Raw genomic sequence first — 57671 nt, forward strand, 5'->3', positions numbered from 1 at the left:
GTGGTGTGTTTGGAGACAGCCAGTTTACCAGCACCCTGTCTGTCAACTTCCACTTCCCCAAGATCCCGCGAAGAACCTTAATTTTTAGTGACACAACTTTTTAGCGCTGGAAACGGCGCAGCCAGGCGAATGGCAGGGCCAGCAGAGTCAACCAGAACAGGCTGCCACCACCGCTGCCGCCATCCTGACCGGTCTGGTTGTTGACCGGTGCGTTGGCGACCACATAACCGGCCGGATCGTTGTTCTTGTAGTCGGTTACCACCGGCGCCAGCTTGACGCTGACTACGGTAGCATTGGTGCGGTTGTTCAGATCGCTCTCGCTGTTGTAGCGATAAGCCGTGGCCGCGACGGTACCGTTGCTGCTGATGCCGCTGGCATAGGCGATGTGGTAGTAGTAACCGTTCTGGGTACACTGCTTGGCACCCGCATCATCCAGACCACAGATGAGATCGTTCAGATACCAGTTGTTGCCGGTAGCCGCGTTCAGCAGGAAGCCTTCCTGCATGCGATTGGTGCCATTGACCACGGGCTGGGTCTGATGGCGGGAATCACGCCAGCCAACCACCATGTTGTGGTTGTTGATGGCGGCCGCTTCCGAGCCGGAGCCGCTGAGCGGCTTGTCCTGCAAGGAGACCACGGCATTGGTGGTCGGGGTGTTCAGGTTGAACACGAACATCTCGACCGGGCGGTTCTGGCCCTTGTTGATGCGATAGAGCTGGTTGCCGATCACATAACCGTTGTCATTGACCCCCACGGCCCAGCTGTGTTGCAGCTTGGCGTCATCCTTGCCGGGTTCGCCTTCGGCCAACGGGATGATCTGGGTAGTGCCAACCTTGCTGCCATCCAGATCCAGCGTCCAGTAAGCGGCCAGGTTGCGACCGTCCAGGTAGTTGGTGCCGATCTCGCCGGTGGAGGAGTACCCTACCCCGTACAGATTGCCGTTGAATTTACCCACCCCGAGCGCGGAGGCGGTCTGCACTACTTCGTTGCGGGCGCGGGCATACTCGTTGGCCTGCAGCAGCTTGTTGAAGGTGCCGGTACTGTTGACCAGCCAGAAGCTGGCCTGGGTATTGAGGCCCGGGCAGTAGCGGTAGTCGCCATACTGGCCGTCGTTGCCGGCAAAGCACCAGTTGTAGGTTTCGGAGTTGACGGCAATGTTCTTGCCGGTCGCTGCGGTGCCGGTCACCAGATACTGGCCGTTGTCCAGTTTCTTGATGCTGGTCGGTACGCTCAGGCTGTGAGTGCCGGCGCCGTCTTTCAGCTCGACGGGGTTGCCCTCCTCGACCACGGCGAAGGCAGTACGCAGCTTGCCACTCATCTTGTAGCCTGCCCGGGTACCGGGTACGTCGCCCAGCGCGGTCACCAGACCGTCGGTCTCGCCCAGCTGTACGTAACCTACGTTGTTGCGCTGGTCGACCCCGTCGAGGAAGTCACGACGCCACTGATAGGCGAAGTTGCTGTTGTCGTTCCAGAAGGAGTTGCAGACCGAGTTGGAGAGCATGCAGCCCTGCTCGAAACGGAAACGATCGACCAGGAAGTCGGCGAAACGCACGGTCGAGAAGTGCTCGGCCATGTTGTTCTTGGTATTGATCCCGATGAGCCCGTTGCCGTCGCCGCTGATCCCGCTGGCGTAACCCTTGTCGGACGCATCGACAATGGTGAAAAAGGGACTTTGTGCCGCCTGGGCATGCAGGCTGGCGCTGACCAGAATGGCCAGCATGGATAATTGCTTTTTCATCTACTTCCTTAGTCCTGATGTTTCAACGCTTCCAACTCCTCCCAACGGGAGAAGGCTTGTTCCAATGCAGCCTCTGCTGCATTCAGGGCATCCAGTTTGGCTTGAGTCTGGTCGCTCGGCAGGGAGAAGAAACCGGGGTGGTTGATCTCGGTCTGCAGGGCATCCAGCTCTGCCTCCAGCTGTTCCAGTCGAGCCGGTAGATTATCCAGCTCCAGCTGCAACTTGTAAGAGAGCTTTTTGGCTTTTGTGGCAGCAGGCGCCGGCGCCACGACAGGCTCTGGCGTTTTGCTCTGCGCCTGTTTGGCGACGTGCTGCGCAGACTGCTGTGCCTGTTGTTGAGCACGGGTGGCCATCATGTCGGCGTAACCGCCCACATAATCGCTGATCTGCCCGTCCCCTTCAAACAACCAGCAACCGGTCACGGTATTGTCGATGAAACGACGATCGTGGCTCACCAGCAACAGGGTGCCGGGGTAGTCCGCCAGCAGCTCTTCCAGCAATTCCAGCGTTTCGACATCCAGGTCGTTGGTTGGTTCATCGAGGATCAGTAAATTACTGGGCTTCAAGAACAATTTGGCCAACAGTAAACGGTTTTTTTCGCCCCCTGACAAGGCTTTCACCGGGGTGCGTGCCCGTTTTGGCTCAAACAGGAAGTCCTGCAGGTAACCGAGAATGTGGCGGGAGCGGCCGCGCACCATCACTTCCTGCTTGCCCTCCCCGACGTTGTCCACCACCGTCTTCTCGGGATCGAGCTGCTCGCGGTACTGATCGAAGTAGGCCACCTCCAGATTGGTGCCCCCCTTGACCGTGCCACGACTTGGGCTCAACTGGCCGAGCAGCAGCTTGATCAGCGTCGACTTGCCGCAACCGTTGGGGCCGACCAACGCAATCTTGTCGCCGCGCAGCACCTGCAGATCCAGCCCCTGGAACAGGGTGCGATCACCAAAGTCCAGCCCCAGGCCTTCACTTTCAAATACCAGCTTGCCGGAGCGGCTCGCCTCATCCAGCTGCAGCTTGGCCTTGCCCTGCAGTTCACGGCGCTGGGTCCGCTCCATCCGCATCGCCTTGAGGGCGCGCACGCGTCCCTCATTGCGGGTGCGACGGGCCTTGATCCCCTGGCGTACCCACACCTCTTCCTGGGCCAGCTTGCGATCGAATTCGGCGTTTTTGAGCTCCTCGACCCGCAACCACTCCTCTTTCCCCTGCAGGTACTCGTCGTAGTTGCCGGGCCAGGAGGTGATCACACCGCGGTCCAGATCGATGATCCGGGTCGCCAGCTTGTGGATGAATTCCCGGTCGTGGGAGATGAAGACGATGGCGCCGCGAAAATCCTTGAGGAACTCTTCCAGCCAGTTGATGGCATCGATGTCCAGGTGGTTGGTCGGCTCGTCCAGCAGCAACAGATCCGGATCGCAGGCCAGTGCGCGGGCCAGTGCCACCTTGCGCAGCCAGCCGCCGGAGAGGCTGTCGAGGGTCACGTCGGGATCCAGACCGAGCAGGGTCAGCACCTGGTTGATGCGAGTCTCGAACTGCCAGCCATTCTGGTAGTCGAGCTGCTCCTGCAGCTGGCTCATCTTGCGGATGTTGGCATCGGAGGCATCGTGTGCCAGTTCCATGGAGATATGGTGATACTGCTTGAGCAGCTCCCCTACCCCGGCCAGCCCTTCGGCGGCGTAGTCAAACACGGTGAGCTCGCTCGACGCGGGGGGATCCTGCTCGAGACGGGTCACTTTCAAATCTTGTTGCAGCACCAGACGACCGTCATCGAGCGGCAGTTCGCCAGCGATGACCTTCATCAGGGTGGACTTGCCCGCCCCGTTGCGCCCCACCAGGCAGAGGCGCTCGCCCCGCTCAATGGTGAGCTCGGCCTGATCGAGCAGCGGAAAATCACTGAACGACAACGATGCGCCGTGCAATGTCAAAAGAGCCATTCTTGTTCCTTATTGCTAATGAAAAAACGGGTGGCAGACTGGATCTCCCCCCGTTTCATCGTCAAATCGCCCGCTCACCCCTGCCTGGCAAGCCACGCTTGCAGCTCAGCCAGGGTGAAGGGCCAACCCAGTTCACGCCCCGCCTCATCGCGCAGTACTGGAATACGGACCCGATAGGTTGCCAGCCACTGCTCATCATCCATGATGTCGCACTGGCGAGTGTCGGCCGCAAGACCGGCCTGCTCCACCAGCGCCCACGCCTGTTCGCACAGGTGGCAACCGTCGGTGTGAAACAGGATCAGCATCAGGCCTGGGCCTCCGCATGGGTGATGATCCAGCAGTTGTGGATATGCTGGTTGCGCTCGAAATCCTTGGGTCGGGTCTTGCCGGTGATGTTCTGGGCCTTGAGACCGATGGCCTCGAGACCGGCCAGATCCATCTTGAAGTGGCGCTTGTTGTTGGAGAACACCAGGGTGCCACCCGCAGCCAGCAGCCGCTTCAGGTGCTGCATCAGCAGCATGTGATCGCGCTGCACGTCGAAGCTCTCGTCCATCCGCTTGGAGTTGGAGAAGGTGGGCGGATCGATGAAGATGAGGTCGTACTGCTCGTCCGCCTCGGAGAGCCACTTCAGGCAGTCGGCCTGCACGAACTTGTGCTCTCGGCCCACCAGCGAGTTGAGGCGCATGTTGTCTTGTGCCCAGTTGAGGTAGGTGCGTGACATGTCCACCGTGGTGGTCTCGCTGGCACCGCCCAACCCAGCATGCACGGTGGCACTGCCGGTGTAGGCAAAGAGGTTCAGGAAGCGCTTGCCCTTGGCCATCTGACCCAGCATACGGCGAGTCTGACGGTGGTCGAGGAACAGACCTGTGTCGAGATAGTCATAGAGATTGACCCACAGACGGGCGCCGTACTCCTGCACTTCCATCCGGTGCTGCTCTTCGGAGAGCTTCTGGTACTGCTGTTTGCCTTCCTGACGCTCGCGCACCTTCAGGATCACCTTCTCGCCGTCCATGCCGGTCACCTTGATGGCTGCCTGCACCATGTCGAGCAGGCGCTGACGGGTCTTCTGGGCGGGAATGTCCTTGGGCGCCGCGTACTCCTGCACCACCAGATAGTCCTGATAACGGTCGATGGCGGCGTTGTACTCCGGCAGATCGGCGTCATAGAGGCGATAGCAGTCGAGGTTCTCTTTCTGTGCCCACTTCTCCAGGGTCTTCAGATTCTTGCGCAGACGGTTGGCAAAGTCCTGCGCCACCTCTTTCTGGGAAGCAACGGAGTCCTGTGCAATCTGGTAGTTGCGCAGCTGACACTCGAGGGCGCCGTTGAACAGGCGATATTGCTTGTCGGCGCGCAGACGCAGACAGCTCAAGAGCTCGGGGGATGCGGAAAGAATGGAGACTTTCCAGCCCTGGAAGCTGCGACGCAGGGCATCACCGAGGGCCTGGTGGACTTCCAGCAGTGCCGGGAACTCGCCAAGACGCTCGCCATAGGGGGGGTTTGAGATCAGCATGCCGACCTGACGGGCCTCCCCTTCCACTGCCGGCATCGGCAGCGGGTTTTCCAGCGCGGTGACGTCGGCCTGTTTGAAGGTGATGAGATGGGCCACGCCGGCGGCTTTGGCGTTGTCGCGGGCTTTGAGCAGCACGCGGCTGTCGGCATCGCAACCAAACAGCTTCACCTCGCAGCGCTGCATGCCGCGCTTGGCCCGTACCTGAGCCTCCATCAGCAGGCTCTGCCACAGCTCGCTATCGTGTTGCAGCCAGCGATCGAACCCGAAACGCTCACGGCGCAGGGCCGGTGCCATGTCGGCGGCGATAAAGGCAGCTTCCACCAGCAGCGTACCGGAGCCACACATGGGGTCCATCATGGGCTCGCCGGCCCAGCCGCTACGGGCAATCATGGCAGCGGCCAGGTTCTCTTTGAGCGGCGCCTCGCCGGTGCCCTGGCGGTAGAAACGCTGGTGCAGCGCGGGGCCTGACAAGTCCAGCGTGATATTGGCCTTGCCCTTGCCCAGGTGCGCCATGATGCGAATATCCGGCGACTTCTTATCCACGTCAGGACGCACGTGACCGCGCTTGGTGAAACGATCGACGATGGCATCCTTGATCTTCAGGGCACCGTACTGGGTATTGCGAATGGCCGGATTGGTACCGGTAAAATCCACGGCAATGGTGGAGGTACCGGAGAAGTGCTCTTCCCAGGGAATGGTGTGAGCACCCAGATAGAGATCCAGGTCGTCATTCATCTGGAATTCGGACAGCACCAGCACGATGCGGGAGGCGAAACGGCTCCACAGACAGGCCTTGTAGCCAGTGGCCAGTTCGCCTTTGAAATGCACGCCAGCCACGGTCTCACGGACCTGCTCTGCGCCCAGGTTGGTCAGCTCGACGGCCAACAGGTTTTCCAGCCCTTTGGGGCAGGTTGCAAAAAATTCTTTCATCACGCTCACGGGGAACCCATAAAAATAGTGCCGTATTATACCTTAAGCCGCGATCCGGAGCAGCAAAAGCTTGCCAGTAACGACATAAACCGAGGGTATCTGACATGCGCCGCCTCCGACCTTTTGGCCGTTCTGGCGAGGCATGCGCGCAGGAAGGATCTCACGAATAAAAAATGTACCAGCCGCTCGGCAAGTTCAAACAATAACCAGGTGTACTCCGGCATCTCTTATTGGCACGGCATTACCTTGCTGAGGCTGCAACCATATATGACATGGCCATGGTCAGGAATAGGTGATCTATCCCGCTGCCATATCTGACAGGCGTCAAACAAGACTCAACTCGTTATTATTTCCCACGACAGAGCAAGTCCTTTCTGTAAACCCCGTGTTTGGCCCTCCCGTTATCGTCCGTAAACGGGAGGGCCATTTTTTCCTCCTCTCTCTGTTCATATCGCTATTGTCCGACTGTCACATCTATCAGGTTTCAAGAGAAACTACAGGATTTAGAATAACCCCGTGTTGTTGATACAACCGCTTATTCCTCCTGTAGTGTGTGTTTGCCGCCCTCTTATCAAATTGATCGGAGGGCATTTTTTGCACAAAAGCAGTCACCTGAAATAATCAAGGCTAATGATAGGAACAGAATGGGGACGAGTGAGTGTTCATTAGGATGAACCGAAGGAGAGGATAAAGGCTTGCTATAAAATAACCCGAGATTCAACTCACCTGGCGATATTGCGCCTGTGCCACCGGCCTTGGGCTCATGCGATTGTTCATCACCTTGATAACACCAAAACGGGGCAGTGTCTTGCTGGTGGTCAATATCAGATCGTCAGTCAGGTTCAAACAGACGCTGGCCTGTTCACCGGCTTCGATCACCAGAAACTCCCCTTTGCCGTGAGGAGTGCCCATGCACACCAGCGCACCGGTTTCGGGAATAATGGCGGGGTGGGTTTCCCCAAAGAACCAGCTTTGTGGCATCAGGGGTTTGTAAAAGCGGCTGACGGCGATAGCATTGAGTACCAGCTGAACCTGATGCGGTACGCTCCACTCCAGTTCGGCAACCCTGTCCATCAGCTGATAATAGAGCGCCGCATCATCCACGCAAAAAGGCTGGGTGGTGAAGGAGCTGGGCACCAATTGTCGCCCTTTATATTCGGTGGCGAAGATCATGCGATCGGATAAATCCAGCATCAGACGATCATCATGAGCATCATAATGCCACTGCCAATTGTCATTGGGTTGGATACACATGCAGGTGCCCTTACTGAAAGTCGTTACTCGACTTTATTCCATGTCGAGAATTTCAGCAACTTTAAATAAAGGGCACCGATTTATTTCTTATATATGGGTCACAATCTCTTTGACCAGATCCGGGCCCTTATAAATAAAGCCGCTGTAAATCTGGACCAGACTGGCACCCGCAGCCAGCTTCTCGCGGGCCGCCATGGCACTGTCGATGCCACCGACGCCAATAATGGGCAGCGCACCATCCAGTGCTTTGGCCAGCTGGCGGATCACTTCGGTGCTCTTGTGCTGCAAAGGACGACCGCTGAGGCCACCCGCTTCAGCGGCATGGGGCATGTCATAAATCATGTCGCGCTCAAGGGTAGTATTGGTGGCAATCACCCCATCAATGCCATTTTTTATCAGAGATGCGGCCACCTGATTAATTTCATCCGGAGTCAAATCCGGCGCAATTTTAACGGCCAGTGGCACGTATTTCTTATATTGCGCGGCCAGCTCCTGCTGACGAACCTTGAGGGCAGCCAACAGTTCATCCAGCGCATCGCCATATTGCAGTGAACGCAACCCCGGCGTATTGGGAGAAGAGATATTGACGGCAATATAACCGGCATGGTCATACACCTTGTCCATGCAGATCAGGTAATCATCCTTGCCCTGCTCGATGGGGGTGTCCTTGTTCTTGCCGATATTGATGCCGATCACCCCCTGATATTTGGCTTTCTTGACCTGGGCAACCAGATGGTCGACCCCTTTGTTGTTGAAGCCCATCCGGTTGATGATCCCCTCTGCCGGAATAACCCGGAACAGACGCGGCTTGTCATTGCCGCTCTGGGGTCTGGGGGTGACGGTACCGACCTCGATAAAGCCGAACCCCATGGCCCCGAAGGCATCGATACACTCGCCATCCTTGTCCAGACCGGCCGCCAGACCCACCGGATTGGCAAAAGAAAGCCCCATGACAGTGACGGGGCGTTTGGGCAAGGAGTGGCGGAAGAAACAATCAAGCGGCGTACCGAGAAGGCGGGGCAAATATTTGATGGAGAGATCGTGCGCCTGTTCCGGGTTGAGCTTGAACAGGAAATGCCTGGCGAGAGGGTACAGCATGTTTGCTCCTTAAAAAAAGCCCCGGCAACTGGCCGGGGCTTTGGGTGTGATACCGCTGTCATGCCTTAACTGGCAATCACAGTGCTCGGCAATTCAACTGGAGCAGGTTCAACTCCCGCAAGGCCACCGAGAACTTGGCGAACTCATGGGTACTGGTGGTCTTGAAGTCGGCCAACATGTGGGTCCAACGGGACAAGAGTTGCTCATGCTCCGAAATCCAGTCGGCCAGTATGGTAGCGCATTCTCCCTGATCTTTGCACCCTTCCAGCACCACGGAAGTGAGGCTGCGCTGCTGCCAGTCCAGATCTTCACGGAAGGAGGCCCGCGCCATCGCCTGCCAGTGGTTGCCCACCGGTTGATGGTTGATCTGGTCGAGGAACCAGTGCAGATCCAGCTTGGCACCGAGGCGATAGTAGACGTTGGCGGCACGCAGGATGTCGGTCTTGTGCTCCGCGGCGATCTGCGCCAGATCCAGGCTGGAGAAGAGGCTGCTCATGTGGGCCACCTGACGGGCGATGGCTTGTGGCACTTGCTTGGCCACCAACGCCGCGACCGCCTGCTGGTGCTCGGCCACTTCGCTCTCGTCCATCACCTCGTAGAGGTGCTGACCCAGCGTCTCGAAGGCCGGACGGAAGAAGGCGATGTTCTCGCTGATGCTCCAGCTGCGATTGCGGGCGCGCAGGAACCAGCGGGTGGCGCGGCGCACGATGCGACGGCTGTAGAACATCAGCTCGAGCTGGGTCTCTGCCCCCACCAGGTTGTCGCACCCTTCGATGTCACGCCACAGCTGGTTGAGGCCAAATACCTCGCGGGCCATGGCGAAGCAGCAGGCCACTTCCGCCACCGAGGCACCGGTCTCGTCCTTCATCCGGCTGGCGAAGTTGAGCCCCATGTCGTTGACCAGCATGTTGGCCACCCGGGTCGCGATGATCTCCCCGCGCAGCGGATGCTGGGCCAGTGCCGCACCGAACTGCTGCTGCAGCTTGGCCGGGAAGCTGGTCACCAGCATGTTGGCGAGGAAGGGCTCGTCGGTCACTTCCGGGCAGTTGAGCTGCTCTTTCAGTACCATCTTGCCATAGGCCACCAGCACCGCCAGTTCGGGACGGGTCAGCCCCTGCCCCGCCGCCATCCGCTCGGAGAGCTCCTCGTCGGAGGGCAGGAACTCCAGGGCGCGGTCCAGTTTGCCTTCCCGCTCCAGCCCCTGGATGAAACGCTGCTGCTCCTTGAGCTGCTCGGCGCCGCGGAAACTGGTCACCGAGATGGACTGGGACTGGCGATAGGCGTTGGTGATGACAATCTGCGCCACGTCGTCGGTCATCTCATAGAGCATCTGATTGCGCTGCTTGAGGGTCAGGTCACCGGCCGCCACCAGCTGGTTCAGCAGGATCTTGATGTTCACCTCGTTGTCGGAGCAATCCACCCCGCCCACGTTGTCGGTGAAGTCGGTGTTGATGCGACCGCCCTGGCTGGCGTACTCCACCCGGCCGAGCTGGGTAAAGCCGAGGTTGCCGCCCTCACCCACGATGCGGACCCGCAGATCGCGGCCATTGACCCGCAGCACATCGTTGCTGCGATCGCCCACTTCGGCGTCGCTCTCGCGGGAACTCTTCACATAGGTGCCGATGCCGCCGTTCCACAGCAGATCCACGTTCAGGCAGAGCAGCGCCTTGATCAGCTCGTTCGGGGCCATGCTGGCCTTGTCAGTACCGAGCAGGGTCTGGATCTCGGGGCTCAGCTTGATGGACTTGGCCGAGCGCAGGAAGATGCCGCCCCCTTGGGATATCAGCTCCCGGTTGTAGTCATCCCAGCTGGAGCCGGGCAGCTCGAACAGGCGCTTGCGCTCGACGAAGCTCTTGGCCGCATTGGGGGTCGGGTCGATGAAGATGTGCATGTGGTTGAAGGCGCCCACCAGCTGGGTGTGCTCGGAGAGCAGCATGCCGTTGCCAAACACGTCCCCCGCCATGTCGCCGATGCCGACGCAAGTGAAGTCGGTGGTCTGGCAGTTGACGCCGATCTCGCGAAAATGCCGCTTGACCGATTCCCAGGCGCCACGGGCGGTGATGCCCATCTTCTTGTGGTCATAGCCGACCGAGCCGCCGGAGGCGAACGCATCGCCCAGCCAGTGGCCGTATTCGAGGCTTATCTCGTTGGCGATGTCCGAGAAGGTCGCGGTGCCCTTGTCGGCGGCCACCACCAGGTAGTAGTCATCCTCGTCGTGACGCACCACGGATTTCGGCGGGATCACCTCGCCGCCGATGATGTTGTCGGTCACATCGAGCAGGCCGCGAATAAACAGGCGATAGCAGGCCTTGCCCTCTTCCTGGATGGCGGCACGGGGGGCCCCCGCCGGCATCTGTTTGCAGTAGAAGCCGCCCTTGGCACCGACTGGCACGATGACGGTGTTCTTCACCTGCTGGGCTTTTACCAGACCCAGCACTTCGGTGCGGAAGTCCTCCTTGCGATCAGACCAGCGCAGACCGCCACGGGCCACCTTGCCCCAGCGCAGGTGCACCCCTTCTACCCGCGGCGAGTAGACGAAGATCTCGAACTTAGGCAGCGGCAGCGGCATGTCGGTGATGCTGGAGGGGGCCAGCTTGAAGGAGATGTAGGGCTTGATGTTGCCCGCCTTGTCCAGCTGGTAGTAGTTGGTGCGCAGGGTGGCGTCGATCATCTCCACATAGCGGCGGATGATGCGATCGTCGTCCAGGTTGGCGACCTGATCCAGCTTGGCGGCGAGCTGCTCGTGCAGCTTGATCTGTACCTTGGCTTCCTGCTTGCCGGCCGGATCCAGGCGCTGTTCGAACAGGGTGAACAGCAACTGGGCGATATCCGGGTAGCGAGTCAGGGTCTCTTCGATATAGGACTGGCTGAAGGAGACGCCGGTCTGACGCATGTATTTGGCATAGGCGCGCAGCACCGAGACCTGACGACCGGTGAGGCCGGCCCCCAGCACCAGGCGGTTGAAGCCGTCATCTTCCAGTTGCTTGTTCCAGATGGCGGCGAAGGCCTGCTGGAAGCGCTGCTGGCTCTGCTCCAGATCGAACGGCTGCTCGCCATGCAGCAGCATGGAGAAATCGAGGATCCAGAAGATGTCACCCGCCGGGGTGCGCACCTGATACGGGGTTTCGCCGATGACGCGCAGCCCCATGTTTTCCAGCATCGGCAGCACATCGGAGAGGTGGATGGGTTCGGTGCGGTGGAACAGTTTGAGGCGGACCCGGCGATCGTTCTCCTCCTCCTGAGCGCGGTAGAACAGCATGCCGAGCGGATTGGCCTCGCTCAGGTTGTCCAGCTCCATGATGTCGGCCACGGCGGAACCCGGCAGCACGTCTTCCTTGTAGGCGCGGGGGAAGGCGGTGCTGAAACGGCGGCGCAGTTCGTTGCCGCGGGCTTCACCGTAGTGAGAGAGCAGCACGGAGTCGAGGCGATCATCCCAGCTGCGGGCCGCTTCAATCAGGTTGTTCTGTACTTCGTTCACATCCACATCCACGTTGTTGTTGTTGACCCGCACTATGTAGTGGGTCCGTGCCAGCACGCCCTCGGTGAAGTAGACGTTGAACTCCACCTCTTCGCTGCTGCCAAAATACTTCTGCAGGATCTGCTGGGTCTTGACCCGCAGCGCCGTGTTGTAGCGCTCCTTGGTGACATAGACCATGCAGGAGAAGAAACGGCCGTACACGTCGCGGCGCACGAACAGGCGCAGCATGTCGCGCTCCTGCATCTCCAGCACGCCAAGACCGGTGGCCAGCAGCTCCTCTTCACGGGCCTGGATCAGCTCATCGCGCGGGTAGGTTTCCAGCACGTTCAGCAGCGCCTTGTAGGCGTGGGAGCCCTTCTCGTGACCGGAGGCGGCCATGATGTGCTCGAGACGGTGACTGATGAGCGGGATCTGGGTCGCGCTGGTGTTGTAGATGGAGGAGGCATAAAGGCCGATGAAGCGATCCTCTCCCACCACCTTGCCGTGCTCGTCGAAGCGCTTGATGCCGATGTAGTCCACATACGCCGGGCGATGCACCCGCGACTTGCTGTTGGACTTGGTGAGGATCAGCAAATCAGAACTCAGCGCCGCGTGACGGGCACTGGCGGGCATGTTGCCAAGGCGCTGCCCCGCTTCCTTGATGGAGTTCTTCATCAGACCCAGGCTGGAGTCCGCCTGGGGCAGAATTTCGTGATCCCCCTCCACCGCCTTGACGTCGTAACGGCGATAGCCCATCAGGGTGAAGTTATGGGCCGCTACCCACTTGAGGAAGGCAACGCAGGAGTCCACTTCGGCCTGACTGACCGGGTTCTTGCGCTTGGGCAATTCGTCGATGATCTCGTTCAAACGTGCCAGCATGGGCTGCCAGTCACCGACTGCCAGGGCCACTTCACCGGCCACGGAATTGAGCTCGGCGGTCAGCCCTTCCATCTGCTCCTCGCTGGTGAGGTGATCGATTTCGATGAGGAAGGCGGTCTCGACCGAGGTCTGTTCGGCGCTGTTGTCGAGATCCAGAATGGCGCTGATCTTGCCTTCGTTGCCGCGAATGAGGTGCAGCGGCTGGTGCAGCATCATGTGCGCCGTGATGCCCCGGCGCTTGAGCGCCATGCGGATGGAGTCCACCAGGAAGGGGGAGTCCTGCAGGATGATCTCGACGATGGTATGGGGAGACTGCCAGCCATGGCGGGTCAGCTCGGGATTGTAGACTCGGATATAGGGGGAGGTCGAGGTGCGCTGGTTGAGCGCATTCCACAGGCTGAGCGCGGCACCATAGAGATCGCTGTCATTGCGATCGTGCAGATCGGTGCTCGCCATGTTGCCGTAGAACTTGGCGACGAAACACTCGACCAGGGAGGCACTCTTCTTGGGCAACTTCTGATGGATCAGGCTGAGAACGTTTTCGAGCAGAACTGAGGTAGGGGCGTCTTTCAATGCCATTTCTATATTCCTTATCGGACGACATTAACCACCGACACAGAGACATCCACCCTGGATGCCCACCGGTACAGAGTTGCTGCGAAGTGTAATGTCTTGGATCAAGGAAGGCGAGCAAAGGTGATAATGAGTTGTTAAAAACAAGGGTCAGATCACGCCTTAAGCTGTGAAATATTTTGCCGTTCTGGCAAAAAACAGAAAATCCCACTGGATGGTTACGGATTTACCGGATAGATAGTGACTTAAAGCAGTGAATTGCGCGGAAATATGTTCAAGTTTTGTTAATTTATGCGTTCGAGGCTGATAAAGCGATAATCGTCCTGGGTTTTGAGGCGAAAATAGCCATGTACCCCGCTGATGGCGACGAAAGGCCGGATTTTCTCAATGCCCAGCTCCAGGGTCAGCCCCTGCTCGCTGCGTACCACCAGACGTTTGGCATGGCCCTGATACATCAGCATGACCTCGTCGTGGCTCAGGGACAGGCGAAAGGTAAACTGCTTCACGATGACTCCTCTGGTCTGATAAACGGCCCGGGGGTTGAAAGGGTGGGAGATGGCTCCCCCACCCCGTTGGGTTTACTGCTGCAGTGCCTTGTTCACTTTCTCGAACAGATCCCGTGCCAGCCCCTCGAGGTTGGCCAGACGGGTCAGCTCGGTGCGGATCAGCGCCTTGCGCCCCTCATCGAGCCGCTTGAACTGAATGAGCGGGGTGATGAGGCGGGAGGCCACCTGCGGGTTGACCTCGTTGAGCTCGATCAAGAGATCGGTCAGGAAGCGGTAGCCGCGACCATCGCGCGCATGGAACTGCACCTGGTTGTTCATGGCAAAGCTACCGATCAGCGCACGTAGCCGGTTCGGGTTGCGGATGCTGAAGGTAGGATGCGCCATCGCCAGCTTCACCTCCTCCAACACGTCTTCCGCCGGCTTGCTACCCACCAGTCGCAACCAGTTGTCCAGCACCAGCCCGTCCTTGGCCCACTTGCCTTCGAAATCGGCCAGCAGCTCGGAGCGGCACGGCAACAGATGGCTGTTGGCCACCTGCAGCGCCGCCAGGGTGTCGGTCATGTTGTCGGCGGTGGCATATTGCTGGCGTACCAGCAGATCGGCACTGCCGGCGTCGAGCGCCGCCAGATAGCCCAGCACGACGCCCTTGAGCGCCCGCTTGGCCATGTCGGCATGCACCACCTGATACGCCGGCAGGCGCAACGCCTCGTAGCTGCTTGTCAGACGGGCACCGAAGGCGTGGGCCAGCGAGGTGTGGATCTCGTTGCGAACCTGATGGATGGCGTCGATGTCGGCCACCTCGAACAGCTCGGCCAGGGTCGCCTCACCCGGCAGCGCCAGGATCTCCGCCTTGAGGGCCGGGTCCAGCTCGCCGTCATCCAGAATGGCGACAAAGGCCGCCAGCAGAGTCTGGGAGAGTTCAACCCCCTGCCCATGCTGCACCCGGGCCACGCCGTCGATGACCGCCTTGTTGATCAGCATCTGCGCCGCATCCCAGCGAGCAAACTCGTTGCGGGCATGGCGCATCAGGAAGGCCAGCGCCTCGTCGCTGTAGTCAAAATGCAGCTTGACCGGTGCCGAGAAATCACGCAGCAGGGAGGGCACCGGCTTGACCGCCACCCGATCGAAGACGAAGGTCTGCTGTGCTTCCAGCACGTCGAGTACGTTGCCAATGGCCTTGCCCTGATACTGCAGCGGAATGACGGCCCCTTGCTCATCATAGAGTTCGATATCGAGCGGAATGTGCAGCGGCAGTTTTTGCGGCTGATCCTGGGTCGGCGGGGTGTGCTGGCTCACGTGCAGGCGATAGACGCCGCTTTCGGCATCGTACTCGTCGGTCACGGTGAGCTCAGGGGTACCGGACTGGCTGTACCAGCGGCGGAAGCGGCCGAGATCGACCCCGGAGGCATCTTCCATCGCCTGCACGAAGTCGTCACAGGTGACGGCCTGACCGTCAAAGCGCTCGAAATAGAGGCGCATGCCTGCCTGGAAGGCGGCCTCACCCAGCAGGGTGTGCAGCATGCGGATCACTTCCGAGCCCTTCTCGTAGACGGTCAGGGTGTAGAAGTTGTTCATCTCGATCACCACATCCGGGCGGATGGGGTGGGCCATGGGGCCGGCATCTTCGGCAAACTGCGGGCCGCGCACGGTGCGCACGTTATTGATGCGATTGACCCCGCGTGAGCCCAGATCGGAGGAGAACTCCTGATCCCGGAACACCGTCAGCCCCTCTTTCAGGCTGAGCTGGAACCAGTCGCGGCAGGTGACGCGGTTGCCGGTCCAGTTGTGGAAGTATTCGTGGCCGATCACCCGCTCGATGCCGTGGTAGTCGCTGTCGGTAGCGGTAGCCGGATTGGCCAGCACGAACTTGGAGTTGAAGATGTTGAGCCCCTTGTTCTCCATGGCGCCCATGTTGAAGAAGTCCACCGCCACGATCATATAGATGTCGAGGTCGTACTCGAGGCCAAAGCGCTGCTCGTCCCAGCGCATGGAGTTGATGAGGCTCTCCATGGCGAAACCGGCGCGGTCCAGGTTGCCCTTGTCGACGAAGATCTCGAGGACCACCTTGCGGCCGCTCTTGGTGGTGTAGTGGCTGCGTTCAACGTCGAAGTCCCCGGCCACCAAGGCAAACAGGTAGCTCGGCTTGGGGAAGGGATCCTGCCACTGCACGAAGTGGCGGCCGTCACCCAGATCGCCGCTGTCGACCTTGTTGCCGTTGGAGAGCAGGAAAGGGAACTGGGATTTGTCGGCGGTGATGCGGGTGCTGTAACGGGCCAGAATGTCGGGCCGGTCCAGGTAATAGGTGATACGCCGGAACCCTTCTGCCTCGCACTGGGTGCAGTAGGCGTCGCCGGACTTGTAGAGCCCTTCCAGCGCGGTGTTGGCAGCCGGATCCAGCAAGGTCACGATGGTCAGTACGCACTCGGCCGGCAAGTTGAACAGAGTCAGACTGCTCTCGCCCTGCTCGTACTGGGTGAAGGGCACCCCGTCCACGCTGACGCTGTGCAGGGAGAGCCCCTCCCCATCCAGCACCAGCGGTTCATTGTGCTCGCCATTGCGCCGCAGACGGGAGATGGCGGTCACCTGGGTCAGCGGCTCCTGCAGTTGAAAGTCGAGATCGATGCTGTCGATCCAGTAGAGCGGAGCCCGGTAATCCTGGCGATATTTGGCCGTCATGGCCTGGGAGTGATCGGTCATTATTGTTTGCTTCCACGCTTGTAATTGACGTGTCAGAGGCTGTCACAACCGGTTGGCAGGGTCAAATAGTTTGCATTCAGGCAAAAGAAAGGGCGACCTCAGTCGCCCTTGTTGATTAATTGACTCGCCGATGATCAGCTGCGTTTGCTGAGCTTGGCCAGGTCCGCCGTGATGTTGGCAGCCTCGACCAGATACTCGTCGGGCGCCTCGAAATCGGCAGGCAGTTCATCCAGACTCTTCACCGCCGGCTTGCCGAGACGGGCAAGACGCTCGTTGGTGCGCTTGAGAGCCTTCTCGTCCTGCTTGGCCTGATCCGCCAGACGTTCCGCCTCGTTGAGGGAGACCGACTTCTTGTCTTTCTCCTCCTTGTAGTCGGCAATGTCCTGCATCACGTAGGCAAACTCCGGATCCTTGTTGATCCGTGCCTCATGGGCAGACTGCAGCTTGGGCAGCAAACTGGCGAAGTTGCCGAGCTTGTCGTACTTGGCCGATGCAATCTTGTCCCACGGCAAGGCGTTGAACTCGCGGCTCTCGCCCGTCTCTTCCGGTGCTACCGCAGTCGGGAAGCTGATGTCCGGAGCGACGCCCTTGTTCTGGGTGCTGCCACCGTTGATCCGGTAGAACTTGGCGATGGTGTACTGCACATGACCGAGCGGCTGCTCGTAGAAGTCATACACCTTGGCGAGGCTGCGATGCTGCTGCACCGTGCCCTTGCCGAACGAGTTCTCGCCGAGGATCAGGGCACGGCCGTAATCCTGCATGGCGGCGGCAAAGATCTCGGAGGCCGAGGCGCTGTAGCGGTCGATCATCACCGACATGGGACCGCCGTAGTAGACGTTGCCGTCGTCATCACCGTTGACGGTGATGCGGCCCATGTGATCCCGGATCTGCACCACAGGACCGCTGGCAAAGAACAGGCCGCTCAGGGCAGAGGCTTCGGTCAGCGCACCGCCGCCGTTGCCACGCAGATCGACGATGAGGCCATCGATCTTCTGCTTGTTGAGGCTGGAGAGCTCCTTGATCACGTCGTCGTGCAGGTTGACGTAGAAACTCGGGATCTCAAGCACCCCGATCTTCTTGCCTTCGGCGGTGATCACCTTGGACTTGGCGGCTCTGTCTTCCAGCCGCACCTTGTCGCGCACCAGCTCGATCTGCTCAGTCTTGGCGGCGGCGCCTTTGCCGCGCTGGATCTCCAGCTTCACCTTGCTGCCTTTTGGTCCCTTGATGAGTTCGACCACGTCATCGAGACGCCAGCCGATCACATCGACAATCTTGCCGTCGTCCTGCCCTACCCCGACAATCTTGTCATCAGGCTTGAGGTGATTGGACTTGGCAGCCGGACCACCGGGCACCAGGGAGCGAATGACGGTGAAGTCATCCTCGGCCTGCAGCACGGCACCAATCCCCTCCAGCGAGAGGTTCATCTCGGTGTTGAAACGATCGGCGCTGCGCGGAGACAGATAGCTGGTGTGCGGTTCGATGGCGCGGGCGAAGGAGTTCATGAAGAGCTGGAACACGTCCTCGCTCTCGGTCTGGGACATCCGCTTGATGGCGTTGTTGTAACGCTTGCCAAGCAGTTCCTTGATCTCGGGCCACTCCTTGCCGCTGAGCTTGAGGCTCAGGGCATCGAATTTGACCCGCTGGCGCCACAACTCGTTGAGTTCGGCTTCGTCTTTCGGCCAGGCCGCCCCTTCCCGATCAAAGATGTAGTTGTCGGGCTGGGTAAAATCGAAAGGAGTATCGAGCAGTTTGAGGGCGTATTCGAACCGCTCATAACGCCGCTGCTGACTCAGATTGAACATCTCGTAAGCCGGTGCCAGCCGTCCTCTCTCGAGGTCGGTGTCAAAACCGGTACGGTACTTTTCAAAGCGGCTGATATCAGAGGCCAGAAACAGGTTGCGGCTGTAGTCCAGATTCTCCAGATACTTGTCAAAGATCACGGAGGAAAAGGCATCGTCCAGCTTGAACTGCTTGTAATGCGAGCGGGTAAACAGATTGGCAATTCGCTTGCTAGCCGTAGCATGTTGGCTCTCCTGAGCCAACACAGGCAAATCACTTTCCTTGAGCACCGGCTCGATGGCCTGTGCAAGCCCGGCAAGCGCCAGGCTACAGGCAACGAGGGAAAAACGAATTACGCCATGCTTCAACATTTGTCTCCTTAGAGAACCAGGTGCTCGAATTTGACCCGCAGCATCATGCCGGTCTGCAATTGAACCTGAACGTCATCCTTGGTCACTTCCTTGATGGTGGCCGGCACCGGAGACTTGCCCAGCACAACCCGGACGCCCTGATCCACTTTCAGGGTAGCGGCATCCACTTTGACCAGCGGTGCTTCGACAGCAGCGGGAACAGCCTTGGGAGCGGCTTTCGGCTTGTCGGATTTGGCGGCAACATCGGCCTTGCGCGGGGCAGGACGACGTGGCTGCTTGGCCTTCTCTTCTTTGGTGTTGGTACGACGGCTGGCAAAGACACGTTCTTTGCTCTCTTTGAGGGCTTGCTTGGCATGCTCGATGTGCTCTTCGGTGAGCAGCTCGCCCGGATTGCCGTCCAGATCGACACGGGCCTGGCCGGCCTTGAGGCCATGCAGGTAACGCCAGCTTGAGGTGTATTGACGCAGAGCAGAACGCAGCATGGTCTTGGAGACTCTGGCGTCGTCAGCAAGACGCTCGGCCAAATCCTGGAAGATGCCAATCTTGAGCGGCTTGGCCTCTCCTTCAGCAATGAAGCAGGCCGGGAATTTCTCGACCAGGTAGGCAACGATCTCTTTACTGTTCTTCAGCTTCTCAGTGTTTTCCATGTATAACCTTGGCTTTCATATAAACGCGCGGGCACACCCGAGCACAACAAAGGCCCCATTATAGAGAGCTTGGGGCCTTTTGCGAACCATCAAGCAATGACTTAGAGCATGCTTTCCAAAATTTGCACCGTTTCTTCCAGTCCAATCCGGTCTTGCGCATCAAAGCGGTTAAAGATTGGACTATCGATATCCAGTACGCCAATGATCTCGCCACCACGCCGCAGCGGGATCACGATTTCGGCATTGCTGGCACCGTCGCAGGCGATATGGCCTTCAAACTGGTGCACGTCGTCGATGAGCTGGGTCTTGCCCTCGGCCACCGCCGTACCACACACCCCGCGTCCGACCGGAATGCGCACGCAGGCCGGCTTGCCCTGGAACGGGCCGAGCACCAGGGTCTCGCCCTGCAACAGGTAAAAGCCGACCCAGTTGATGTCGGCCAGCTCCTGGTTGAGCAGTGCAGACAGGTTGGCCAGGTTGGCGATGAGATCCGGCTCCCCTTCCAGCAATGCCTGGGCCTGCTGGTTGAGGGTGCGATAAAATGCTTGTTTTTCAATCATGATTAAATGAACTTCACTCCCTGACAATCAGTGCAAGGTAACGCCCCGCCTGAAAAATTCAAATCAATTTTCACCTCACCCCCCATCCTTTCTTCAATCAGGCGAGGCATTTAGCGGGCAACGGAGAGCGCCAGTTGCTGGCGCTGGCCATTGCTCCACTCGATATTGAGCAGCCAGACCATCAGCGGCGAGGTGCAGGATCCCACCAGGGTAGTCCCCTGCCAGCCCTGCTCGGTGGCCTCAAAGTTGACCGGAATGGTCCCCATGAACATGTCCCGCCCCTCCAGCCACGCCTTCACCGGCGTCACGGCCGGATCGCCGCCCTGAAGCTGTATCACAAAGTCACGTTCGGCCTGCACCGGCAGCGAGACAACACGCACGGTCAACGGCTTGTCGCCCAGCCGGGTGTTGCAGCTGGTGTGGGACAGATCACAAATCTGATCTTTTTCTGATCCCGCCACCGCGGTCTGCGCGTTGTCGAACCAGGTTCGATAGGCAACCAATCCGAGCAAAATGGCCAATACGATCGCCAAATGGACAATTTTGCGTGAAGTGAGTCTCTCTTTCATGAAAAAACAGCCTTGTAAGATGTCTGAAAAATGACATTTTCGTGATCTCGCGCAAGGTAAATAATTGAACAGGCGAGACCCAACGGAGCCAAATATATCACTGTTTATACTGTTATTTTACCTGTCAGTTCAGTATCATTCCCATTGAATTTTCATTTAGCTACTTTTTGCTTTTCCTTTTATTAACAGTTGTTAACAAGAGAAAAGGCAGTAGCCAATGAAGTCGGTCCACGTCACTGGACACAAAATCAAACAACAGCAGCATCGGAAGCGGAATACAACGATGAGCCATACAACTAACCATCCTGAGTACAACTACACCGTTGTTCGCCAGTTCACCATCATGACGATTGTCTGGGGAATTGTCGGCATGTCGGTTGGCGTACTGATCGCAGCCCAGTTGATCTGGCCTGCCCTCAACTTTGATACTCCCTGGCTGACTTACAGTCGCCTTCGCCCTCTGCACACCAACGCGGTGATCTTCGCGTTTGGCTGTAGCGCCCTGATGGCGACCTCCTTCTATGTGGTGCAACGCACCTGTCAAACCCGACTGTTCGGCGGCAAGCTTGCCTCCTTCGTGTTCTGGGGCTGGCAGGCGATCATCCTCTCGGCCGCCATCTCGCTGCCGCTGGGATACACCACCTCCAAGGAGTACGCAGAGCTGGAATGGCCGATTGATATCGCCATCACCATCGTCTGGGTCGCCTATGCCGTGGTCTTCTTCGGCACCCTGGTCAAGCGCACCACCTCCCACATCTATGTGGCGAACTGGTTCTTCGGTGCCTTCATCATCACGGTGGCCGTGCTGCACATCGTCAACAACATGGAAGTACCGCTCTCGGGCATGAAGTCCTACTCCATGTACTCCGGCGCCATGGATGCCATGGTGCAGTGGTGGTATGGCCACAACGCGGTAGGCTTCCTGCTGACCGCCGGCTTCCTCGGCATGATGTATTACTTCGTGCCCAAGCAGGCGGGTCGTCCGGTCTACTCCTACCGTCTCTCCATCGTTCACTTCTGGGCGCTGATCTCCCTCTACATCTGGGCCGGTCCGCACCACCTGCACTATACCGCGCTGCCTGACTGGGCCCAGTCGCTGGGCATGGTGATGTCCTTGATCCTGTTCGTACCTTCCTGGGGCGGCATGATCAACGGCATCATGACCCTCTCCGGTGCCTGGCACAAACTGCGTTACGACCCCATTCTGCGCTTCCTGATCGTGTCCCTGTCGTTCTACGGCATGTCCACCTTCGAAGGCCCGATGATGGCGATCAAGACCGTCAACGCCCTCTCCCACTACACCGACTGGACGATCGGTCACGTCCACTCCGGTGCACTGGGCTGGGTTGCCATGGTCTCCATCGGTGCCGTGTACCACCTGATCCCGAACCTGTTCGGCCAGGGCCGCATGTACAGCATCAAGCTCATCAACGTCCACTTCTGGCTGGCTACCGTGGGCACCGTGCTCTACATCGTCGCCATGTGGATTTCCGGGGTGATGCAGGGTCTGATGTGGCGTGCGGTCAACGACGACGGCACCCTGACCTACAGCTTCGTAGAAGCGCTGCAGGCCTCTTATCCCTTCTACTTCGTGCGCTTCCTGGGTGGCTGCTTCTTTGTCACCGGCATGTTGCTGATGGCCTACAACGCCTATCGCACCATCACTGCGCCCAAAGGTTCCCTGGAACCTGTCGCACAGCCAGCATGATTGAAGAGGTCAAAGCATGAGCAACAATAACCGTCACGAGATCTTTGAAAAGAGCGTTCCCATGCTGGTGGTCGGCATCATATTTGCCATCAGCCTGGGGGGCCTGGTCGAAATCACCCCGCTGTTCTTCCAGAAGCAGACCACTGAGCCGGTCGAGGGCCTCAAGCCCTATACCGCTCTGCAAATGGAAGGGCGCGACATCTTCATCCGCGAAGGCTGCACCGTCTGCCACAGCCAGATGATCCGTCCGTTCCGCGCCGAAACCGAGCGTTACGGCCACTACTCGGTCGCCGGCGAAAGCGTGTGGGAGCACCCCTTCCTGTGGGGCTCCAAGCGTACCGGTCCGGATCTGGCCCGGGTCGGCGGTCGTTATTCCGACGACTGGCACCGTGCCCACCTGATCAACCCGCGCGACGTGGTGCCCGAGTCCAACATGCCCGCCTTCCCCTGGCTCGACACCAACGTGCTGACCGGTGAACTGACTGGCAAGAAGCTGGCCCTGTTCCGCGATCACTTCGGCGTACCCTACACGGATGCCGACATTCAGGATGCCGGTGAGGCCGTGAAGGGCAAGACCGAGCTGGATGCGCTGGTAGCCTATCTGCAATCACTGGGTCATGCCCTGAAATAAAGGAGTCAGGATATGGATTACGGCACATTTCGCGGCCTGTATACCCTGCTGTTGATGGCCATCATGATCGGCATCATCGTCTGGGCCTACAGCAAGCGCCGCAAGACCTCCTTCGACGAGGCTGCCAATCTGGTTTTTGCCGACGACGAGCAACCCAGTGCTGATAACAAGAACGCAGGAGCGAAACAATAATGAGCACTTTGTTTAGCATTTTTGTCACCGTCATCAGTCTGGGGACCATCCTCGGCTGCTTCTTGCTGCTGGTCTGGTGCCTGCGCGACAAGATGGGGGTGGAAGAGGGCAAGTCCATGGGACACGCCTTCGACGGCATCGAAGAGATCAACAACCCGCTGCCGAAGTGGTGGACCTACATGTTCCTCTTCTTCATCGTCACCGGTCTGGTCTATCTGATTGCCTTCCCGGGCCTTGGCAACTTCAAGGGCGTACTGGGCTGGCAGAGCTCCAACCAGGACGTACGCTCGCTGGCCGAGTCCAAGGCTGCGGCGGCCTCCGCCAAGGCTGAAGGGCGTGCGGTGGAGTACGATCGCGAGCTCATCAAGGCCGACGAGATCTACGGCGCCAAGTTCCGCGAGCTGGCCTATCAGGCTGATGGCAAGACCTATCGCGCCATCGAAGAGATCGCCGCCGATCCGGAAGCCCGCAAGGTGGGTCAGCGTCTGTTCCTGCAGAACTGCTCCCAGTGCCATGGCTCCGATGCCCGCGGTGGTCGCGGTTTCCCGAACCTGACTGACAGCGAATGGCAATGGGGCGGCGCGCCCGACCAGATCAAGACCACCATCATGGGCGGTCGCCAGGGCGTGATGGCAGCCTGGGGCGAGATCCTCGGCAAGGACGGGGTCAAGGAAGTGGCCTCCTACGTGCTGAGCCTCTCCGGTCGCAAGGTGGACATGGTGGAAGCCAAGAAGGGTGAAGCACGCTTCACCATCTGCGCCGCCTGTCACGGTCCGGACGCCAAGGGCGGCATCGCCTTCGGGGCGCCAGATCTCACCAACAACACCTGGCTCTACGGCGGTTCCCGTCAGGTGGTCGAGCAGACCATCACCCACGGTCGTCACGGCGTGATGCCGGCCTGGAAGGATATTCTGGGTGAAGACAAGGTGCACCTGCTCGCCTCCTACGTTTACAGCTTGTCCCACAACGACCAGCAAAATAAGCAGTAACATGTGATAAACACGTGATTACTCAGCAAAAAGCCTCGACTCTTCGAGGCTTTTTGTTATCTTGTGTTGACTGAAATTCCTCTGTTTCGTTAATCACTGGTTTCACGGTAGTAGCACTATGTCCCAACCCTGGTATCGCCAATTCTGGCCCTGGTTCATCATCGCCCTCCCGACCGCAGCCGTGATCGGCAGCATCAGCACGGCGATCATCGCCAGCAAGGATGGCGTCAACCTGGTGGCCGAAGACTATTACAAGCAAGGCAAAGAGATTAATCAGGATCTCAGCAAGTTTGATCGCTCCGAAGCCCTCAACATCCACATCGCGCTGGAGGTCAACGGCAACGAGCTGACCCTCAAGCCGCTGTCGGGGGATATCCCGGCCGGCCAGGCGCTCTACCTCTCCCTGTTTCACCCCACCCTCGCCGGCATGGACAGCGAGCACATGGTGACCGCCGACGGCAACGGCGTCTATCGCCTGCTGCTCGACAAACCGCTCACCGGTAAGTGGCATGTGCGGGTGGATGCCTTCAACCACGAATGGCGGCTGCAAGAGACTGTCCAGCTCCCCACCAAGGCCCCCGTCGAACTCGATCCCAAAGGACGCTGAGTCATGAGCCGTCCTGTTTACCATGACGCGCCGGCAGTGACCGGCGCTTCACTGTTTCTGCCGACAGGCCAGGCGGCCTGCGGCCAGCTGTCATGAGCGGCTGCTTTCACTGTGGTGAGCCGGTGCCCGCCGGCAGCCGCTATGCCCTCGAGATAAAAGGCATAGTCCAGCCCATGTGCTGCCCCGGTTGTCAGGCGGTGGCGGAAACCATTCTGGAGTGCGGCCTGGCCAGCTACTACGAGCACCGCACCGCCCCCGGCACCAAGGGCGAGCTGGTACCCGCAGAGCTCGCCGCCCTCACCCACTATGATCTGGCCGAAGTGCAGCAGGATTTTGTCACCGACAGCGCCACCGGCAGCCACAAGGTGCGCGAGATCCAGCTGACGGTGGAAGGCTTGACCTGCGCCGCCTGTGCCTGGCTCATCGAACGCCATCTGGGCAATCTGGCCGGGCTGTACTACATCAACGTCAACACCACCACCCACCGGGCCCGCATCAAGTGGGATCCGGACCGGCTCTCGTTGAGCGATATCCTCAAGGGCTTTGCCAAGATCGGCTATCGCGCCTACCCCTTCCAGACTCACCAGCAGGAAGCGCTCTATGCCAAAGAGGTGCGCAGCTACATGTTCCGGCTGGCACTGGCGGGGCTCGGCTCCATGCAGGTGATGATGTGCGCGGTGGCGCTCTACATGGACCTCTTCATCAGTGTCGAAGAGGAGTTCATGGTCTACTTCAAGTGGATAAGTCTGCTGCTCTCCACCCCCATCATGATCTACTCGGCCCAGCCCTTCTACGTGGGCGCCTGGCGCAGCCTCAGGCAGGGGCACCTCTCCATGGACGTGTCGGTGTCGCTGGCGCTGATCGGTGCCTTCGTCGCCTCCATGTGGGCCACCGTGTTCAATACCGGTGAGGTCTATTACGACTCCATCACCATGTTCGTCTTCTTCCTGCTGCTGGGGCGCTTCCTCGAGCTGCGGGCCAGACGCAAGGCCTCCGAGTCGAGCTCCAACCTGGCGCGGCTGGTACCCATCATGGCCACCCGGCTCGATGAGGAGGGTGAACACGAGGTGGCCGCCAAGACGCTGCAGGTGGGCGACCGGGTGCGAGTGCTGGCGGGGGCCACCCTGCCGGCGGATGGCATCATCCTGCTTGGGCAGGCCAGCCTCAACGAATCCATGCTGACCGGCGAACAGCTGCCGCTGCTCAAGCAGGCGGGGGATGCCGTCTATGCCGGCACCATCAACACCGACGCCCCCCTCGAGATCCGGGTCAGCCATCGCATCGAAGAGTCGCGCCTGGCCCAGATCATGCGGCTGCAGGATCACGCGCTGGACGACAAACCGGCCATCGCCCAGATGGCGGACGTGCTCTCTCGCCACTTCATTCTGGTGCTGCTGTTCATCGCCGCAGGGGTCTGGACCTTCTGGCATTTCCATCAGCCGGAGCAGGCCTTCTGGGTCACCCTGGCAGTGCTGGTGGCGACCTGCCCCTGCGCCCTGTCGCTGGCCACCCCCACCGCGCTCACCTCGGCCACCGCCCGCCTGACCCGTGCCGGCATCCTGCTGCGCCGCGGTCACGTGCTGGACGTACTGACCCGAGCCAACCGCATCGTGATGGACAAGACCGGCACCCTGACCACCGGCAACATCAGCCTCACCAGCACGGAGGCCCTGGGTAATCTCGACGCGGCGCGCTGCCATGCCATCGCCCGCGCCCTGGAGGCCTATTCCGAACACCCCATCGCCCGCGCCTTTCGCAGCAACGCCGCAGAGGACGCCGTGCTGCTGGCGGCCAGCAAGGTGACCCCCGTCATCGGACACGGTATCGAAGGGGTGATCGAGGGTCGCCACTATCGCCTCGGCAGTGCCCGCTGGCTCGGCATCAGCGATACCCACGCAGCGCAAGCGGACGGGCTAGTCATCTACCTGGCCGACGAGGACCGGGCGCTCGCCCGTTTCCTGCTGACCGACACCCTGCGCCCCGATGCGAAGGCATTGATCCAGGCCTTCAAGGCAGCCGGCCTCAAGACCACCATCCTCACCGGCGACAGCTCTGCCCAGGCCGACGAGGTGGCCCGCGAGCTGGGGGTCGACGAGCTGGTCAAGGGCGTCACGCCGGATGGCAAGCTGGCCTACCTCAAGGAGCACGAGGCCCGCGGTGACATCAGCATCATGGTGGGAGATGGCATCAACGACGCCCCGGTGCTGGCCGGTGCCCACGCCTCCTTCGCCATGGCCGGCGGCACCGACCTGGCCAAGAACAGCGCCGACGCCATTTTGCTGGCCGACGATCTCTCCCGCCTGCTGGATGCCCGCGCCCTGGCGCTGCGCACCCGCAAGATCATCAAGGAGAACTTCGCCTGGTCCATCGGCTACAACCTGCTGGTGCTGCCATTGGCGGCGAGCGGCTGGCTGCCTCCCTACGTGGCGGCGGCGGGCATGTCGCTCAGCTCCCTCATCGTGGTCACCAACTCCATGCGGCTCAACCGCTGAGCCGTGGCCACAAGGACAGACAGGGTGAAGGGAGCGGGCTCCTGTCAGGCTCCCTTCACCATCAAATCGACGGGTCTGCGGCCACCAAGGTGGTGTACCATGACCCCTTTCATTGCAAGGTTTGCTGCATGAACATCATCTTCGTCCTCATCCCCATCGCCATCCTCTTCGTCATCATCGCCGGCGCCGTCTTCTTCTGGGCCATTCGCTCCGAGCAGTTTGAAGATCTCGACCGCCAGGGTTCCAATATCCTGTTCGATGAAGAGCAACCCGCCCCCAAACACGCCGAGCACGAGCACAAAGATGACGGCCACCCTTGATCTGCTGGGCGCCCTGCTGGTGGGACTGGCTGGCGCCGGCCACTGCATCGGCATGTGCGGCGGTGTCTCCGCCGCCCTCTCCATGGCCATTCCTGCCGAGAAGCAGCACTTCTGGGGTCGGCTCGGTTACCTGCTCAACTACAACCTCGGCCGGATCTTGAGCTATGTGATTGCCGGTGCCCTGGTCGGGGGACTGCTGGCCACCACCAGTGAACTCGGCGCGGGCAAGCACGCCATCGCCGGCCTGCGGCTGGTGGCGGCCTTCCTGATGATTGCTCTCGGGCTCTATCTCGCCGGCTGGTGGCAGGGAGTGTTGCTGCTCGAGCGCATTGGCGCTAGGTTGTGGCCCCGCCTCAAGCCGCTGGCGGGCAAGTTCATCCCCTTCACCTCGGCCTGGCAGGCACTGCCGTTTGGCATGGTGTGGGGCTGGCTCCCCTGCGGGCTGGTCTACTCCATGCTGACCTGGAGCGCAGCGGCGGGATCCGCTGGCGGCGGAGCGCTGATCATGCTCTTTTTCGGTCTCGGCACCCTGCCGACCCTGTTTGCGCTGGGGGGGCTGGCGGATCGACTGCGCTACTGGCTGACCCTGCGCAGTTTGCGCCTTGGTGGGGCCCTGCTGCTCATCGCATACGGGCTGCATACCCTCTGGATCGGGATTGCGTCCTTTTGAAACCCTATCCAAAACGGATGAGTTGATGGTAAACTTGTTTGATATAAATCAATTATTCGTATGAGCCTATGATCCCGGAAAAGAAACCTGGCAGACGTATTCAGAGCGGTGGCTGTGCAATTCATTGCCAGGATTGCAGCATCAGCCAGCTCTGCATTCCCTTCACTCTGAACGACAACGAGCTCGATCAGCTGGACAGCATCATCGAGCGCAAGAAGCCGATCCAGAAGGGTGAAGAGTTGTTCAAGGCCGGCGATGAGCTTAAATCGCTCTACGCCATCCGTTCCGGGACCATCAAGTCATACACCATTACCGAGCAGGGTGACGAGCAGATCACGGCCTTCCACCTGGCTGGCGATCTGGTCGGCTTTGACGCCATCCACAAACAGGCGCACCCCTCCTTCGCCCAGGCGCTGGAAACCGCCATGGTGTGCGAGATCCCGTTCGACGTGCTCGACGATCTCTCCGGCAAGATGCCCAAGCTCCGCCAGCAGATCATGCGGCTGATGAGCAACGAGATCATGGGCGACCAGGAGATGATCCTGCTGCTCTCCAAGAAGAATGCCGAAGAGCGCCTTGCCGCCTTCCTGCACAACCTGTCGGTGCGCTTCTCCGAGCGTGGTTTCTCCGCCAAGGAGTTCCGCCTCTCCATGACCCGCGGCGACATCGGCAACTACCTCGGCCTCACCGTCGAGACCATCAGCCGCCTGCTGGGCCGCTTCCAGAAGTCCGGTCTCATCAGCGTCAAGGGCAAATACATTACCGTACTGGATCACGTCGCCCTCGGCGTCATGGCCGGTGCGACCCGCCCCCCCTGCGGTTAAGCTTCCTCTCTCTGGTGCCGGATCGGTTTACTCCGAAATTTGATCCGGCACACGTCCCCCCTTCTCCTCCTGAGCTAAGCTGTAATGGCTAAAGGTCTGCCATCATTGGTATTTTTGCCAAAGAGGAGGAGAACATGGTCAAGTACCGAAAAATCCTGGTGGTCATCAACCCGGAAGAAGAGCGGCAAATCGCCCTCGAACGTGCGGTCAAGGTAGCCGAGCTGGATGAAGGCGCCCAACTGACCCTGTTGCTCACCATTTACGACTTCTCGTATGAAATGACCGCCATGCTGTCGGTGGATGAGCGGGAAGAGATGCGCCACGGGGTGATTGCCCAGCGCCGCGAATGGCTCGACGACATCCTCAAACCCTACCGTGCCCGTGGACTGGATTGCGAGATCAAGGTGGTCTGGCACAACCGTCCCTTCGAATGCATCATTCAGGAAGTGCTGGAGCAGCGCCACGATCTGGTGGTCAAGGCCACCCACCACCACTCCTTCCTGCAAACCTTCATCTTCACCCCTACCGACTGGCATCTGCTGCGCAAGTGCCCCTGCCCCGTGCTGCTGGTGAAAGAGGGTCATTGGCAGCGGGGCGGCAACATCATCGCCGCCATCAATTGCTCCAGCGACGATCAGGATCAGAAACTGCTCAACGAGCGGATCACCGAAGAGGGGATCGCCATCGCCGAGCTGCTCGGCTCCAACCTCTATCTGGTCAACACCTATCCGGGCACCCCGGTCAACGTGGCTATCGAGCTGCCGGAGTTTGACCCCAACGCCTACAACGACGCCATTCGCAAACACCACGAGAGCCTGCTGCTGAGCCACGCCGACAAATACGGCATCGGCCATCTCTGGACCCGGGTGGCGGAAGGCCTGCCCGAAGAAGTGCTGCCCGATCTCGCCGGCGAGCTGCAGGCCACCCTGATGATCATGGGGTGCGTTGGTCGCACCGGGCTCTCCGCCGCCCTGCTCGGCAACACCGCCGAACACGTGGTGGATCGTCTCGCCTGCGACATGCTGATCCTCAAGCCCGCCGATTACAGCTGCCCGGTCGATAGCCGCCGTCCAGCATAAGCCTTTCTTGCCCTCCCCCGGGACATGGCTATAATAAGCCGCTTATTTTTGTCCCGGGTTTCAGGTCATGCTAGAAGAGCTTAACGCCAAAGAAAAATACAGTTTCAACAAACTGCAGAAGCGCCTGCGGCGCAACGTAGGTCAGGCCATCGCCGACTTCAACATGATTGAAGAGGGTGACAAGGTCATGGTGTGCCTGTCCGGCGGCAAGGACAGCTTCGCCATGCTCGACATTCTGATGAGCCTGAAGGCCAGCGCCCCCATCCACTTCGATCTGGTGGCGGTCAACCTGGATCAGAAGCAGCCCGGCTTCCCCGAGCACGTGCTGCCCGAATACCTGACCACCCTCGGCATCGACTTCAAGATCGTCGAAGAAGATACCTACGCCATCGTCAAGGAGAAGGTGCCGGAGGGCAAGACCACCTGCGCACTCTGCTCCCGCCTGCGCCGCGGCATTCTCTACCGCACCGCCCAGGAGCTGGGCTGCACCAAGATTGCCCTTGGCCACCACCGCGACGACATCCTCGAGACCCTGTTCCTCAACATGTTCTACGGCGGCAAGCTCAAGTCCATGCCGCCCAAGCTGGTGAGCGACGACGGCAAGAACGTGGTGATCCGCCCGCTCGCCTACTGCAAGGAGAAGGACCTGGTGCGCTACGCCGAGGTCAAGGCCTTCCCCATCATCCCGTGCAACCTGTGCGGCTCTCAGGAGAACCTGCAGCGCCAGGCCATCAAGCAGATGATGCAGGAGTGGGATCGCCGCTTCCCGGGTCGTCTCGAGACCATGTTCACCGCCATTCAGGATGTGATCCCGAGCCATTTGCTCGATCACAAGCTGTTTGACTTCAAGAGCATCAACCGCGACTCCGGCATCATCGACGGTGGCGACAAGGCGTTTGATCCGCCCGAGCTGCCCAAAGCGCCGCTGCTGGACATCGACGAGATGGACATGCTGGACGTCATTGAGGTGCGCTAAGCCCACCTCAGCCATAAAAAAGGAGCGCATCGCGCTCCTTTTTCATTTTTATGCCGGCCACCCTCAGTGGCGGCTCAAGATGGGCTAGCCCTTGTGCAGCCAGGGCGTCAACCGCAGGATTTCCCCCTGCAGCTGCAGCTTGCCCTCGGCAAACTCCGCCAGCTGGGCGTTGCTCAGCAGCAGTTGTCCCTCCTGCCAGGGCAGCGGCAGCTGGCGAGCACCATCGATGAGGTAGGCGGTGCCGCTTGGCTGCACCAGGCTGACCCTCACCCCCGTCATCTCGGGCAGGAAATACTTGCCGACCATGCCGGCCAGCTTCTCCAGCAGGCTCTGCATGTCGTGCTGGCGCCCTGTCAGCTCGCTCACCTTGAGCTCCCACCCACTGTCTTCCGGCGGCGGTACATCCGCCATCACCTGTACCGACAGATCGCAGGCCTCATGGGGCTCGGTGAGCCCCACCACCACGGTCGCCTTGTCGAGATTCAAGTCGTCGTCATAGGGCAGCCGCAATTCGCTGTCGACGGTCACCTCGGCCGCCACGTCCCGATCCAGGGTCGAGACCCGGGCCGAGGTGAGCAGGCAGCGCCGGCCATTTTGCTGATCGGTCAGATAAAAGCCCAGCCTGGCGTGACCAAACTCCCCTTTGGCGAAGGTCTTCATCTGGCTGTAGAAGGTGCCGTACTGCAGCTCAAGGGAAGGCTGCGCCACTGCCAGCATGGGCGCCATCAGCAGCGCGGCCGCCATCCCGTATCGATTGTTCATATGCCATCCTTTTGCATCACGCATCTGTACGCGCCGCTGTCTGTTGCTGTTGTCTGACGCCCTGCATGCCGTCAGGCGTTGAAATGATCGGGGCCTTGGCTCACCTCGGTCACTTCGACCGCCACCCCGCACAGATCCCGATAGAGGATCCCCTTGCAGTTGAAATAGAGCGGTGCCACCCAGATAAGTCCCAGCCCCATGGGGATCAGCGCCAGGAAGAACAGCGCCATCATGACCCCGTGCAGCAGCACTATGCTGGGCCAGCCGCGGGCAAACAGCCGCAGGGAGACCAGGATGGCCTGCACCGGTGACAGGCCGCGCTCCAGCACCAGCGGCACGGTAAACACCAGCCCCATGCCGATCAGGGCCGACGGAATGAAGGCCAGCATCACCGGCAGACCCAGCAGTTCGAACAGCGGGCCGAACAGGCTGGTGATGAGGCTGCCGAGCAGGCTCAGGCTGCCAAGGCGCAGGAAGTGGCGAAAGAAGTCAAATACCTGGCTCGGCCGGGCACGCACCCCCACCGACTGCTGCAAGCCCAGCATGTCGAGGGAGGAAGTCATCGGCGACATGATGATGGTGATGAGCAGGCTCAGCACCAGGGCCACGTCCATCCCCCCTTCTTGATTGACGTAGGGGGCGAGCAGGGTGTTGCTCAGCAGCATCCAGATGGCCGTCACCCCGACGATGGCCAGCAGCAAGCCGAATCCGGTGCGCCGTGTCTGTTGCCAGCTCTCCTGCAATACCCCCTTGAGGTCGAGACGATATCCCTGGCTCAGGGACTGTTCGAGGGAACCACCTATCCGCATTTTGTTACTCAATTGACTATCCAACATCCGAAAAACTGCTATTCAGGGAGCACATTATAGCGATTTGACCCGGCATGCGTAGCCGTTTTTCCCGCGCGGCTGCGCTCAAAAAGCCTTTGATTTCATCAGCCCCCATAGTCCAGGCCAAGATCCCCTCCTTGGCCGACACCAATCAGGAGCGTAGGATGCCAGGCGACAGTGCGGATTTTTTTTGCGCGCCCCGACCCACACGGGAACACAGGGGGCACGCACTTCACAAGGAGATGTTCATGTCTGATTTGACCCTCTATCTTGCGCCCGGTACCTGCGCCATGGCCGTGCGTATCGCCCTCACCGAAGCCGGTGCCCCTCACCGGATCAAGCAGCTGGATCTGGCGGCCGGCGAGCAGCGCTCCCCTGCCTATCTTGCCATCAACCCCAAAGGCCGAGTGCCGGCTCTGGTGACCGAGCGCGGCGTGCTCACCGAAACCCCGGCCTTGCTGCTCTATGTGGCGCAGCGTTTTCCCGATGCCGGGCTGGCGCCGCTGGACGACCCCTTTCTGCTGGCCCGCATGCAGGAGGTACACGGCTTTCTCGCCGCCACCTTGCACGTCGCCCATGCCCACGGCCGGCGCGGCAGTCGTTGGGCCGATGACCCGCAGGCCATTGCCGCCATGCAGGCCAAGGTGCCGCACAACATGCGCGAGGGCTTCGCCGAGATTGAACGCCATTATCTGGCCGGCCCCTGGGTGCTGGGGGAGCAGTTCAGCCTGGCCGACATCTACCTGTTCGTGGTGGCGAGCTGGCTCGAGGGCGACGGGGTGGCCATCAGCGAATTTCCCAAGGTGGCGGACCACTATCGGCGCATGCTGGCACGTCCCGGCGTGCAACAAGGGCTCGCCCTCTAGTCCTCTCGTTGCGGGTGCCAGTGCTCTTCTGGCACCTGTTTTTCCCCGCTTCCCCCTCGCCATTGAGATCGTTTTCACATTTCTGCCATCTCTTGGTGGATCAAAACCGCCTGAGCGCCTATCTTCCACCTCATGACGCAACCGATTGCGTAACCGGTTGCCTAGCTAACATCAGATACGCAGGCATAGCCTGCCGAGGTGCTGTATGAAACGGGGCGTACTGCTCAATGCTCCCCTGAGTGCCCTGGTGGCACGGATGGGTCACACCGACGAGATCACCGTCTGCGATGCGGGCCTGCCTATCCCGGCGGGCCCGGAGCGCATCGATCTGGCGCTGATGGCGGGGACGCCGAGCCTTGAAAGCGTGCTGACCGCCCTGCTCACCGACCTGGTGGTGGAGAAGGTGATCATGGCAAGCGAGATCAAGCAGATCAGCCCCGCCGCCCATCAGGCGCTGGTGGATCAGCTGGAGGCGCACGCCGCCGCCCAGGGCAAGCCCATCACCATCGAGTACTGCCTGCACGAAGCGTTCAAGGCTCGCTCCCACCAGAGCAAGGCCATCGTGCGCAGCGGCGAGGTGACCCCCTACGCCAACCTCATTCTCTGCGCCGGCGTGGCGTTTTAAATTCCCAAGGAAGCAGCTATGAGCAACGCCAATATGCTCCCCCCGTCCCCTGCCGGGCTCTCCGGGAACGCCAATATGCTCCCCTCGCCCATTCTAGCGCTTTCCGGGATCGTCAAGACCTTCCCCGGGGTGCGTGCCCTCGATGAGGCGGGCCTCAAGGTCTATCCGGGTCAGGTGATGGCCCTGCTCGGCGAAAACGGCGCCGGCAAGTCGACCCTGATGAAGGTGCTGACCGGCATCTACCAGGCCGATGCGGGCAGCATCAGCTATCGCGGCCAGCCGGTTCACTTCAAGGGCCCCCGCGACTCCCAGGATCAGGGGATCAGCATCATCCACCAGGAGCTGAACCTGCTGCCTGAGCTGTCGATTGCCGCCAACATCTTCCTCGGCCGCGAACCTCGTACCCGTTTTGGCAGCATCGACCACAAACAGTTGCGCGAACGGGCAAGCACCCTGCTGGCACGGCTTGGCGTCAAGCACGGCCCGGATACCCGGCTCGGGGATCTCTCCATCGGCGAACAGCAGATGGTGGAGATCGCCAAGGCGCTGTCGTTCGATGCCAGCGTCATCATCATGGACGAGCCCACCGATGCCCTCACCGACACCGAGACCGAGCAGCTGTTCGTGGTCATCCGCGAGCTGCGTGAGCAGGGCTGCGGCATCGTCTACATCTCCCATCGCTTGAAGGAGATCTTCGAAATCTGCGATCGGGTCACCGTGCTGCGCGATGGCAAGTGGATCGGCGAGCAGGCGGTGAGCGAGCTAGACGAAGACAGGATCATCGAGATGATGGTGGGTCGCCGGCTGGAAGAGCAGTACCCCCGCCTCGCCCGCGAGCTTGGCCCGGTCAGCCTGCAGGTCAAGGAGCTGGCCGGTCCCGGCGTGCGCGGGGTGAGCTTCTCCCTGCGTCAGGGTGAAATTCTGGGCTTCAGCGGCCTGATGGGCTCCGGCCGTACCGAGCTGATGAAGCTCATCTACGGTGCCAGCCCCATCAGCGCCGGTGACATTACCGTGGATGGCCATGCACTGGCCCCCAAGAGCCCGGCCGATGGCCTGGCCGCCGGCATCGCCTACATCTCCGAGGATCGCAAGGGCGACGGCCTGGTGCTGGAGCTGTCGGTGCGCGAGAACATGAGCCTGTGCGCCCTTGGCGAGTTCATCAGCCACGGCAAGATTGACGGCCAGGCCGAGCGCCAGGCGGTGGGCGACTATGTGCGCCTGTTCAACATCAAGACCCCGAGTCAGGATCAGCTGATCAAGCTCCTCTCCGGCGGCAACCAGCAGAAGGTGGCCATCGCCAAGGGGCTGCTGACAAGGCCCAAGGTGCTGATCCTGGACGAGCCGACCCGCGGCGTCGATGTCGGCGCCAAGAAGGAGATCTACCAGCTCATCAACCAGTTCAAGAAGGAGGGGATGAGCATCATCCTGGTCTCCTCCGAAATGCCGGAAGTGCTCGGCATGAGTGATCGCATCATGGTGATGCACGAAGGGCGCATCAGCGCAGAATTCAACACCCGCGATGCCAATCAGGAGAAGCTGATGGCAGCGGCAGTCGGTAAACAGTGGCAAGCAGAGCAAGAGGCAGCACAATGACAACCCAAACCCTTTCCCGCCGCGGCGTCATGAGCAAGGCCTGGTGGATCGAGAACAAATCCCTGGTCGCGCTGCTGGTGCTGATCGGCGTGGTCTCCTTCCTCAGCCCCAACTTCTTCACCGCCGACAACCTGCTCAACATCCTGCGCCAGACCTCGGTCAACGCCATCATGGCGGTCGGCATGACGCTGGTCATCCTCACCGCCGGCATCGATCTGTCGGTCGGCTCGGTACTGGCCCTGTGCGGCGCCCTGGCCGCCACCATGGTCGCCATGGAGCTGCCCATCGCCCTGGTGATCCCCCTCACCCTGGGGGCCGGTGCCCTGCTTGGCGGCATCAGCGGCCTCATCATTGCCAAGGGCAAGGTGCAGGCCTTCATCGCCACCCTGGTCACCATGACCGCTCTGCGCGGCGTCACCATGGTCTATACCGAGGGGCGTCCCATCTCCACCGGTTTCAGTGACGGCGCTGATCACTTCGCCTGGCTGGGTACCGGTTACCTGTTCGGTCTGCCGGTGCCCATCTGGCTGATGGCCATCGTCTTCCTGCTGGCCTGGTTCATGCTCAACCACACTCGCCTGGGTCGCTACATCTATGCCCTCGGCGGCAACGAATCGGCCACCCGCCTCTCCGGCATCAATGTGGACCGGGTGAAGCTCGCGGTGTATGGTCTGTGCGGCATGCTGTCGGCACTGGCCGGGCTCATCGTCACTTCCCGCCTCTCCTCCGCCCAGCCGACCGCCGGCATGGGTTACGAGCTGGATGCCATCGCCGCCGTGGTGCTGGGTGGCACCAGCCTGATGGGGGGCAAGGGTCGCATCATGGGCACCCTGATCGGTGCCTTGATCATCGGCTTCCTCAACAATGCCCTCAACCTGCTCGACGTATCGTCCTATTACCAGATGATCGCCAAGGCCAGCGTGATTTTGCTCGCCGTGATGATCGATAACAAAAGCAAGTAAGCACACACAAGGAATGAAATGATGAAAAAGCTCAATACCCTGCTCGCTGCCGCCATCATGTCCGTGCTGGGCACCGCCCAGGCCGCCGATCACACCCTGGCCATGGTGGTCTCCACCCTCAACAACCCCTTCTTCGTCACCATGAAGGAAGGGGCCGAAGCCAAGGCCAAGGAGCTTGGCTACGAGCTGGTGGTGCTGGACTCCCAGAATGACCCGGCCAAGGAGCTCTCCAACATGGAAGATCTCACCGTGCGCAAGGTCAACGCCATCCTGATCAACCCGACCGATTCCGAAGCGGTGGGCAACGCCATCCGGCTGGCCAACAAGGCCAACATCCCGGTGCTGACCCTGGACCGCGGCGCGGCGCAGGGTGACGTCAAGGCCCACATCGCCTCCGACAACGTGGCGGGCGGCAAACTGGCCGGCGATTTCATCACCCAGAAGCTGGGTGCCGGTGCCAAGGTGATCCAGCTGGAAGGGATCGCCGGTACCTCCGCCGCCCGTGACCGTGGCGAAGGCTTTGCCCTGGCCGTGGCCGCCAACAAGCTGGAAGTGCTGGCCTCCCAGCCCGCCGACTTTGACCGCACCAAGGGTCTGAACGTCATGGAGAACCTGCTGGCCGCTCACCCGAGCGTACAGGCGGTGTTCGCTCAGAACGACGAGATGGCTCTGGGTGCCATCCGCGCCGTGCAGGCCGCCGGCAAAGAGGTGATGATCGTCGGCTTCGACGGCACCGACGATGGCAAGGCCGCCGTAGCCAAGGGTAAACTGGCCGCCACCGTGGCCCAGCAGCCCGCGCTGATCGGCGCCATCGGCGTGGAAACCGCCGACAAGGTGCTCAAGGGCCAGCCGGTGGAAAAATCCATCCCGGTTCCGCTGCAAGTGGTCAGCAAGTAAGTTGACGGGGGGAGGTTCACCTCCCCCTTTTCACTCAAGGTTTACGGTGCCTCCCGGCCTGGATCCGGCTTTCGTGTCCATGCCAAGATGCATCAGGAGTACTCAACATGAATCGTCTCGTCGTTCTGGGCAGTGTCAATGCAGACCACGTGCTGCGCGTTCCCCACTTTCCTCGCCCGGGTGAAACCCTGACCGGCCACAGCTATCAAGTGGTGCCCGGTGGCAAGGGCGCCAACCAGGCGGTGGCCGCCGCTCGGCTAGGTGCTGAGGTCTCCTTTATCGCCCGCATCGGCGATGACGCCATCGGCCACCAGATGAAAACCGGCTTTGCCAAAGACGGCATCGACGTGAGCGCCGTCGAGCTCGACCCCAAGCTCCCGACCGGCATCGCCATCATCTATGTGAGCGATGAGGGGGAGAACAGCATCGGCATCTCCGCTGAAGCCAACGGCGCCCTCACCCCATCCGTGGTGAAAGGCCATGAAGCGATGATCGCCGCCGCCCACACCCTGCTGCTGCAGCTGGAAGTGCCGCTGGAGAGCGTGCAGGAAGCCGCCCGCCTGGCCCGTGCCCACGGCACCCGGGTGGTGCTCAACCCCGCCCCCGCTCGCCCGCTCTCAAGCGAACTGCTGGCACTGGTCGACCTCATCACCCCCAACCAGACCGAAGCAGAGCTGCTGACCGGCATCAAGGTCACCGACGAGGCGAGCGCAGCCGAGGCGGCCGCCCGCTTCCACCAGATGGGCATCGGAGAGGTGATGATTACCCTGGGCTCGCAAGGAGTCTATTGCAGCAAGGGGCAGCAACAAGCGCTCATCCCGGGTTTTCGGGTCAAGGCGGTGGACACCACGGCGGCCGGCGATACCTTCAACGGCGCCCTGCTGGCGGCCGAGCTCGCCGGCGCCGACTTTGACGCTGCCGTGCGCTTTGCCCACGGCGCCGCCGCGCTCTCCGTCACCCGGTTTGGTGCCCAAAGCTCCATCCCGAGCAAGCAGGAGGTCGACGCCTTCCTGCTTGAGCAGACTGCGCAGGGGCACTGATGGCCAATATCAAGGAGGTGGCGGCGCTGGCGGGGGTGTCGACCACCACCGTCTCCCACGTCATCAACGAGACCCGTTTCGTCGCCGAGGAGACCCGCGAGCGGGTCTTCGCCGCCATGCGTGATCTCAACTATGCCCCGAGCCTGGTGGCCCGCAGCCTCAAGGTGAAGGAGACCAACAGTATCGGCATGCTGGTCACCACCTCCAGCAACCCCTTCTTTGCCGAGGTGGTGCGCGGGGTGGAGCGTTACTGCTTCGAGCAGGGCTACAACCTGATGCTGGGCAACACCGAGGGCCAAGCCGAGACGGCGCTCTCCTACCTCAAGATGATGCTGCGCAAGCGGGTCGATGGCCTGCTGATCATGTGTAGCGAAGGCCAGCAAGAGGTGTTCAACCAGCTCGACTGGCTCAAGAGTCTTCCTGTTGTAGTGATGGACTGGGGGATGGAGAGTGCCGACGTGGACCTCATCGCCGACAACTCCCATCGCGGCGGCTACCTGGCGACCCGCCACCTGCTGGGACTCGGTCACACCGCCATCGGCTGCATCACCGGCCCCCACAGCCGCGCTCCCGCCAACCAGCGTCAGGCAGGATTTGAGCAGGCGATGCAGGAGGCCGGGCTAACTGTCAACCCACAGTGGGTCCAGGAGGGTGACTTCGACTGCGCCAGCGGCCACCAGGCGATGACCCGCCTGCTGGCGCTGCCCGAGCGCCCCACCGCGCTGTTCGTTTGCAACGACATGATGGCGATGGGGGCCATCAGCGCCGCTCATCAGGCGGGGCTGGTGATCCCGCGCGATCTCTCCATCGTCGGCTATGACAACGTGGCGCTGGCTGAATTCATGTCGCCGCCGCTCACCACCGTCAATCAGCCGAAAGAGGAGCTGGGCCGCCTCGCCGTCACCCGGCTGCTGGCGCGCATCAATGGCGAGGCGGTGGCGGATCATCTGATCACCGTCGACCCAGACCTGGTGATCAGGGATTCTTGCGCCCCCCGCCCCTGACATTCACGGGCATTAAACGCAGCAAGGCGACCCTGGGGTCGCCTTGCTGCGTTTTGTCTCTGGCCGGTTCAATACCGCTCTTTGTGCTCAGGCCAGCTGCCTTGCCTCACTGCCCGCCAGCACCTGCAACTGAACCAGCCCCAGTCGCCGGGCCAGCGGCTGCAACAACTCGCTGTGCTCCGCGTCATCTGGCAGCCAGTAACGGACAGGCCAGCCGGCCGCCAGCTGCGCTGGGGTGGCGCTGCCAATGTCTCTGAGCGCCAGGGTGCAACCCTGCTGCCGCAACCCCGCCAGCAAGGCAGCATCCGGCAACAGCGTTGGCACCAGCAGCACCCGCGGCGTGCGGGATGCACCCGGCAGATAGGCCACGACATGGGCCAGCTGGGCCTGGTTGTCGAGCGGGAGCAACAACGCCCGCCCATCGACATGCTGCGCCTCGTGCGCTTGCAGCAGCCGGGCCAGCACGGGCCCCAGCACGCCGCACTCCTGCAGCCAGCGCATCTGGCAGGGCGCCCCCTGCTCACGCCAGTAGAGCGTCATTTGCCACAGGTCGTTGCCCTGCCCGTCCGTCAGCCCCTGCAACGCCACTCGCAGCGGTGCAGGCTCACGCCCGGCCAGCCAGTCGCGCAGCTGATGAAGCTGATGCTGGCTCAACTGCAGTTGCTGCAGCATGGCAGGTTCGAACCAGCAGATGTCCCCCTCCTGGCTGCGTTTGGCCTGATTGAGGGCCAGGATGGCCTGATCCAGCAGCCGGCCGGCATCTTGCTGCTGCGCCTTGGCCACCCCGAGCCGACAGGCCAGATCGAAGCTGCACTCCCGGGTCACGAACTCGAAATGGAGCAGGCTCACCAGCTCATGAATGCGGGTTTCCAGCGCGCCATCCGCGCTGGTCAACACCACCGCGAACTCGTCGCCACCGAGCCGGTAGGCGTGGCCACCGTGGGCCTGCTGCAGCTTGTCGGCCACCGTCTGCAACAGCCGATCACCGACCTGATAGCCGAGCAGATCATTGACCTGCTTGAAGCGCTTGAGATCGAGCACCACCAGGGCGCTCGCCTCGCCGGCATGCAGGGCGCGGGAGAGCTGCTCCTGCAGGGCACGGCGGTTGCCAAGCCGGGTCAGGGGATCCAGCAGGGCGAGCCGGCGATTTGCCAGATTGGCACGAATGAGGGCGGCCACCAGGGCGCCGCCGGTCAGCAACAGGATCAGTTGCCAGATCTGCAACCAGAACAGGCTGCTGCGGATCTGGCTGACCGAACGCTCCCGCTCCTGGCCGGAGAGGATCTGATCCCCTATCTGCTCGATGAGGCGGGTCTGGCTGGCGATCGCCTCCTGCAAGCGAGCAAGCTCGGCCCCCTCGCGCAGCGCACCGGCCTCCATCTGGGGTTCGAGCTGCTTGATCTGCTCGAACAGTCCGGCCAGCGCCTTGCCGAGCCCGTGCCGCTGGCGCGCCTCGGCGGTTTCGCTGCTGATGAGGAAGATATCGAGCCGGTTCCACAGCAGATCGTAATCCAGGCTCAGGGTCTCCATCCCCAGCCGGCCGGCTCGGTAGAGCTGCAGATCGTAGAGGAAACGCTGGGATTCCAGCATCACCTGGCTGATGTTCCAGTGGATATTGCGGTAGAAGGTATCGACCAGCTGCTCCTGGCGATGCTGCAGATAGAGGCTGCTGCCCGAGGAGAGCAGAAACAGCAGCGACACCGCAACCAACAGCAGTTTGTGGCGGGATAGCCCCATCAATCGACGATCTCGATGCGGGTCACCTGCCACACCATGCAATTGTGGATGGCGGGCACGTCCAGCTTGGGATAGGTGGTGAACGGAATGAGCAGCCAGAGCGGGCCCTTGTTGCGCCGGGTCAGCGGTTTGCCGTCCTCCTGGCGCACCAGGGTCAGCGGCACGCCGTCGAACAGGGCCAGATCCACCACCTGCTGATAGCCGTTGAGGGCCGAGACGGCGATCTTGCGGGCATCCAGGATCCCTTGCGCCGCCAGCACGGCCGCCAGGGTCGGCCCGCGATAGTGGTGGGCGCCCTGGGTCCAGGGGGTGGTGGTGGTGAATTCGGTCTGCGGCAGGGCGGACAGGGCCGCCTCATCGAGGGTCACTTGCTGGCCGCCTGGCAGCACCAGGGTCATCAGGGGGATCGAGGCCGATGCGCCGGCACTGGCCAGCATCAGGAGAAAAAAAGCGATCCATTGCTTTACTGCGGTCATGGTAATTTGCGCCAACTGCGTCCCATTTTTTGTGGCTGCCAGTGTGGCGATTTCACCGGTTCATTGCAACTGTCCAGTCGCACAATAGCTCAGGGACCGCGCATCTCCATCCAGTTGTGGCCCTCGATCTGCGCCGGCTGGTGGACGCCGCAGCTTTGCAGCAGCTCATCCACGTAGGCCGGCACCAGCAACGAGGCCGGACCGTAGCGCTTCTCGTCAAACTGGCTGCCCACTTCGCTCGGTTCGAGATTGAGCTCGATGGTGTGGGCCCCGTTCAATCCCGCCTCGTGCACGAAACCGGCCGCCGGATAGACAGCGCCCGAGGTGCCGATGGAGATGAACAGATCACACTGGGCCAGCACGCTGTAGATGCGATCCAGCCCGAGCGGCATCTCGCCGAACCAGACCACGTGCGGGCGCAGCGGCTGGGGAAACTGGCAGCAGGTGCACAGCTCCTCCTGCTGCAGATCGCCACGCCACTCGATCACCTGGCCCGAGCCCGGGCAGCGCGCCTTGAGCAGCTCCCCGTGCATGTGAATGAGGTTCTTGCTGCCGGCGCTCTCGTGCAGGTTGTCGATGTTCTGGGTCACCAGGGTGACGCAGCCCGGCAGCAGGCGCTCGAGCCTGGCCAGCGCATAGTGGGCCGGATTGGGGTGGATGTGGGGTTGCTGCAGCTGGTGGCGGCGGGAGTTGTAAAAGCCCTGCACCAGAGCGGGATCCCGTGCGTAGCCCTCCGGCGTCGCCACGTCTTCGACCCTGTGTTCTTCCCACAGACCGTCACAGGCGCGAAAGGTCTTGATGCCCGACTCGGCCGAGATCCCGGCACCGGTAAGAATGACGATGTGTTTCGCTGACTGCACCATGACTGACTCCCTCTGGCTACTTCTCTGGCTGACCTTAGCACAGGGTGAAAAACCGGCCTATTCGCCCTTGGTCTTATGACGCGGTTACAGGGTGTCGAGCACGCTCAGATCGAGTCGCACGAACACCAGCTCCCGTCCCGTCACCAGGGTGAGCGGCAAGCCCAGCCCGCGCAGCAGCGCCAGCATGGGGCGATTCTGGGGCAGCACCTCTGCCGTCCACTCGCGAATGCCTTCGGCGCGCGCCAGCAAAGCCAGCGCCAGCAGGATGCGCCGCCCTGCCCCCCTGTGCTGGAAGTGATCGGCGACGATACAGGAAAACTCGGCCCGATCCGGGTGCAGCCGCCGCCGGATGGACTGGGCCTGGGCCAGTGGTCGCCCCTGACCGTCGGTCAGCAGCAGCCCAATCTGCTGCTCCTTGGGGTAATCGAGGAAGAAGGCGAGCTGCTCGTCACTCGGGAGCTGCTTGGCGCGCATGAAACGCAGGTAGACGCTCTGTTCGCTGAGCTCGCCATAGGCGGCCCTGATCCGCTCGGGATCGGCCCCCGCCAACTCCTGCAAGCGGCAGGGAATGCCCCCCACCTCCATCATCAGCGGCAGGGCTGCCCGCGAATGAGGATGCAACCAGCCGGCCAGGGCGCGCCGCAGCCGGGCCTCGTCCGGTGGCCAGCAGAGGTAGCGGGCCACTGTCTACCAGCGCCCCGCCACGCCCTGATCGCGCCACAGATTGCTGTCCAGCAGGTTGAAGGGATCGTCCAGATAGAGGGCGATCCCGAGCTCCCTGGCCCGGTTGATGAAGCGCCCCAGCAGGGAGTCCGGGGTCATGGCTTCCAACCCGGGCAACAGACTCTGTCCCAGCAGCAGGTGCTGCAGCGGCATCCGCTCCAGCAAATCGAACGGAATGTGCTGATCGTTATCCAGCAGCAGTGCCAGCTTGGCCCCCGCCAGACTGGCCTGCAACACCAGGGCAAAACGCTCCGCCTGGCTCAACAGGTGGTCGCGCCGGTGGATAAGCAGGGTGAGCTCGCCGGGCTCCCGGCCCTGCTGGACCAGCCACTCGCGTACCCGCTCCCAGCGCGGTGGCAAGCCGGTCACTGCCAGCCAGATGGGCAAGGGCGACGGAGGATCGGACAAGAGCCCGAGCAGCCCTTTTTCTTCCCCCTGCCAGGTGCGGATGGTGCGGCGCAGGCCGCTCAACCGGCGCTGACGCTGCGGCCCCAGATAGAGCGTCTTGAGCAGCCGCAGCAGATCATCTGCCAGCAGCGGCTTGGCCAGGGCGGCCAGCACGTTGAAACCGGCATCGTGCAGCAGGCGGCGGGCGCCGTCGATCAAGGTCTGATCGTGGGCCGAGAGCAGCACGATGGGCAAGCCACTGTGCTGGTATTGGGGCTGGCTCATCAGCAGGCTGATGGCATCCTGCTCCACCAGACTGAGATCGCTCACCAGCAGCTTGACCTCGCCGCCGGCCAGCGCCTTGATGCAGGCGTTGCCATCCTGCACCCACTGACAGGGCACCCCCAGCCCCTTGATCTCCTGCTGGATGTGGGCCCCCTGAAACGGGTGATCCTCCAGCAGCAGCACCTGGGTCTGGGCCAGCCACTCCTGCCACGCCAGGTAGCGGCCATTGACCCCCGCCAGCCAGTCGTCGGTGAGGCGATAGACACCCTCGGCCTGCGCCGTCAGCTGCGGCAGATAGTCAGCCCCCACGTGGGAGTCGGGATCGAACAGGGCGATGGCACCGGCGGCAAACAGCCCTTCCCACTGCCAGCAGGCATCGGGGCGGGTACGGCGCAAGGTGGCGAACTCGGGTAGCTCGACGGCCTTTGCCGTCCGATAGGCGACCCCGTCCAGAGCGTAGATGGTCACGGGGTGGAACAGGCGCTCGTCCGTCTCTTCCGAGTTCAGCAACGCCAGTAACTCTTCATCTGTGATGATCATGTCAGAGCCTCTCACGTAGTCGCCGGCACACCTCATCCAGAGCTTGCCGCAGCGGGGGTAGCAGGGGTTGCCGTGGATCCCGTTTCCACTGCTCGATCACCTGAACAAGCGGGGTGGCTCCCACCATTTTGGCGGCCCCCTTCATCTTGTGTAAAGCGGCTTCAAGCGCCATCTCATCCCCTTGTGTGACACAGCGCTCAATGTCGGCCAGATCCTGCCCGGTCGCATCCAGATAGAGGGGGATAAGCTCCGGCGCCAGCAGCGACACCTCCCGCGCTGCCCAGACCTCCCCTTCTGCCGATACGTCGCTTTGAGGGGGCGGCTCGGGTGCCAGTGCCTGGTCCGGCTCGCCCAGGCTGCGCAGCAGATTGGCCAAGTCTTTGAGCAGCAGCGGTTTGTCCAGATGCCCGCGACAACCACAGCTGGCCAGCTGCGCCGCCGCCTGCTCGCTGAGATCGGCGGTGATGACGTAGGTGGGCAGATGCTGCCAGCGCGGCGAGTCGCGCAGTTGGCGGCAGAGCTCGGCGCCGTCCATCACCGGCATCTGCAGATCGGTCAACACCAGATCGACCGTCTCATGCTGCAGGATGTCGAGCGCCAGCTGGCCGTTGGCGGCGCTGATCACCCGGGCCCCCAGCTGGGTCAGCTGCATGCTGATCAACACCCGGTTCACCTCGTGATCTTCGACCAGCAGCACCCGCATCCCCTGCCCCGGCAGCGTGATCATGCCCTGGCTAGAGGGCACCAGCCTTGGCTGCATCAGACTCACCACCGAGCCCGGCACCCAGGGTTCCCTCTGCCAGTCCCAGTAACGCAGCCCCTGCTCATCCAGCCGGACGCTCAATACCGGGCCGGCCGGATCGTCCTGCAAATCCAGTTCGCCCAGCCAGGGCAGCAGATAGTCCCGCTCGGCCCCGCCGAGTTGCACATGCACGCTGGCCACCCTTGGTCGCCAGCGCGGCATCTCCTGCAGCAACACCAGGGGCAGCGCACAGAGGAAACGGCTGCCGCCGGTCGGCCGCGGCTCGACCCGGATCTCGCCACCCATCTGCTCCATCAGCTGGCGACAGATGGCAAGTCCGAGCCCGGTGCCCTGGGCCCGCGGCTGACCCGCCTCCCCGCCCTGCTCAAAGGGCAGGAACAGCCGCGGCAGCAGCTCGGCACTGATGCCGGGCCCCTCGTCATCCACTCCGCACAACAGCTGAGAGCCAGCGCGGCGGGCCCACAGCACCACCTCGCCACGGGAGCTGAACTTGATGGCATTGGCCAGCAGGTTGTGCAGCACCTGCTGCACCCGGTGCGGATCCAGCTCCACCTGGGCGGGCAGTCGATGATCGAGATCCAGCCGCAGTTGCAGACGCTTGGAGCGGGCTTTGGACCAGTGCACGGCCGCCACGTGCTCGCACAAATCCACCAGATCAGTGGGCTGCAGCGAGAGCGCCAACTGTCGGTTCTCGTTGCGGCTGAAATCCAGCACGTCGTTGAGCAGGCCCAGCAGCTCGTCCCCCGCCTGGCGGACGTGGGCCAGTGCCGAGCGCTGCTCGGCATTGAGGGAGGTGTGGCTGAGCCACTCCAGCAACCCCAGAATGGCGTTCATGGGGGTACGAATTTCGTGGCTCACCGCCGCGAGAAAACGCCCCTTGGCCAGCACCGCCTGCTCGGCCCGCTCGTGGGAGGCCTGCAGCGCCTGCTCCTGCTCGACCCGGGTCGTCACATCCTGCACCACCCCGTACACCCGCCAGCCCTGCTCGGACTGGCTGCGCCCCCGGCCGTAGAACTGCAGCCAGCGGGTGCCCTTGCCCGGGTGCTCATAGCGCAGCGCGTAGGAAAAAGGCTGACCGGCCTGCAGCATCTCCAGCATGGGGATCTGCATCTTGCGCCTGTCCTGCTGATCCAGCCGGCCCAGCGCCTGACCGGGATTGCGGCGGATCTGCTGGCTGGCCAGCCCCAGCAGCTCGTAGCTGCCACGGCTGATGAACTCTACCTGGGCGATGCCTTCCCGCTGCAACAGGAACTGGATCACCACCCCGGGCACCGTATTGGTCAATGCCCGCAGGCGGCGCTCGGCCTGGCGCAGCAAGCGGGTGCGCTCGCGCAGGGCACTAATGTTGGAGAGCGCGATGAGATCCCCCGCCGGCGACTGCTTGCCAAGCTGAAGCGGGATCTGGGCATAGGAGTAGACCTGATCGCCCAGGGCCATCTCCCCCTCGCCCCCCTGCAACTGGGCCTGCGGCAGGTGCAGCTCGGCCAGGTAGCGCGCCTCCAGCCGTTTGGCCTGCTTGTTGCGCTTGATGATCTCGCCCTGGTTGTCCCGCAGAAACACCGGCACCGGCAGCGCCTGGAATAGGGACTCCCTGAACTGGCTCTCCAGCGCCAGGGTCTGCTCCATCTCCTGACGCTGGCTCACTTCCCGGGCCAGCTGCTGGCGGGAGCGCCAGATCAGCCAGATGACGCCGGCACTGATCAACAGCGCCAACGACACCGACCCCAGCCAGATCCCGTAGCTGACCCCGGCTTGCTGGGTCAGCACCAGCCGGCGCCAACGCTGATTGAGATCGTCGTTCTGCCTGCTGGTGAAGGCCATCAGACTCTGCTCCATCACCCCGGCGAGTCGCGGGCTATGGTGGCTGATGGCAAACCCCAGCCCGAAGCGTTGAGGTAGCTCCCTGATATCCAGTCCGTCCAGCTGGTTGTTGCGAAGCGGGTATTGCAGCTGGTAGAGCTCGGCCAGCATGGCGTCGGCCTCGCCGCTTTGCACCGCCGCAAGCCCCTGCGCCAGGGTGTCGCTTTTGCGCCAATGATGTTCGCCACCCAGCCGGGCCAACATCCCTTCGTCATAGAGGGTGGCGGGCACCACTATGTCGCCCTTCACCGCCGCCAGCGTGTCGAACGACTTCGCCTTGCGACTGACCAGGGCATAGCGATTGAGCGCCATGATGCGGGTGAAGTCGAAGGCATCGGTCAGCGCCGGCGTTTCCAGCAGGCCGGCCATCATGTCTGCCTCACCGCTGCGCAGCTTCGCCAGCGCCTCTTCCTTGTTGGCGGTCGGGATCACATGAAAGTTGAGGCCGGTCTGCTGACTCACCTGCCGCAGTACGTCGGCGTTCCACCCCTTGAGTTCCCCCTGCTCGTCGAGACCGCTGTAGGGCATGAAATCCGGGTTGACGACCAGCTTGATGGCACGGGAGGTGCCGACCAGCCAGGCCTGTTCCTTGTCGGTGAAGTGAAGCGGGTTGATGTCCTGCTCCCCCTGTGCCAGATAACGGTCCAGATCCTTATAAAGGGCACCGGGCGGCAGATAACGGATGGCGGTATCGATGAGCTCGCGCAGTTCCGGCTGGTCGCGCATCATCAGCCGGTAGCTCACCACCAGTTCATCGCTGCGCAGCCGACGCAGCCGCAGCCCCTGATCCGGGTATTCGCGCATCAGGTAGCGCAGTTGCAGGTAGTCACCGAGATAGGCGGTCCCCTTGCCCGCCGCCAGCGCCGCGTACCAGTTGTCCGCCTCGGTCAGGGGCAACTGGGTTGAGCGGGGATAAAGCGCTTTGAGCACCTCGTTTGCCTGCCAGATGGGGGACACCAGGAAGGTCGCCCGCTCCAGATCACCGCGATAGAGGATGGCGGATTCGGCCTCCAGCATGGCACGACTGAGTGCCATGCCCGGCAGGGCCTGCAACGAAGGGCCGACATTGGGAATGAGATCGCAGCGCCCCTCCTGCAAGCCACGCTGCACCGCTGACCAGTTGGGCAGCTTCTCGTGCAGGAGCGGAAAAGGAAGCTGCTCTGCCAACCGCTCCATCTGATCGATCAGCAAGCCTCCCGATTCCTCGAGATAAGGCGGCCGGATCAGCGCCGGATAACAGATGGTCAGCGACTTGGTGGCATCGGCATACGCCTTGGCCGCCGTGGAGAGAGGGAGATCCATCGCCTGCAGTGGCGCAGCCAGCAGCAGGCCTAGCAATAGGCTGGTTTTTCTCATGAAAAAATAAAAGCCAGGCGGCTGCCTGGCTTTTTGTCACTCGTTGGGCTCAACATTTTCGACCCTGGCCTTGAGCTTCTGACCAGGGCGGAAGGTGACCACCCGCCGGGCGCTGATAGGAATATCTTCGCCGGTTTTCGGGTTACGTCCAGGACGCTGGTTCTTCTCACGAAGATCAAAGTTACCGAAGCCTGAAATCTTGACTTGTTCACCACGCTCAAGCGCTTGTCTGATCTCTTCAAAGAAGGCTTCCACCATATCTTTGGCTTCACGCTTGCTCATCCCGAGCTGGGTGAACAGGTGCTCTGCAATGTCGGCTTTGGTAAGCGCCATAGATCAATCCCTCAAGGATGCATTCAACTCTTCACCAAGGGCCCGCACGACATTGTCTACGGTCTCGGCAATCTCTTTCTCCTCCAGAGTGCGCTGGGTGTCTTGCAGAACAAGACTGATGGCCAGGCTCTTCTTGTCCTCTGCCATGCCAGCACCCTGGTATACGTCAAACAAGTTTATTCCAACTACCTGATTTCCGCCAACTTTTTTAATTACTGCGAGGACATCACCGGCCAGGACATGACGATCAACCACCACGGCGATGTCACGACGGTTGGCAGGGAACTTGGAAACCTCGGCAGCAACCGGCACCTTGGCCGGGGTCAGCTTGTCCAGCTCCAGCTCGAACATGACGGCGCGGCTCTTCAGACCCAGCTTCTTCTCGAGGCTCGGGTGGATCACGCCAATGTGACCAATCACCACGCCATTGCGCAGAATGGCGGCGCTCTGACCCGGGTGCAGGGCACTGTGCTCGGCACGCTCGAAGGTAAAGGTGGCACCTTCGGCGGTCAAGTCCAGCACCGCTTCCAGATCCCCTTTCAAATCAAAGAAGTCGGCTGCACGGGTTTTGATGTCCCAGTGCTCGTCGCTCTGGTTGCCAGTGATGATACCGGCCAGCATCGGCTCCTGACGGATGCCGTTCTCAGCATTCTCGTCCTTGATGAAGCGCAGACCCTGCTCGAACAGACGCACCCGCGGCTGCTGACGGTTCTGGTTGTAAACCACGGCTTGCACCAGACCCGGGAACAGAGAGACACGCATGGCGGACATCTCGACCGAAATCGGGTTCGGCAGCACGATAGCATCGCTCTGCGGGAACAGGGTTTGCTGGGTCTTGGGATCAACGAAGCTGTAGGTGATCGCTTCCTGGAAACCGCGATCAACCAGCAGGTCGCGCACGCGCTTCAAGGTCACCTGCCCTTCTGCCTGCTCCACCATCGCCAGAGAGGCAGCGGGTTTGAGGTTCGGGATGTTGTTGTAGCCGTAGATGCGGGCCACTTCCTCGATGAGGTCTTCCTCGATGGCGATATCGAAACGCCAGGAGGGTGCCAGCGCGGTCCAACCGTCAGCATCCACAGTGACCTGCATGCCAAGGCGAGTCAGGATCTCGACCACCTGCGCATCCGCCACGCTGATGCCGATCACTTTGTCGAGCTTGGTGCGGCGCAGCTTGATGGGGGCCGCTTTCGGCAGATGAGCATCGGATTTAACCTCGATGACCGGACCCGCTTCGCCGCCGCAGATATCCAGCAGCAGGCGGGTGGCTCTGTCCATCACCTTGGCCTGCAGCTGCGGATCCACCCCGCGCTCGAAGCGGTGGGAAGAATCGGTGTGCAGACCGTAGGCACGGGCACGGCCAGTGATGGAGAGCGGTGCGAAGAAGGCGCACTCCAGCAGGATGTCGGTAGTGGTCTCGGAGACACCGGTGCGATAGCCACCGAAGATACCGGCCATGCAGGCAGGACCTTTGGCATCGGCAATCACCAGAGTAGTCTCTTTGAGCTTCACCTCGTTGCCGTCGAGCAGGGTCATGGGCTCGTCAGCGTGAGCGCGGCGCACCACCAGTTCCCCTTCAAGCGTCGCCAGATCGAAGGCGTGCATCGGCTGGCCGTATTCCAGCAGCAGATAGTTGGTGATGTCGACGATGGCGTCGATGGAACGAATACCGCCACGACGCAGCTTCTCTTGCATCCAGAGCGGGCTCTGGGCCTGCAGGTTCAGCCCCTTGATGACACGACCCAGATAACGGGGGCAATCGGCAGGCGCTTCAACCCGGATCGGGAAGGTGGCATCGATAGTGGCAACAGCCGGCGTCCAGGTCGGCTCGACCACGTCGACGCTGTTGAGCACGCCGATTTCACGGGCCAGGCCCGCGATGCCGAGGCAATCGGCACGGTTCGGGGTCAGATCCACATCGATACTCACGTCATTGAGTGCGAGGTACTCGCGGATATCGGTCCCGATGGGCGCATCCAGCGGCAGCTCGATGATGCCATCGGCTTCAACGTCGATACCCAGCTCGCTGAAAGAGCAGAGCATGCCGTGAGACGGCTGGCCGCGCAGCTTGGCTTTCTTGATGGTGAAATCACCCGGCAGGGTCGCCCCTACTTTGGCCACACACACTTTCAAGCCCTGACGGCAGTTCGGCGCGCCGCAGACGATGTCAAGCAGCTCGGCCTCGCCTACGTTGACCTTGGTCACCCGCAGCTTGTCGGCATCCGGGTGCTGGGCGCACTCGACCACTTCACCTACCACCACGTTGTTGAACTGGCCGGCCACCGCTTCCACGGCGTCCACTTCCAGACCGGCCATGGTGATCTGCTCGGCCAGTGCGTTGTCACTCAACTCGGTGCGGACCCACTCCATCACCCAGGATTTACTGAATTTCATGTTCTCTCGCCCTTACTTGAACTGCTTGAGGAAGCGCAGGTCGTTTTCGAAGAAGGCACGCAGGTCGTTGACCCCGTAACGCAGCATGGTCAGGCGTTCAACGCCCATGCCGAAGGCAAAGCCGGAATATTTTTCCGGATCGATGCCGACCGAACGCAGCACGTTCGGGTGCACCATGCCGCAGCCCAGCACTTCCAGCCACTTGCCGTTCTTGCCCATCACATCCACTTCGGCGCTCGGCTCGGTGAACGGGAAGTAGGAGGGACGGAAGCGAATGGTCAGATCTTCCTCGAAGTAGTTGCGCAGGAAGTCGTGCAGGATCCCTTTCAGCTCGGTGAAGCTGGCATGCTCGTCGACCAGCAGGCCTTCGACCTGGTGGAACATCGGAGTGTGGGTCATGTCGTAGTCGTTACGATAGACGCGGCCCGGCGCGATGATGCGGATCGGCGGCTGCTGATGTTCCATGGTGCGGATCTGCACACCGGAGGTGTGGGTACGCAGCATCAGATCAGGATTGAAGTAGAAGGTATCGTGATCGGTACGCGCCGGGTGGTGAGCCGGGATGTTCAGCGCATCGAAGTTGTGGAAGCCATCTTCAATCTCGGGACCACGGGCAACCTTGAAGCCCATCTCGCCAAACAGGCGTTCGATGCGCTCGATGGTGCGGGTCACCGGGTGCAGACCGCCATTCTCGATGCGGCGGCCCGGCAGGCTGACGTCGATGGTCTCGGCGGCCAGCTTCTGGTTCAGCACGGCGATTTCGAGGGCTTCACGACGCTCGTTCAGGGCATCCTGAACCTGCTGTTTGGCCTGGTTGATCACGGCGCCCGCGGCGGGACGCTCTTCAGCGGACAGGGCGCCCAGGCCCTTCATCTGCTCGGTAAAAAAGCCCTTTTTACCCAGATATTTGACCCGGATTTCGTCAAGGGCGGCGATGTCGCTTACGCCCTCAATTTCGGCCCTGGCTTGGCCGACTACTTCTTCAAGCTGTTGCATGTCTTCCTCGTCACCACTCCCGGTACAGGAGCCTTTAGGCTAAATAAGGTCAAGAGGGGAATAATACAAAAAAAGCCCCTTCACTGACCATAGTTAAGGTGCCCTTTTCTCCCTAGAAATCATTTTGTTATCAAGTAGGGCTTCGAGCCGGACCGGCTTCTTCTTCGTGATTGGCTACACAATGTTAGTTTGATGGCATATGGAGCCATATGTATGGCTATCATGATGGTAAAGTCATCACTGCCTGCAAACGACAAATGACAGACAACAAAAAAGGAGGCCTGAGCCTCCTTTTAGCATTTATAACAGAACCGGATTAGACCAGAGCTGCTTTGGCCTTTTCAACCAGGGCGGTGAAAGCCAGCTTGTCGTGAACGGCGATATCGGACAGGATCTTGCGATCGATCTCGATGGAAGCCTTCTTCAGACCGTTGATCAGACGGCTGTAGGACAGACCGTTCTGACGGGCTGCCGCGTTGATACGAGCAATCCACAGTTGACGGAACTGACGCTTTTTCTGGCGACGGTCACGGTAGGCATACTGACCAGCTTTGGTTACCGCTTGTACCGCTACGCGGTAGACACGGGAACGGGCGCCGTAGTAACCCTTGGCGGCTTTCATTACTTTCTTGTGACGAGCGCGAGCGGTCACACCACGTTTAACTCTTGGCATTTTTCACATCCCCCCTTATGCGTACGGCAGACAAGCGACAACACGTTTGTGGTCGGCAGCGGAAACAAAGAACTTCGGTCCCAGCTGACGCTTACGCTTACTGCTCTTCTTGGTCAGGATGTGACGCAGGTGGTTGTGCTTGCACTTGAAGCGACCTGAGCCAGTCTTCTTGAAGCGCTTTGCGGCGCCCCGGTTGGTTTTCATCTTCGGCATTTCATACTCCGCATTGTGAGTGACAACAAAATCGCAAGGCGAACCGACTCATGGGGCTGGCCCCATGAGTCAATTTCTTGTGGGCCTTAAGATTTCTTCTTAGGTGCGAGGACCATCACAGCTTGACGGCCTTCGACTTTCGGGAACGATTCGACTACGGCCAGCTCTTCCAGATCGTTCTTGACGCGCTCCAGAACCTTGATACCAAGTTCCTGGTGGGCCATTTCACGACCACGGAAGCGCAGGGTGACCTTTGCCTTGTCCCCGTCTTCCAGAAAGCGAACCAGGTTGCGTAGTTTTACCTGATAGTCGCCTTCGTCGGTGCCAGGACGGAATTTGATTTCCTTGACCTGGACGACTTTCTGCTTTTTCTTCTGTTCTTTGGTGGTCTTGCTCTTTTCGTAGAGGAATTTGCCGTAATCCATGATCCGGCAAACGGGCGGCTCAGCGTTCGGACTGATCTCGACCAGATCCACTCCGGCCTCAAGGGCCAAGTTCAAGGCATCCTGGATGGAGGTGATGCCAATGGCTTCACCATCCAGACCAGTCAGACGAACTTCTTTCAGACGGATCTCTTCGTTGATCCGGTGAGCGCGGGCTTGCGGTTGCTTGCCCAGTTTTTTTCCGCCTTTTATAGCTTATTCCTCCACTTTCTTTTGTCCGCGGGTCTGAACTTCCTGGGTCAACAGAGCAATCAGCTCTTCAACAGGATAAGTGCCCAGGTCAGCCCCTTTACGAGTACGCACTGCAATCTTGCCGGCTTCTACTTCTTTATCGCCGCAGACCAGCATGAAGGGTACTCGCTTCAAAGTATGCTCGCGGATTTTAAAGCCAATCTTCTCATTTCTCAAGTCCGCTTTTGCGCGAAGGCCCGCATCATTCAATGCTTTGGCTACTTTCACTGCATAATCGGCCTGATTGTCGGTGATATTCATGACCACGGCTTGGGTCGGTGCCAGCCAGGTCGGGAACAGTCCGGCGTACTCTTCAGTCAGGATCCCGATGAAACGCTCCAGCGAGCCCAGAATGGCGCGGTGGATCATCACGGGAACATGACGTTCGTTGTCTTCACCCACGTAGGTGGCGCCCAGACGGCCCGGCAGGGCAAAATCGAGCTGCACGGTACCACATTGCCACGCACGATCAAGGCAATCGTGCAGGGTAAATTCGATCTTGGGACCGTAGAAGGCCCCCTCACCCGGCTGCAGATCATACTTCAGACCGTTCAGCACCAGGGCTTCGGCCAGCGCAGCCTCGGCGCGATCCCAGGCTTCATCGGAGCCGATACGCTGTTCCGGACGAGTGGAGAGCTTGACCACGATATTCTCGAAGCCGAAGGTGCCATAGACGTCGTAGACCATGCGGATACAGGCCGACACCTCTTCCATGATCTGCTCTTCGGTACAGAAGATGTGCGCATCATCCTGGGTAAAACCACGTACCCGCATCAGGCCGTGCAGGGAGCCGGACGGCTCGTTGCGGTGGCAGGAGCCAAACTCGGCCATGCGCAGCGGCAGATCGCGGTAGGATTTCAGACCCTGATTGAAGATCTGCACGTGACCTGGGCAGTTCATCGGCTTGATGGCGTACTCGCGGTTCTCGGACTGGGTGGTGAACATGGCCTGGGCGTATTTCTCCCAGTGACCCGAACGCTCCCACAGCACGCGATCCATCATGAAGGGGCCTTTCACCTCCTGATAGTCGTACTCTTTGAGCTTGCCGCGGATGAAGGTTTCCAGCTCACGGAAGATGGTCCAGCCATCGTTGTGCCAGAACACCATGCCGGGCGCTTCTTCCTGCATGTGGTACAGGTCGAGCTGCTTGCCGATCTTGCGGTGGTCGCGTTTGGCGGCCTCTTCCAGGCGCTGCAGGTAAGACTTGAGCTGCTTCTTGTCGGCCCAGGCGGTGCCGTAGATGCGCTGCAGCATCTTGTTGTTGGAGTCGCCGCGCCAGTAGGCGCCGGACATCTTCTGCAACTTGAAGTGGTGGCAGTGACGCATGTTGGGCACGTGCGGGCCGCGACACATGTCGATGTACTCTTCATGATGATACAGACCGGGCTGGTCATCACGGGCAATGTTCTGATCCAGAATTTCGACCTTGTAGGTCTCGCCACGGGCTTCGAACACGTCGCGTGCTTCCTGCCAGGAGACCTTCTTCTTGATGACGTCGTAATCCTTGGCGGCCAGCGCCAGCATGCGCTCTTCCAGCGCCGCCAGATCTTCGTCGGTCAGGGTGCGATCGAGATCGATGTCGTAGTAGAAACCGTTGTCGATGACGGGACCGATGGCCATCTTGGTCTGGGGCCAGAGTTGCTTGATGGCATGACCCAGCAGGTGAGCACAGGAGTGGCGCAGTATGTCCAGACCTTCTTCGTCTTTGGCGGTGATGATGGCCAGGGAGGCATCGGCTTCGATCAGCTCGCAGGCATCCACCAGTTCACCGTTTACCCGACCGGCAATGCACGCCTTGGCGAGACCGGGACCGATGTCCGCGGCCACATCCATGACGGAAACGGCGTGGGCAAACTGACGTTGGCTGCCATCAGGCAGAGTAATGATTGGCATTGTGTGTTTCCTTATACAGTGGTGCCCCCTACCAAAGGGCACATGCGGGATGGAAAGATTCATTCAAAAATGGGTTATGTTCTGGCTCTCCACAGCACTTTGCGAAGGCGCCCCGCGATGCAAACAACCCGTTCAACGTCGCAAGACAAACCAAAAACCGGACCATGCTACCAGAAGTAGGCGGGGCTGTATCGGGTTTGCTGAGATTTTCTACAGTCAGATGAAGTGCTTGGCAGCTATTCCCCCAGCAGGGACTGCCAGTTGAAGTCGAACGTGGAGCTCCCCTCCTGCGCCAGTTCCAGCTCCTGCAGCACCTTGAGCGCCAGCTGATTGCCCTGCTTGGCGGCCTGATAGAGCCACTCCTTGGCACGGGGCAGATCGACCCGCCCGCGGACCCCCATCAGATGCAGCACGCCCACCTTCAACATGGCGGGCACATCGCCGTTCTTGGCTGCCAGCTCCATCCAGTGAAACGCCTCGCGCAGATCCCGCTTCACCCCGGCCCCCCGCAGGTACACCTCCCCGAGCCGGTATTGGCCGAAGGCATCCCCCGCCTGCGCCGCCTGACGATAGAGCGTGATGGCCCGGCTGATATCCTGCTCGCTCCCCTGCCCCACTTCATGGCTCCAGCCCATCAGCGCCTGGGCCCGTGGCTGGCCCTGCTCGGCCAGCGGCGACCAGATCCGGGTCGCCTCATCGAAGTGACCGGTGCGCCAGGCGCGATTGGCCGAGGCCAGCTCCTGCTCGGTGGAGAGCGGGATCAGACGCCAGATAACCAGCGCAATGACAGCGATGAAGAGCCAGCGGGAGGTGATGGGTGCCATGATGATTTCCGTGATCCAGTTCGCATTTCGTCTATGTAAACGAAATGTAGCGCCGCGATCAAGCAAGAGATCCCTTTGACATGCTTTTTATGGCCGGCTGGCTCGGCAGGGCTTGCATTCGGCAATGGAGGTCAGCATGATAACTGTATATATAAACAGTATTGGTACAATGCGATGGCTGGTCGAGGCAGTTCCCACAATGTTGATCACCGCTTCAGCGGCCAGCGGGTCGAAACGGTCGACGACGGCTGGTCCCAACCCGAGTGGGAAGCGGCATTTGCCGCCAGCGACCCCCGCACCGAGGTGACGGAGATCAGCGCCCGCAGCATCATCAGTTACAACAGCTCTCCCGACGTCCCTTTCAGCCGCTCCATCAACCCCTATCAAGGCTGCGAGCACGGCTGCATTTATTGCTACGCCAGACCGAGCCACGCCTATCTCGAACTCTCCCCCGGCCTCGACTTCGAGACCCGCTTGTTCGCCAAACTCAATGCCGCCGAGCTGCTGCGCCGGGAGTTTGCCAGACCCGCCTATCAGCCGCAGACCATTGTGCTGGGAGCCAATACCGACCCCTATCAACCCATCGAACACCACTATCGCCTCACCCGCCAGCTGCTCGAGGTGATGCTGGCCCACCGCCATCCGGTCGGGATCATCACCAAGAGCGCCATGATATTGCGCGACCTCGACCTGCTGACGGAACTGGCCAGCAAGGGACTCTGCCAGGTGATGGTGTCGGTCACCACCTTGAATGAGACGTTGCGGCGACAGCTGGAGCCAAGAGCCAGCACCGGGGCCGGCCGGCTCAAGGTGGTGGAGAAACTGGCCGGCGCCGGCGTGCCGGTCGGTGTGCTGGCGGCGCCCATGATCCCGCGGCTCAACGAGCCCGAGCTCGAGCAGATCATCAAAGGCGCTGCCGAGGCCGGAGCCCATTGCGCCGACTATATCCTGTTGCGACTGCCCCACGAGCTGGCACCGCTGTTCAGTGACTGGCTTGATGAGCACTATCCCGGCCAGAAGGAGGCGATCCTCAACCAGCTACGGGCCAGCCGGGACGGCGCCCTCAACAGTCCCGCCTTCGGCAGCCGGATGCGGGGAGAGGGCCAGTTTGCCGATCT

At 61.0% G+C, this 57671-nt stretch carries 47 protein-coding genes and 1 pseudogene (1 of these 48 running past the window's edge); 19 read left to right on the plus strand and 29 right to left on the minus strand.

The features are described from left to right. Positions 1 to 100 precede the first annotated feature (100 nt). The 13 genes from PG899_RS01205 to PG899_RS01265 form a co-directional block, all read right to left on the minus strand. The gene (locus PG899_RS01205; RefSeq protein WP_029303051.1) at positions 101 to 1738 is read right to left on the minus strand and encodes a DUF3466 family protein; all 1638 of its coding nucleotides are present in this window, start codon (positions 1736 to 1738) and stop codon (positions 101 to 103) included. Positions 1739 to 1746: 8 nt separating this feature from the next. Further along, on the minus strand, positions 1747 to 3669 hold the full coding sequence (uup, locus tag PG899_RS01210) for an ATP-binding cassette ATPase Uup (RefSeq protein ID WP_024945227.1): 1923 nt from the start codon (positions 3667 to 3669) through the stop codon (positions 1747 to 1749). A gap of 74 nt (positions 3670 to 3743) precedes the next feature. Next, positions 3744 to 3974: a glutaredoxin family protein gene (locus PG899_RS01215; protein ID WP_077096239.1), complete on the minus strand. Its 231-nt coding sequence runs from the start codon at positions 3972 to 3974 to the stop codon at positions 3744 to 3746. Then, entirely contained in the window at positions 3974 to 6145 is a 2172-nt protein-coding gene (gene rlmKL, locus PG899_RS01220) for a bifunctional 23S rRNA (guanine(2069)-N(7))-methyltransferase RlmK/23S rRNA (guanine(2445)-N(2))-methyltransferase RlmL (protein WP_179101416.1), read from the minus strand. Before rlmKL ends, PG899_RS01215 begins: the two co-directional genes overlap by 1 nt. Before the next feature lie 681 nt (positions 6146 to 6826). Next, on the minus strand, positions 6827 to 7363 hold the full coding sequence (locus PG899_RS01225) for a cell division protein ZapC (protein ID WP_011706138.1): 537 nt from the start codon (positions 7361 to 7363) through the stop codon (positions 6827 to 6829). Positions 7364 to 7450: 87 nt separating this feature from the next. Beyond that, on the minus strand, positions 7451 to 8461 hold the full coding sequence (pyrD, locus tag PG899_RS01230) for a quinone-dependent dihydroorotate dehydrogenase (protein ID WP_029300913.1): 1011 nt from the start codon (positions 8459 to 8461) through the stop codon (positions 7451 to 7453). 76 nt (positions 8462 to 8537) lie between these two features. Then, positions 8538 to 13376 carry an NAD-glutamate dehydrogenase gene (locus PG899_RS01235; RefSeq protein WP_077096241.1) on the minus strand — a complete coding sequence of 1613 codons (4839 nt, stop codon included), beginning with the start codon at positions 13374 to 13376 and terminating at the stop codon, positions 8538 to 8540. Between the two features lie 278 nt (positions 13377 to 13654). Next, positions 13655 to 13876: a DUF2835 domain-containing protein gene (locus PG899_RS01240; RefSeq protein ID WP_005300804.1), complete on the minus strand. Its 222-nt coding sequence runs from the start codon at positions 13874 to 13876 to the stop codon at positions 13655 to 13657. Positions 13877 to 13948: 72 nt separating this feature from the next. Then, positions 13949 to 16573: an aminopeptidase N gene (gene pepN, locus PG899_RS01245; protein WP_190284288.1), complete on the minus strand. Its 2625-nt coding sequence runs from the start codon at positions 16571 to 16573 to the stop codon at positions 13949 to 13951. A gap of 134 nt (positions 16574 to 16707) precedes the next feature. After that, positions 16708 to 18723: a carboxy terminal-processing peptidase gene (gene prc, locus PG899_RS01250; RefSeq protein ID WP_016350681.1), complete on the minus strand. Its 2016-nt coding sequence runs from the start codon at positions 18721 to 18723 to the stop codon at positions 16708 to 16710. 8 nt (positions 18724 to 18731) lie between these two features. Continuing rightward, positions 18732 to 19370, minus strand: coding sequence for an RNA chaperone ProQ (gene proQ, locus PG899_RS01255; protein ID WP_077096243.1), 639 nt, complete (start codon positions 19368 to 19370; stop codon positions 18732 to 18734). A gap of 101 nt (positions 19371 to 19471) precedes the next feature. Continuing rightward, the gene (locus PG899_RS01260; RefSeq protein WP_011706144.1) at positions 19472 to 19930 is read right to left on the minus strand and encodes a GAF domain-containing protein; all 459 of its coding nucleotides are present in this window, start codon (positions 19928 to 19930) and stop codon (positions 19472 to 19474) included. A 110-nt stretch (positions 19931 to 20040) separates the two neighbouring features. After that, positions 20041 to 20499 carry a hypothetical protein gene (locus PG899_RS01265; RefSeq protein WP_077096244.1) on the minus strand — a complete coding sequence of 153 codons (459 nt, stop codon included), beginning with the start codon at positions 20497 to 20499 and terminating at the stop codon, positions 20041 to 20043. Between the two features lie 283 nt (positions 20500 to 20782). Between PG899_RS01265 and ccoN the strand changes: the two genes are divergently transcribed. From ccoN to ttcA, 11 genes are all read left to right on the plus strand, one after another. Next, complete coding sequence (ccoN, locus tag PG899_RS01270) at positions 20783 to 22207, plus strand: cytochrome-c oxidase, cbb3-type subunit I (RefSeq protein ID WP_016350679.1); 1425 nt, start codon at positions 20783 to 20785, stop codon at positions 22205 to 22207. A 16-nt stretch (positions 22208 to 22223) separates the two neighbouring features. After that, positions 22224 to 22838: a cytochrome-c oxidase, cbb3-type subunit II gene (ccoO, locus tag PG899_RS01275; RefSeq protein ID WP_077096245.1), complete on the plus strand. Its 615-nt coding sequence runs from the start codon at positions 22224 to 22226 to the stop codon at positions 22836 to 22838. Between the two features lie 12 nt (positions 22839 to 22850). Next, positions 22851 to 23030: a CcoQ/FixQ family Cbb3-type cytochrome c oxidase assembly chaperone gene (locus PG899_RS01280; protein ID WP_005300779.1), complete on the plus strand. Its 180-nt coding sequence runs from the start codon at positions 22851 to 22853 to the stop codon at positions 23028 to 23030. Beyond that, positions 23030 to 24019, plus strand: coding sequence for a cytochrome-c oxidase, cbb3-type subunit III (ccoP, locus tag PG899_RS01285; RefSeq protein ID WP_011706147.1), 990 nt, complete (start codon positions 23030 to 23032; stop codon positions 24017 to 24019). Before PG899_RS01280 ends, ccoP begins: the two co-directional genes overlap by 1 nt. 118 nt (positions 24020 to 24137) lie before the next feature. After that, positions 24138 to 24626 (plus strand): FixH family protein, encoded by a 489-nt coding sequence (locus tag PG899_RS01290; protein WP_011706148.1) that lies wholly within the window; start codon positions 24138 to 24140, stop codon positions 24624 to 24626. Positions 24627 to 24718: 92 nt separating this feature from the next. Further along, positions 24719 to 27118, plus strand: a complete 2400-nt coding sequence (locus tag PG899_RS01295) for a heavy metal translocating P-type ATPase (protein ID WP_077096247.1) — start codon at positions 24719 to 24721, stop codon at positions 27116 to 27118. A gap of 128 nt (positions 27119 to 27246) precedes the next feature. Further along, positions 27247 to 27438 (plus strand): cbb3-type cytochrome oxidase assembly protein CcoS, encoded by a 192-nt coding sequence (gene ccoS / locus PG899_RS01300; protein WP_005300771.1) that lies wholly within the window; start codon positions 27247 to 27249, stop codon positions 27436 to 27438. Further along, positions 27422 to 28108, plus strand: coding sequence for a sulfite exporter TauE/SafE family protein (locus tag PG899_RS01305; RefSeq protein ID WP_024945239.1), 687 nt, complete (start codon positions 27422 to 27424; stop codon positions 28106 to 28108). Before ccoS ends, PG899_RS01305 begins: the two co-directional genes overlap by 17 nt. Positions 28109 to 28176: 68 nt before the next feature. Beyond that, entirely contained in the window at positions 28177 to 28932 is a 756-nt protein-coding gene (locus PG899_RS01310; RefSeq protein ID WP_005300768.1) for an FNR family transcription factor, read from the plus strand. A gap of 134 nt (positions 28933 to 29066) precedes the next feature. Further along, a complete protein-coding gene (uspE, locus tag PG899_RS01315; protein WP_005300766.1) occupies positions 29067 to 30011 on the plus strand; it encodes a universal stress protein UspE in 945 nt (314 codons plus the stop codon). 67 nt (positions 30012 to 30078) lie between these two features. Beyond that, positions 30079 to 30987 carry a tRNA 2-thiocytidine(32) synthetase TtcA gene (gene ttcA / locus PG899_RS01320; protein ID WP_011706151.1) on the plus strand — a complete coding sequence of 303 codons (909 nt, stop codon included), beginning with the start codon at positions 30079 to 30081 and terminating at the stop codon, positions 30985 to 30987. Positions 30988 to 31071: 84 nt separating this feature from the next. Here ttcA and PG899_RS01325 read toward each other — a convergent pair whose 3' ends face one another. Together PG899_RS01325 and PG899_RS01330 are read right to left on the minus strand one after the other, a co-directional pair. Beyond that, positions 31072 to 31749, minus strand: coding sequence for a DUF2987 domain-containing protein (locus PG899_RS01325; RefSeq protein ID WP_190284287.1), 678 nt, complete (start codon positions 31747 to 31749; stop codon positions 31072 to 31074). Between the two features lie 71 nt (positions 31750 to 31820). Continuing rightward, positions 31821 to 32558, minus strand: a complete 738-nt coding sequence (locus PG899_RS01330; protein WP_029303065.1) for a hypothetical protein — start codon at positions 32556 to 32558, stop codon at positions 31821 to 31823. Between the two features lie 269 nt (positions 32559 to 32827). On the opposite strand from PG899_RS01330, the gene PG899_RS01335 reads away from it, so the two are divergent. The 7 genes from PG899_RS01335 (at position 32828) to PG899_RS01365 (ending at position 39566) form a co-directional block, all read left to right on the plus strand. Beyond that, entirely contained in the window at positions 32828 to 33445 is a 618-nt protein-coding gene (locus PG899_RS01335) for a glutathione S-transferase family protein (RefSeq protein ID WP_077096249.1), read from the plus strand. Between the two features lie 205 nt (positions 33446 to 33650). Then, positions 33651 to 34070, plus strand: coding sequence for a D-ribose pyranase (gene rbsD / locus PG899_RS01340; protein ID WP_077096250.1), 420 nt, complete (start codon positions 33651 to 33653; stop codon positions 34068 to 34070). A gap of 75 nt (positions 34071 to 34145) precedes the next feature. Further along, the gene (gene rbsA, locus PG899_RS01345) at positions 34146 to 35663 is read left to right on the plus strand and encodes a ribose ABC transporter ATP-binding protein RbsA (protein WP_077096268.1); all 1518 of its coding nucleotides are present in this window, start codon (positions 34146 to 34148) and stop codon (positions 35661 to 35663) included. Beyond that, positions 35660 to 36625 (plus strand): ribose ABC transporter permease, encoded by a 966-nt coding sequence (gene rbsC / locus PG899_RS01350; RefSeq protein ID WP_011706157.1) that lies wholly within the window; start codon positions 35660 to 35662, stop codon positions 36623 to 36625. The genes rbsA and rbsC overlap by 4 nt, the downstream gene beginning before the upstream one ends. 21 nt (positions 36626 to 36646) lie before the next feature. Next, entirely contained in the window at positions 36647 to 37522 is an 876-nt protein-coding gene (gene rbsB, locus PG899_RS01355) for a ribose ABC transporter substrate-binding protein RbsB (RefSeq protein WP_010634030.1), read from the plus strand. A 107-nt stretch (positions 37523 to 37629) separates the two neighbouring features. Then, on the plus strand, positions 37630 to 38562 hold the full coding sequence (gene rbsK, locus PG899_RS01360) for a ribokinase (protein ID WP_077096252.1): 933 nt from the start codon (positions 37630 to 37632) through the stop codon (positions 38560 to 38562). Beyond that, a complete protein-coding gene (locus tag PG899_RS01365; RefSeq protein WP_077096253.1) occupies positions 38562 to 39566 on the plus strand; it encodes a substrate-binding domain-containing protein in 1005 nt (334 codons plus the stop codon). Before rbsK ends, PG899_RS01365 begins: the two co-directional genes overlap by 1 nt. Positions 39567 to 39653: 87 nt before the next feature. On the opposite strand, the gene PG899_RS01370 is transcribed toward PG899_RS01365, so the two are convergent. The 14 genes and pseudogenes from PG899_RS01370 to PG899_RS01435 all read right to left on the minus strand — a co-directional run bounded on the left by PG899_RS01370 (position 39654) and on the right by PG899_RS01435 (position 56553). After that, complete coding sequence (locus PG899_RS01370; RefSeq protein ID WP_179101410.1) at positions 39654 to 41303, minus strand: GGDEF domain-containing protein; 1650 nt, start codon at positions 41301 to 41303, stop codon at positions 39654 to 39656. Next, positions 41303 to 41779, minus strand: coding sequence for a hypothetical protein (locus tag PG899_RS01375; RefSeq protein ID WP_043119653.1), 477 nt, complete (start codon positions 41777 to 41779; stop codon positions 41303 to 41305). Before PG899_RS01375 ends, PG899_RS01370 begins: the two co-directional genes overlap by 1 nt. Before the next feature lie 89 nt (positions 41780 to 41868). After that, a pseudogene (gene cobB, locus PG899_RS01380) lies at positions 41869 to 42657 on the minus strand (Sir2 family NAD+-dependent deacetylase); the annotation flags it as partial. A 69-nt stretch (positions 42658 to 42726) separates the two neighbouring features. Then, on the minus strand, positions 42727 to 43326 hold the full coding sequence (locus PG899_RS01385; protein WP_077096256.1) for a GNAT family N-acetyltransferase: 600 nt from the start codon (positions 43324 to 43326) through the stop codon (positions 42727 to 42729). A 3-nt stretch (positions 43327 to 43329) separates the two neighbouring features. Next, positions 43330 to 44577 (minus strand): response regulator, encoded by a 1248-nt coding sequence (locus tag PG899_RS01390; RefSeq protein WP_011706164.1) that lies wholly within the window; start codon positions 44575 to 44577, stop codon positions 43330 to 43332. A 1-nt stretch (position 44578) separates the two neighbouring features. After that, positions 44579 to 48538 (minus strand): ATP-binding protein, encoded by a 3960-nt coding sequence (locus tag PG899_RS01395; protein WP_190284322.1) that lies wholly within the window; start codon positions 48536 to 48538, stop codon positions 44579 to 44581. A gap of 54 nt (positions 48539 to 48592) precedes the next feature. Beyond that, positions 48593 to 48889, minus strand: a complete 297-nt coding sequence (ihfA, locus tag PG899_RS01400; RefSeq protein ID WP_005300715.1) for an integration host factor subunit alpha — start codon at positions 48887 to 48889, stop codon at positions 48593 to 48595. Between the two features lie 3 nt (positions 48890 to 48892). Then, the gene (pheT, locus tag PG899_RS01405) at positions 48893 to 51280 is read right to left on the minus strand and encodes a phenylalanine--tRNA ligase subunit beta (RefSeq protein ID WP_190284286.1); all 2388 of its coding nucleotides are present in this window, start codon (positions 51278 to 51280) and stop codon (positions 48893 to 48895) included. A gap of 12 nt (positions 51281 to 51292) precedes the next feature. Further along, a complete protein-coding gene (gene pheS, locus PG899_RS01410) occupies positions 51293 to 52276 on the minus strand; it encodes a phenylalanine--tRNA ligase subunit alpha (protein WP_011706167.1) in 984 nt (327 codons plus the stop codon). Positions 52277 to 52592: 316 nt separating this feature from the next. After that, the gene (gene rplT, locus PG899_RS01415; RefSeq protein ID WP_005300683.1) at positions 52593 to 52949 is read right to left on the minus strand and encodes a 50S ribosomal protein L20; all 357 of its coding nucleotides are present in this window, start codon (positions 52947 to 52949) and stop codon (positions 52593 to 52595) included. Positions 52950 to 52964: 15 nt separating this feature from the next. Then, entirely contained in the window at positions 52965 to 53162 is a 198-nt protein-coding gene (rpmI, locus tag PG899_RS01420) for a 50S ribosomal protein L35 (RefSeq protein ID WP_005300673.1), read from the minus strand. Positions 53163 to 53248: 86 nt separating this feature from the next. After that, a complete protein-coding gene (gene infC / locus PG899_RS01425; protein ID WP_026080374.1) occupies positions 53249 to 53797 on the minus strand; it encodes a translation initiation factor IF-3 in 549 nt (182 codons plus the stop codon). Between the two features lie 3 nt (positions 53798 to 53800). Then, positions 53801 to 55729, minus strand: coding sequence for a threonine--tRNA ligase (gene thrS / locus PG899_RS01430; protein ID WP_011706169.1), 1929 nt, complete (start codon positions 55727 to 55729; stop codon positions 53801 to 53803). Positions 55730 to 55965: 236 nt separating this feature from the next. Continuing rightward, positions 55966 to 56553 carry a tetratricopeptide repeat protein gene (locus PG899_RS01435; protein ID WP_190284285.1) on the minus strand — a complete coding sequence of 196 codons (588 nt, stop codon included), beginning with the start codon at positions 56551 to 56553 and terminating at the stop codon, positions 55966 to 55968. 174 nt (positions 56554 to 56727) lie between these two features. On the opposite strand from PG899_RS01435, the gene PG899_RS01440 reads away from it, so the two are divergent. Continuing rightward, a protein-coding gene (locus tag PG899_RS01440; protein WP_270696851.1) for a PA0069 family radical SAM protein crosses the window boundary here: on the plus strand, positions 56728 to 57671 show its 5' portion. The gene runs 112 nt beyond the window's last position; the window shows 944 of its 1056 coding nt (coding positions 1-944); it begins with the start codon at positions 56728 to 56730; its stop codon lies beyond the right edge, outside the window.

It is taken from the genome of Aeromonas sp. QDB39 (genome assembly GCF_027707585.1).
In the GTDB taxonomy this organism is placed as follows: Bacteria; Pseudomonadota; Gammaproteobacteria; order Enterobacterales; family Aeromonadaceae; genus Aeromonas; species Aeromonas hydrophila.

Coding starts and splice junctions, on each gene's coding strand:
- PG899_RS01205 (WP_029303051.1), bottom strand. CDS start 1,738: ATGAAAAAGCAATTATCCATGCTGGCCATTCTGGTCAGCGCCAGCCTG.
- uup (WP_024945227.1), bottom strand. CDS start 3,669: ATGGCTCTTTTGACATTGCACGGCGCATCGTTGTCGTTCAGTGATTTT.
- PG899_RS01305 (WP_024945239.1), top strand. CDS start 27,422: ATGACGGCCACCCTTGATCTGCTGGGCGCCCTGCTGGTGGGACTGGCT.
- PG899_RS01225 (WP_011706138.1), bottom strand. CDS start 7,363: ATGTGTATCCAACCCAATGACAATTGGCAGTGGCATTATGATGCTCAT.
- rpmI (WP_005300673.1), bottom strand. CDS start 53,162: ATGCCGAAGATGAAAACCAACCGGGGCGCCGCAAAGCGCTTCAAGAAG.
- PG899_RS01330 (WP_029303065.1), bottom strand. CDS start 32,558: ATGCGGATAGGTGGTTCCCTCGAACAGTCCCTGAGCCAGGGATATCGT.
- rbsD (WP_077096250.1), top strand. CDS start 33,651: ATGAAACGGGGCGTACTGCTCAATGCTCCCCTGAGTGCCCTGGTGGCA.
- rbsA (WP_077096268.1), top strand. CDS start 34,146: ATGCTCCCCTCGCCCATTCTAGCGCTTTCCGGGATCGTCAAGACCTTC.
- PG899_RS01280 (WP_005300779.1), top strand. CDS start 22,851: ATGGATTACGGCACATTTCGCGGCCTGTATACCCTGCTGTTGATGGCC.
- PG899_RS01375 (WP_043119653.1), bottom strand. CDS start 41,779: ATGACCGCAGTAAAGCAATGGATCGCTTTTTTTCTCCTGATGCTGGCC.
- PG899_RS01235 (WP_077096241.1), bottom strand. CDS start 13,376: ATGGCATTGAAAGACGCCCCTACCTCAGTTCTGCTCGAAAACGTTCTC.
- proQ (WP_077096243.1), bottom strand. CDS start 19,370: ATGGAAAACACTGAGAAGCTGAAGAACAGTAAAGAGATCGTTGCCTAC.
- rbsB (WP_010634030.1), top strand. CDS start 36,647: ATGAAAAAGCTCAATACCCTGCTCGCTGCCGCCATCATGTCCGTGCTG.
- PG899_RS01295 (WP_077096247.1), top strand. CDS start 24,719: ATGAGCGGCTGCTTTCACTGTGGTGAGCCGGTGCCCGCCGGCAGCCGC.
- PG899_RS01260 (WP_011706144.1), bottom strand. CDS start 19,930: ATGATTGAAAAACAAGCATTTTATCGCACCCTCAACCAGCAGGCCCAG.
- ccoN (WP_016350679.1), top strand. CDS start 20,783: ATGAGCCATACAACTAACCATCCTGAGTACAACTACACCGTTGTTCGC.
- thrS (WP_011706169.1), bottom strand. CDS start 55,729: ATGCCAATCATTACTCTGCCTGATGGCAGCCAACGTCAGTTTGCCCAC.
- pyrD (WP_029300913.1), bottom strand. CDS start 8,461: ATGCTGTACCCTCTCGCCAGGCATTTCCTGTTCAAGCTCAACCCGGAA.
- uspE (WP_005300766.1), top strand. CDS start 29,067: ATGGTCAAGTACCGAAAAATCCTGGTGGTCATCAACCCGGAAGAAGAG.
- pepN (WP_190284288.1), bottom strand. CDS start 16,573: ATGACCGATCACTCCCAGGCCATGACGGCCAAATATCGCCAGGATTAC.
- PG899_RS01290 (WP_011706148.1), top strand. CDS start 24,138: ATGTCCCAACCCTGGTATCGCCAATTCTGGCCCTGGTTCATCATCGCC.
- ccoP (WP_011706147.1), top strand. CDS start 23,030: ATGAGCACTTTGTTTAGCATTTTTGTCACCGTCATCAGTCTGGGGACC.
- rplT (WP_005300683.1), bottom strand. CDS start 52,949: ATGCCAAGAGTTAAACGTGGTGTGACCGCTCGCGCTCGTCACAAGAAA.
- PG899_RS01335 (WP_077096249.1), top strand. CDS start 32,828: ATGTCTGATTTGACCCTCTATCTTGCGCCCGGTACCTGCGCCATGGCC.
- ccoS (WP_005300771.1), top strand. CDS start 27,247: ATGAACATCATCTTCGTCCTCATCCCCATCGCCATCCTCTTCGTCATC.
- PG899_RS01370 (WP_179101410.1), bottom strand. CDS start 41,303: ATGGGGCTATCCCGCCACAAACTGCTGTTGGTTGCGGTGTCGCTGCTG.
- prc (WP_016350681.1), bottom strand. CDS start 18,723: ATGTTGAAGCATGGCGTAATTCGTTTTTCCCTCGTTGCCTGTAGCCTG.
- PG899_RS01390 (WP_011706164.1), bottom strand. CDS start 44,577: ATGATCATCACAGATGAAGAGTTACTGGCGTTGCTGAACTCGGAAGAG.
- rbsC (WP_011706157.1), top strand. CDS start 35,660: ATGACAACCCAAACCCTTTCCCGCCGCGGCGTCATGAGCAAGGCCTGG.
- ccoO (WP_077096245.1), top strand. CDS start 22,224: ATGAGCAACAATAACCGTCACGAGATCTTTGAAAAGAGCGTTCCCATG.
- PG899_RS01265 (WP_077096244.1), bottom strand. CDS start 20,499: ATGAAAGAGAGACTCACTTCACGCAAAATTGTCCATTTGGCGATCGTA.
- PG899_RS01215 (WP_077096239.1), bottom strand. CDS start 3,974: ATGCTGATCCTGTTTCACACCGACGGTTGCCACCTGTGCGAACAGGCG.
- PG899_RS01365 (WP_077096253.1), top strand. CDS start 38,562: ATGGCCAATATCAAGGAGGTGGCGGCGCTGGCGGGGGTGTCGACCACC.
- pheT (WP_190284286.1), bottom strand. CDS start 51,280: ATGAAATTCAGTAAATCCTGGGTGATGGAGTGGGTCCGCACCGAGTTG.
- ihfA (WP_005300715.1), bottom strand. CDS start 48,889: ATGGCGCTTACCAAAGCCGACATTGCAGAGCACCTGTTCACCCAGCTC.
- ttcA (WP_011706151.1), top strand. CDS start 30,079: ATGCTAGAAGAGCTTAACGCCAAAGAAAAATACAGTTTCAACAAACTG.
- rbsK (WP_077096252.1), top strand. CDS start 37,630: ATGAATCGTCTCGTCGTTCTGGGCAGTGTCAATGCAGACCACGTGCTG.
- PG899_RS01310 (WP_005300768.1), top strand. CDS start 28,177: ATGATCCCGGAAAAGAAACCTGGCAGACGTATTCAGAGCGGTGGCTGT.
- PG899_RS01325 (WP_190284287.1), bottom strand. CDS start 31,749: ATGAACAATCGATACGGGATGGCGGCCGCGCTGCTGATGGCGCCCATG.
- PG899_RS01435 (WP_190284285.1), bottom strand. CDS start 56,553: ATGGCACCCATCACCTCCCGCTGGCTCTTCATCGCTGTCATTGCGCTG.
- pheS (WP_011706167.1), bottom strand. CDS start 52,276: ATGCAACAGCTTGAAGAAGTAGTCGGCCAAGCCAGGGCCGAAATTGAG.